Annotated in this window: 49 protein-coding genes, 1 tRNA gene and 6 pseudogenes (1 of these 56 running past the window's edge); 47 read left to right on the top strand and 9 right to left on the bottom strand. The window is 29.6% G+C overall.

The window, feature by feature from the left end:
- Window positions 1-963 carry the 3' portion of a DUF4143 domain-containing protein gene (locus CQA69_RS02345; RefSeq protein ID WP_137620229.1) on the top strand. 72 nt of this gene lie to the left of the window's left edge, so only the last 963 of its 1,035 coding nucleotides appear in the window; the start codon falls outside the window, past its left edge; its stop codon occupies window positions 961-963.
- Here the strand turns inward: CQA69_RS02345 and CQA69_RS02340 are convergent.
- Genes CQA69_RS02340 through coaE form a run of 3 tightly spaced genes read right to left on the bottom strand, consistent with a single transcriptional unit; the run spans window position 953 to window position 3,046 of the window.
- Entirely contained in the window at window positions 953-1,714 is a 762-nt protein-coding gene (locus tag CQA69_RS02340; protein ID WP_137620228.1) for a glucosaminidase domain-containing protein, read from the bottom strand. The genes CQA69_RS02345 and CQA69_RS02340 overlap by 11 nt on opposite strands.
- On the bottom strand, window positions 1,689-2,438 hold the full coding sequence (gene dapF / locus CQA69_RS02335) for a diaminopimelate epimerase (RefSeq protein ID WP_137620227.1): 750 nt from the start codon (window positions 2,436-2,438) through the stop codon (window positions 1,689-1,691). The genes CQA69_RS02340 and dapF overlap by 26 nt, the downstream gene beginning before the upstream one ends.
- Window positions 2,435-3,046: a dephospho-CoA kinase gene (gene coaE / locus CQA69_RS02330; RefSeq protein ID WP_137620226.1), complete on the bottom strand. Its 612-nt coding sequence runs from the start codon at window positions 3,044-3,046 to the stop codon at window positions 2,435-2,437. Before coaE ends, dapF begins: the two co-directional genes overlap by 4 nt.
- Window positions 3,047-3,106: 60 nt before the next feature.
- On the opposite strand from coaE, the gene purM reads away from it, so the two are divergent.
- The 6 genes and pseudogenes from purM to CQA69_RS02300 all read left to right on the top strand — a co-directional run bounded on the left by purM (window position 3,107) and on the right by CQA69_RS02300 (window position 10,675).
- A complete protein-coding gene (gene purM / locus CQA69_RS02325) occupies window positions 3,107-4,096 on the top strand; it encodes a phosphoribosylformylglycinamidine cyclo-ligase (RefSeq protein ID WP_137620225.1) in 990 nt (329 codons plus the stop codon).
- A gap of 24 nt (window positions 4,097-4,120) precedes the next feature.
- Complete coding sequence (gene hsdR / locus CQA69_RS02320) at window positions 4,121-6,424, top strand: EcoAI/FtnUII family type I restriction enzme subunit R (protein WP_407924064.1); 2,304 nt, start codon at window positions 4,121-4,123, stop codon at window positions 6,422-6,424.
- 35 nt (window positions 6,425-6,459) lie between these two features.
- Window positions 6,460-6,771: an ATP-binding cassette domain-containing protein gene (locus CQA69_RS02315; protein WP_137620223.1), complete on the top strand. Its 312-nt coding sequence runs from the start codon at window positions 6,460-6,462 to the stop codon at window positions 6,769-6,771.
- A 109-nt stretch (window positions 6,772-6,880) separates the two neighbouring features.
- Window positions 6,881-7,870, top strand: coding sequence for an AAA family ATPase (locus CQA69_RS02310; RefSeq protein ID WP_246023106.1), 990 nt, complete (start codon window positions 6,881-6,883; stop codon window positions 7,868-7,870).
- A complete protein-coding gene (locus CQA69_RS02305; protein ID WP_137620221.1) occupies window positions 7,867-9,096 on the top strand; it encodes a restriction endonuclease subunit S in 1,230 nt (409 codons plus the stop codon). The genes CQA69_RS02310 and CQA69_RS02305 overlap by 4 nt, the downstream gene beginning before the upstream one ends.
- A gap of 88 nt (window positions 9,097-9,184) precedes the next feature.
- Window positions 9,185-10,675 (top strand): annotated as a pseudogene (locus CQA69_RS02300) (type I restriction-modification system subunit M).
- Between the two features lie 265 nt (window positions 10,676-10,940).
- Here the strand turns inward: CQA69_RS02300 and CQA69_RS02295 are convergent.
- Genes CQA69_RS02295 through CQA69_RS02275 form a run of 5 tightly spaced genes read right to left on the bottom strand, consistent with a single transcriptional unit; the run spans window position 10,941 to window position 14,730 of the window.
- Window positions 10,941-12,131, bottom strand: coding sequence for a molybdopterin molybdotransferase MoeA (locus tag CQA69_RS02295; protein WP_137620220.1), 1,191 nt, complete (start codon window positions 12,129-12,131; stop codon window positions 10,941-10,943).
- Window positions 12,125-12,541 carry a GyrI-like domain-containing protein gene (locus CQA69_RS02290; protein WP_137620219.1) on the bottom strand — a complete coding sequence of 139 codons (417 nt, stop codon included), beginning with the start codon at window positions 12,539-12,541 and terminating at the stop codon, window positions 12,125-12,127. Before CQA69_RS02290 ends, CQA69_RS02295 begins: the two co-directional genes overlap by 7 nt.
- Window positions 12,538-12,981, bottom strand: a complete 444-nt coding sequence (locus CQA69_RS02285; RefSeq protein WP_137620218.1) for a molybdopterin synthase catalytic subunit — start codon at window positions 12,979-12,981, stop codon at window positions 12,538-12,540. Before CQA69_RS02285 ends, CQA69_RS02290 begins: the two co-directional genes overlap by 4 nt.
- Window positions 12,981-13,202 carry a MoaD/ThiS family protein gene (locus tag CQA69_RS02280; RefSeq protein WP_137620217.1) on the bottom strand — a complete coding sequence of 74 codons (222 nt, stop codon included), beginning with the start codon at window positions 13,200-13,202 and terminating at the stop codon, window positions 12,981-12,983. Before CQA69_RS02280 ends, CQA69_RS02285 begins: the two co-directional genes overlap by 1 nt.
- On the bottom strand, window positions 13,189-14,730 hold the full coding sequence (locus tag CQA69_RS02275) for a multicopper oxidase family protein (RefSeq protein WP_137620216.1): 1,542 nt from the start codon (window positions 14,728-14,730) through the stop codon (window positions 13,189-13,191). Before CQA69_RS02275 ends, CQA69_RS02280 begins: the two co-directional genes overlap by 14 nt.
- A gap of 121 nt (window positions 14,731-14,851) precedes the next feature.
- Here CQA69_RS02275 and nspC point away from each other — a divergent pair, with 121 nt between their 5' ends.
- From nspC to CQA69_RS02235, 6 genes and pseudogenes are all read left to right on the top strand, one after another.
- A complete protein-coding gene (nspC, locus tag CQA69_RS02270; protein WP_137620215.1) occupies window positions 14,852-15,997 on the top strand; it encodes a carboxynorspermidine decarboxylase in 1,146 nt (381 codons plus the stop codon).
- 274 nt (window positions 15,998-16,271) lie between these two features.
- Window positions 16,272-16,955: a TorD/DmsD family molecular chaperone gene (locus CQA69_RS02265; RefSeq protein WP_137620214.1), complete on the top strand. Its 684-nt coding sequence runs from the start codon at window positions 16,272-16,274 to the stop codon at window positions 16,953-16,955.
- Window positions 16,942-17,131: pseudogene (locus CQA69_RS02260) on the top strand (Tat pathway signal protein). The gene CQA69_RS02265 and the pseudogene CQA69_RS02260 overlap by 14 nt, the downstream one beginning before the upstream one ends.
- Window positions 17,131-19,927: pseudogene (locus CQA69_RS02245) on the top strand (formate dehydrogenase subunit alpha). The pseudogenes CQA69_RS02260 and CQA69_RS02245 overlap by 1 nt, the downstream one beginning before the upstream one ends.
- Window positions 19,924-20,566 (top strand): annotated as a pseudogene (fdh3B, locus tag CQA69_RS02240) (formate dehydrogenase FDH3 subunit beta). The pseudogenes CQA69_RS02245 and fdh3B overlap by 4 nt, the downstream one beginning before the upstream one ends.
- On the top strand, window positions 20,563-21,459 hold the full coding sequence (locus CQA69_RS02235; RefSeq protein ID WP_137620211.1) for a formate dehydrogenase subunit gamma: 897 nt from the start codon (window positions 20,563-20,565) through the stop codon (window positions 21,457-21,459). Before fdh3B ends, CQA69_RS02235 begins: the two are co-directional and overlap by 4 nt.
- 494 nt (window positions 21,460-21,953) lie before the next feature.
- Here CQA69_RS02235 and CQA69_RS02230 read toward each other — a convergent pair whose 3' ends face one another.
- Window positions 21,954-24,188 carry an autotransporter outer membrane beta-barrel domain-containing protein gene (locus CQA69_RS02230; protein WP_137620210.1) on the bottom strand — a complete coding sequence of 745 codons (2,235 nt, stop codon included), beginning with the start codon at window positions 24,186-24,188 and terminating at the stop codon, window positions 21,954-21,956.
- A 129-nt stretch (window positions 24,189-24,317) separates the two neighbouring features.
- Between CQA69_RS02230 and fdhD the strand changes: the two are divergent.
- From fdhD to CQA69_RS02060, 34 genes and pseudogenes are all read left to right on the top strand, one after another.
- Window positions 24,318-25,096, top strand: a pseudogene (gene fdhD / locus CQA69_RS02225) (formate dehydrogenase accessory sulfurtransferase FdhD).
- A 77-nt stretch (window positions 25,097-25,173) separates the two neighbouring features.
- Window positions 25,174-25,350 (top strand): annotated as a pseudogene (locus CQA69_RS09125) (winged helix-turn-helix domain-containing protein); the annotation flags it as partial.
- 86 nt (window positions 25,351-25,436) lie between these two features.
- Window positions 25,437-27,542, top strand: coding sequence for an aspartate chemotaxis receptor CcaA (ccaA, locus tag CQA69_RS09455; protein WP_137620209.1), 2,106 nt, complete (start codon window positions 25,437-25,439; stop codon window positions 27,540-27,542).
- 52 nt (window positions 27,543-27,594) lie between these two features.
- Entirely contained in the window at window positions 27,595-28,167 is a 573-nt protein-coding gene (gene yedF / locus CQA69_RS02210; protein WP_137620208.1) for a sulfurtransferase-like selenium metabolism protein YedF, read from the top strand.
- An 8-nt stretch (window positions 28,168-28,175) separates the two neighbouring features.
- Complete coding sequence (gene selD / locus CQA69_RS02205) at window positions 28,176-29,198, top strand: selenide, water dikinase SelD (protein WP_137620207.1); 1,023 nt, start codon at window positions 28,176-28,178, stop codon at window positions 29,196-29,198.
- Window positions 29,199-29,226: 28 nt separating this feature from the next.
- Window positions 29,227-30,696, top strand: a complete 1,470-nt coding sequence (putP, locus tag CQA69_RS02200) for a sodium/proline symporter PutP (protein ID WP_137620206.1) — start codon at window positions 29,227-29,229, stop codon at window positions 30,694-30,696.
- A gap of 46 nt (window positions 30,697-30,742) precedes the next feature.
- Window positions 30,743-30,840 (top strand) — tRNA-Sec (locus CQA69_RS02195).
- Between the two features lie 26 nt (window positions 30,841-30,866).
- Window positions 30,867-32,117, top strand: coding sequence for an adenylosuccinate synthase (locus tag CQA69_RS02190; RefSeq protein ID WP_137620205.1), 1,251 nt, complete (start codon window positions 30,867-30,869; stop codon window positions 32,115-32,117).
- On the top strand, window positions 32,114-32,542 hold the full coding sequence (locus CQA69_RS02185; RefSeq protein WP_137620204.1) for a flagellar export protein FliJ: 429 nt from the start codon (window positions 32,114-32,116) through the stop codon (window positions 32,540-32,542). The genes CQA69_RS02190 and CQA69_RS02185 overlap by 4 nt, the downstream gene beginning before the upstream one ends.
- Window positions 32,535-33,053 (top strand): MotE family protein, encoded by a 519-nt coding sequence (locus tag CQA69_RS02180; protein ID WP_137620203.1) that lies wholly within the window; start codon window positions 32,535-32,537, stop codon window positions 33,051-33,053. The genes CQA69_RS02185 and CQA69_RS02180 overlap by 8 nt, the downstream gene beginning before the upstream one ends.
- Window positions 33,054-33,111: 58 nt before the next feature.
- The gene (locus CQA69_RS02175; protein WP_137620202.1) at window positions 33,112-33,663 is read left to right on the top strand and encodes a DUF507 family protein; all 552 of its coding nucleotides are present in this window, start codon (window positions 33,112-33,114) and stop codon (window positions 33,661-33,663) included.
- Window positions 33,664-33,666: 3 nt separating this feature from the next.
- The gene (gene carA, locus CQA69_RS02170; protein WP_137620201.1) at window positions 33,667-34,785 is read left to right on the top strand and encodes a glutamine-hydrolyzing carbamoyl-phosphate synthase small subunit; all 1,119 of its coding nucleotides are present in this window, start codon (window positions 33,667-33,669) and stop codon (window positions 34,783-34,785) included.
- Window positions 34,782-35,456 carry a sulfite exporter TauE/SafE family protein gene (locus CQA69_RS02165; protein WP_246023105.1) on the top strand — a complete coding sequence of 225 codons (675 nt, stop codon included), beginning with the start codon at window positions 34,782-34,784 and terminating at the stop codon, window positions 35,454-35,456. Before carA ends, CQA69_RS02165 begins: the two co-directional genes overlap by 4 nt.
- A gap of 157 nt (window positions 35,457-35,613) precedes the next feature.
- Window positions 35,614-37,080 (top strand): cytochrome-c oxidase, cbb3-type subunit I, encoded by a 1,467-nt coding sequence (gene ccoN / locus CQA69_RS02160; RefSeq protein WP_137620333.1) that lies wholly within the window; start codon window positions 35,614-35,616, stop codon window positions 37,078-37,080.
- Window positions 37,081-37,092: 12 nt separating this feature from the next.
- Entirely contained in the window at window positions 37,093-37,758 is a 666-nt protein-coding gene (ccoO, locus tag CQA69_RS02155; RefSeq protein ID WP_137620200.1) for a cytochrome-c oxidase, cbb3-type subunit II, read from the top strand.
- A 4-nt stretch (window positions 37,759-37,762) separates the two neighbouring features.
- Entirely contained in the window at window positions 37,763-38,026 is a 264-nt protein-coding gene (locus CQA69_RS02150) for a cytochrome c oxidase, cbb3-type, CcoQ subunit (protein ID WP_137620199.1), read from the top strand.
- A complete protein-coding gene (locus CQA69_RS02145) occupies window positions 38,026-38,892 on the top strand; it encodes a c-type cytochrome (RefSeq protein WP_137620198.1) in 867 nt (288 codons plus the stop codon). The genes CQA69_RS02150 and CQA69_RS02145 overlap by 1 nt, the downstream gene beginning before the upstream one ends.
- Entirely contained in the window at window positions 38,889-39,101 is a 213-nt protein-coding gene (locus CQA69_RS02140) for a DUF4006 family protein (RefSeq protein ID WP_137620197.1), read from the top strand. The genes CQA69_RS02145 and CQA69_RS02140 overlap by 4 nt, the downstream gene beginning before the upstream one ends.
- Window positions 39,102-39,112: 11 nt before the next feature.
- Window positions 39,113-39,214 carry a hypothetical protein gene (locus CQA69_RS02135; RefSeq protein WP_137620196.1) on the top strand — a complete coding sequence of 34 codons (102 nt, stop codon included), beginning with the start codon at window positions 39,113-39,115 and terminating at the stop codon, window positions 39,212-39,214.
- On the top strand, window positions 39,211-39,807 hold the full coding sequence (locus CQA69_RS02130) for a hypothetical protein (protein WP_137620195.1): 597 nt from the start codon (window positions 39,211-39,213) through the stop codon (window positions 39,805-39,807). Before CQA69_RS02135 ends, CQA69_RS02130 begins: the two co-directional genes overlap by 4 nt.
- Complete coding sequence (locus CQA69_RS02125) at window positions 39,800-40,324, top strand: FixH family protein (protein WP_137620194.1); 525 nt, start codon at window positions 39,800-39,802, stop codon at window positions 40,322-40,324. The genes CQA69_RS02130 and CQA69_RS02125 overlap by 8 nt, the downstream gene beginning before the upstream one ends.
- The gene (locus CQA69_RS02120; RefSeq protein WP_137620193.1) at window positions 40,321-42,702 is read left to right on the top strand and encodes a PD-(D/E)XK nuclease family protein; all 2,382 of its coding nucleotides are present in this window, start codon (window positions 40,321-40,323) and stop codon (window positions 42,700-42,702) included. Before CQA69_RS02125 ends, CQA69_RS02120 begins: the two co-directional genes overlap by 4 nt.
- Window positions 42,699-45,440 (top strand): RecB-like helicase, encoded by a 2,742-nt coding sequence (locus CQA69_RS02115; RefSeq protein WP_137620192.1) that lies wholly within the window; start codon window positions 42,699-42,701, stop codon window positions 45,438-45,440. Before CQA69_RS02120 ends, CQA69_RS02115 begins: the two co-directional genes overlap by 4 nt.
- A 181-nt stretch (window positions 45,441-45,621) precedes the next feature.
- Window positions 45,622-46,047, top strand: a complete 426-nt coding sequence (rplM, locus tag CQA69_RS02110; protein ID WP_137620191.1) for a 50S ribosomal protein L13 — start codon at window positions 45,622-45,624, stop codon at window positions 46,045-46,047.
- Window position 46,048: 1 nt separating this feature from the next.
- Window positions 46,049-46,438, top strand: coding sequence for a 30S ribosomal protein S9 (gene rpsI, locus CQA69_RS02105; protein WP_137620190.1), 390 nt, complete (start codon window positions 46,049-46,051; stop codon window positions 46,436-46,438).
- Between the two features lie 117 nt (window positions 46,439-46,555).
- Window positions 46,556-47,521: an OmpA family protein gene (locus CQA69_RS02100; protein WP_137620189.1), complete on the top strand. Its 966-nt coding sequence runs from the start codon at window positions 46,556-46,558 to the stop codon at window positions 47,519-47,521.
- Window positions 47,518-48,156 carry an HAD family hydrolase gene (locus CQA69_RS02095; protein ID WP_137620188.1) on the top strand — a complete coding sequence of 213 codons (639 nt, stop codon included), beginning with the start codon at window positions 47,518-47,520 and terminating at the stop codon, window positions 48,154-48,156. The genes CQA69_RS02100 and CQA69_RS02095 overlap by 4 nt, the downstream gene beginning before the upstream one ends.
- An 86-nt stretch (window positions 48,157-48,242) precedes the next feature.
- Window positions 48,243-51,803, top strand: a complete 3,561-nt coding sequence (nifJ, locus tag CQA69_RS02090) for a pyruvate:ferredoxin (flavodoxin) oxidoreductase (protein ID WP_137620187.1) — start codon at window positions 48,243-48,245, stop codon at window positions 51,801-51,803.
- 8 nt (window positions 51,804-51,811) lie between these two features.
- Window positions 51,812-52,150 (top strand): transformation system protein, encoded by a 339-nt coding sequence (locus CQA69_RS02085; protein WP_407924063.1) that lies wholly within the window; start codon window positions 51,812-51,814, stop codon window positions 52,148-52,150.
- Window positions 52,128-53,546 (top strand): pilus (MSHA type) biogenesis protein MshL, encoded by a 1,419-nt coding sequence (gene mshL, locus CQA69_RS02080; RefSeq protein WP_137620186.1) that lies wholly within the window; start codon window positions 52,128-52,130, stop codon window positions 53,544-53,546. Before CQA69_RS02085 ends, mshL begins: the two co-directional genes overlap by 23 nt.
- Window positions 53,539-54,135, top strand: a complete 597-nt coding sequence (locus CQA69_RS02075) for a P-loop NTPase family protein (RefSeq protein ID WP_137620185.1) — start codon at window positions 53,539-53,541, stop codon at window positions 54,133-54,135. The genes mshL and CQA69_RS02075 overlap by 8 nt, the downstream gene beginning before the upstream one ends.
- Before the next feature lie 2 nt (window positions 54,136-54,137).
- On the top strand, window positions 54,138-54,713 hold the full coding sequence (locus CQA69_RS02070; protein ID WP_137620331.1) for a CDC27 family protein: 576 nt from the start codon (window positions 54,138-54,140) through the stop codon (window positions 54,711-54,713).
- Window positions 54,706-56,262: a GspE/PulE family protein gene (locus CQA69_RS02065; protein ID WP_137620184.1), complete on the top strand. Its 1,557-nt coding sequence runs from the start codon at window positions 54,706-54,708 to the stop codon at window positions 56,260-56,262. The genes CQA69_RS02070 and CQA69_RS02065 overlap by 8 nt, the downstream gene beginning before the upstream one ends.
- Window positions 56,249-57,427, top strand: a complete 1,179-nt coding sequence (locus CQA69_RS02060) for a type II secretion system F family protein (protein ID WP_137620183.1) — start codon at window positions 56,249-56,251, stop codon at window positions 57,425-57,427. The genes CQA69_RS02065 and CQA69_RS02060 overlap by 14 nt, the downstream gene beginning before the upstream one ends.
- Window positions 57,428-57,671: the final 244 nt, after the last annotated feature.

Genomic DNA, 57,671 nt, shown 5'->3' with positions numbered 1-57,671 from the left:
TCACATGCTAATATCATTCTTAAGGGCCCGAAAAAATCAGGCAAAAAAACCTTGATTTTTAATTATTTATCTCAATTTAAACAAGAAGAGATTTTATTTTTAAATTTTAATGATATACGTTTTGAAAAAGAGAGTCTAAAGCAACTTGGATTTTTTTTACAAAATAATATTCAAATTAAAATTCTTTGTCTTTATGGAGTAGATTTTTCTTTGGATTTAAAAGATATAAAAATTCCTATTATTATAAGCACAAACAGAAAAGATTTGTATATTGATGGTTTTAAAGAATTACAATTGGATTATTTTGATTTTGAAGAATTTATAAGTATTAATAAAAATTTGCCTATCAATCATTTAGTAGGTCTTTTTTTGCAAATAGGTCGTAGTGAATTGAGTCAAAAAAATGAGCTTTTAAAACATAATTTTAATTCTTTAGAAATTGAAATTTTAAAATATTTAGCCAAAAACTTAGGACAACAAATAAGCATTTCTAAGCTTTTTTTGGAACTTAAAACAAGAATAAAAACCTCAAAAGATAGTGTTTATCACGCCATAAAAGAGCTTGAAAATACATATACAATTTATCCCATAACTCACGATGAGAAAAAACTTCAAAAAATCTATTTTAGAGATTTTGGTTTAAGAAATAATCTTTGTATTTATAAAGATTTTTCTCATTTGTTTGAGAATGTGATTTTAAATGAACTTTTTAAATTTCAAGAGGATTTTTTTTACAATAAATATTTTCATTTTTATAGTAAAAAATTAAAAATTGCCTATATATCTAGCCCAACTTTAGATATTGATTTGATTAAAATTCGTGCTAAAAAAATCCTTCCTAAGGTTATAGATATTGGGATATTTCATATTATTTTTATCACTCTTTCAAGCGAAGATAGCTTTTTTGAGCAAGGAGTCAAATTTGAAGTTTTGCCTTTTGATAAATTTGCACTCAGTTTTTAGTTTTAAAAAGTTCTAAGCTCGGTTTGGAATTCAAATTATCATATTTTTCTAGATTGTATTTATTTATAACTTTTATAACAAGCTCTATATAATGCCCCTTAAGTTCTGAATAGGCATGCAATGTTTTTATAGCTTCTAAGCCTTGAATTTTTTTACCTTCTTTCATATCTTTATATCTTGCTTCTCTAAAATCAGCATAAGCAAAATGTCTGTTTAAATTTAAAACATAAGAATTTACACTATCTTGCAAAGAATCAAAAATTTTAATTTTATGTTTTTTCTTTGGATGTCTTGAATCAGGAATTAAACCTTTATCCCCCCAAGTCCATTCTCCAAAAAGATTATTTGCTTCTCTTGCAAAACGACTAGTACCGGTTGCACTTTCAACTAAAGCTTGTGCTATACCCATAGATTTTGGAATAGGAGCAATTCTTTTTTTATATTCATAATAATCAAAAAGATTTTGCACGCGATATTTTTCTTTAAGTTCTAAAAGTTTTTCCAAGTTTTCTTGATCGGCTGTTCTAAAACCATCTTTATTTGCTTGTTTGAAAAATGCGTTTATAAAATCTTGCTCTTTAGCAATTTCTTTAAAGCTTTCATCAAACATCGCATTCATTTTAACAAAAAAAATTTTTCTTTTTTCTTCTGTGTCTAAGTTGTAATAATCTTCTCCAAAGCCATCTTTTAAATTTTGTGTAGCAAAAATTTGACTCAAAAAAAGACTAAGAAAAATTATAATTTGCTTCAAAGCAGTATCTTACCTTTCCTTTAAAAAACAATTCTTCATGTTCTAATCTAAAATCAACTTTTTCTCCGCTTTTTGGAAATACGCTAGCTTTATCTTGAATTTTTTGTTCTAAAAATGCAAGATAAAAACAAGCTCCCATTCCTGTCCCACAAGCTAAAGTTTCATTTTCGACACCGCGTTCAAAGGTTCGCACCTTTAAAGAATTTTGATCTATAATTTTTGCGAAATTGACATTTGCATTATACTTTTTTCTCATTTTTTGACAAAGTATGATATCAAATTCATCTAAATTTTTGCAAAAATGTACCAAATGCGGCACTCCAGTATCGCAAATTTGCCAAATTTTTCCTAATTCTTCAAATTTACTTTCTATATTTTTAACTTTTCCAAATGAAATTTCTACCAAATCATTTTCAACTTCGGCCTTGATCACACCTGCTCCAGTTAAAAAAGTCATTTTTGATGGTGTTTTATTGATATGGTGTGCAAAATGTGCTGCAGCTCTTGAGCCATTGCCACACATACTTGCATAAGATCCGTCATTGTTATAAAATTCCCATTCAAAATCGTATTTTTCATGAGGCAAGATCACGATAAAACCATCAGCACCTATGCCTTTATAGCGATCGCAAATTTCTTTAGCTAATTCACTTCTATTTTCTTTTTTATCAGCATTTGTGATGACAAAATCATTGCCATTAGCATAGTATTTGTAAAATTTCAAATTGCTCCTTTAGAAATTTTTTGCAACATTTGGATACATTTTTTTTCAAAATCGGCATAAGAGCCAGTATTTTTTATAACCAAATCCGCTTTTTTAACTTTTTCTTCGATATCTATTTGCGAATAAAGCCTTTTTTTAGCAGCTTCTAAGCTTAAGTTATCCCTTTTTATAAGTCTTTGTAAGCTTAGCTCTTTAGGGGAGTAGATCAATATTACTTTGCCTAAATTCTCATAAGCTTTGCTTTCAAAAAAAAGTGGAATTTCAACGAAATAAGGTTTATTTTCTTTTTCTAAAATTTGCATTTGCTCTAAAATTTGCATTCTAATTTTTGGGTGCGTGAAATCTTCTAATATTTTTTTTGCCTCTTGATCATTAAAAATGATACTACCAAGAATTTTTCTATCGATTTTTTTATCTTCTTTTAATAATTTTTGATTTTTTGTATTGAATTTTGAAAATATTTGTGCAAGTTCTAAAGAGTATTGATCTAAAATTTCATGAGCGATTTCATCCGCGCTAATGCTTTTAAATCCCATAGAATTTGCAATTTGTATAAAAGTGCTTTTACCACAAGCGATTGAAGCAGTTACAAAAAAAGCATTCTTCATCTTATGCCTTATTAAAACTTTTTTCGTTAAAATAACTTTTTATTTCTTAAAGGAAAATTAATGAAAATTTCATACGAAGATGCTGGAGTAAGTATAGATAATGGTAATGCTTTTGTTGAAGCTATAAAGCCACTTGTAAAAGAAACTTTTAATGAAAATGTTATAGGCGGCATAGGATCTTTTTCAGGTGCTTTTAGAATGCCAAGCGGCTTTAAAAAACCTGTGATGTTAAGTGCTACAGATGGAGTTGGGACTAAACTTCGCTTAGCTATAGACGCAAAAAAATACGACACCATAGGGCAAGATTTGGTTGCGATGTGTGTGAATGATCTTATTTGTAATTTTGCTATGCCTTTATTCTTTTTGGATTATTATGCTACGGCTAAATTAGAAGTGGATGTTGCAAAAGTCGTTGTTGAAGGGATCGCTAAGGGTTGTAAGCTGGCAAATTGTGCTTTAATCGGCGGTGAAACTGCTGAAATGCCTGGAATGTATGCAAAAGATGATTTTGATCTTGCGGGTTTTGCTGTGGGTATGGCTGAAGAAGATGAAATCGATAGAAGTAAATTTGTAAAAAATGGTGATATTTTATTGGCACTTCCAAGTTCTGGACTTCATTCTAATGGTTATTCTTTAGCTAGAAAAGTGCTTTTTGAAAGTCTAAAGATGAAGTTTGATGATAAGGTGGAAGGAAAAAATTTAATCGATGTTTTATTGGAGCCTACAAGAATTTATGTGCGTGAATTTCTTACTTTAAAACCTTTTATCAATGCTTTAGCACATATTACTGGTGGGGGCTTGGTTGAAAATTTACCGCGTGTTTTACCGCGTGGAATGGGAGCGATTATCCGAAAACATCATCTTAAAACCCCTGAAATTTTCTATACCATAGGCGAAGCGGTTGAAGAAAGTGAAATGTATAGAAGTTTTAATATGGGTGTTGGTTTAGTGATAGTGGTTGATCCATCAAATGTAAGCAAAGTTTTAGAGGCAAGTGATGCTTTTATCATCGGTGAAATTGTGATCAATGAAGGTATAGTTTTAGAATGATTTTTTAGCTTTTTGGGGATTGTGATGAAAATTCTTTCAGAAGATGATACTAGAGTAAAATTTATAGATACCAAGCTTTATAGTAGTTCTTGGAGTGAAGCCGATATTCGCAGAAATTATTATTTTACAGCCGGTAGAAAGCTTTTAGGTGGTAAAAGCGGCGAAAGAAAATTCGCAGATTATCTGCTTAGATATGAAGGAAACAATCTTGCTATAATCGAAGCTAAAAAACTTAGCAAAGATGCTTTAGATGGCTTGTCTCAAGGCATAGAGTATGCAAAAATTTTAAATGTGCCTTTTGTATATAGTACCAATGGAGAAAAAATTTATGAATACGATATGAGAAGTTCTAGGGGAGGATATATAGATAAATTCCCAACTCCAAAAGAGCTTTTTGATCGAATTTATGGCAATGTTAAAGAGTGGCAATACAAACTTTTAACACAAAAACCGATGTATATACCAGAAAAAGAGTTGAGGTATTATCAAAAAATAGCGGTTGATAAAGCCATAGAAGCGATTATAAATGATAAAGATAGAATTTTACTCACCCTTGCTACTGGCACAGGAAAAACAACTATAGCTTTTGCTTTATGTTATCGTTTGCTAGAAGCAAAATGGAACAAAGAAAACAAAGATCAAAAACCTAAGATATTGTTTTTATGCGATAGGATCACCTTAAGGGATCAAGCTTTGGGGGAATTTAATCCTATAGAGGGTGATTGCAAGGCAATTAGCGCTGAAGAGATAAAGAAAAATGGTGGAAAAATCATAACAAATGCTAATGTCTTTTTTGGAATTTATCAAAGTTTAGCTTCAAATTCAAAAGAACAAGAAAATACTGAAGAACAGCAAGAGAGTAAATTTTATCTTCAATATCCAAAAGATTTTTTTGATCTTATCATTATAGATGAATGTCATAGAGGTGGAGCCAATGAAGAGGGAAGTTGGAGAGCGGTGCTTGAGTATTTTTCTTACGCGACTCAAATCGGTTTAACCGCCACTCCAAAAAAAGAAGAAAATATAGACACTTATGAATATTTTGGAGAAAGTGTTTATGATTATAGTCTTAAAAGTGGTATTGAAGACGGCTTTTTAACACCTTATAAAGTCAAACTTATCAAAACAAGTTTGAGTGATGGTTATACTTATAATCCTAATGATTTGATACAAGGGGATCTTGAAAAAGGTTTTTACAAGCAAAGTGAATTTGAAAGAAATATATTTTTACCAAGATATAATGATTTTATCGCTAAGAAAATTTTAGAGCTTATAAATCCTATGGATAAAACTATCGTTTTTTGTGTCAATCAAGCCCATGCGAGTGAAGTAAAAAGAGCTATAGATAAATACAAAAGCGTTAAAAAAGATGATTATTGTGTAAGGGTAACGAGCGATGAAGGTAAAATAGGGATTGATTATCTAAAGCAGTTTCAAGACAATGATAAAAGCTTTCCTGTCATACTTACGAGTTCTAAAATGCTTACAACGGGCGTGGATGCTAAAAATGTCCGCAATATCGTTTTGCTAGCAAATATAGGTTCTATGGTGGAATTTAAGCAAATCATCGGGCGTGGCACTAGAGTTTATGAAGGTAAGGATTTTTTTACTATACTTGATTTTGTCGGTGCTACTAAGCTTTTTTATGATCCAAAATGGGACGGTGAAAAAATAGAAGAAATCAAAGAAAAAGAACAAGAAAGAAAAATCACTAAAGAGACAAAGAAAACAAAAGAAGAAAGCAAAGAGAAAAAAAGAGTAACTGTGCATCTTGTAGGCACAAAACTTAAAGTTTTAGATATCGAGACAAGTTATATGGGATTAGAGGGTAAGCCACTTCGAACTAAGGAATTTTTGGAATTTTTGATAGGCAAGCTGGGTGAGTATTATGATGATGAGAAAAAATTACGTGAAATTTGGAGCATCCAAAGCAATAGAGAGAATTTTTTAAAAGCTCTTGAAAAAGATAGAGTGGATGAGGATGCTTTAAAAGATTTGAGTGAAATTTTTGAAAAGAAAGATTGTGATATATATGATGTTTTGGCGCATTTAAGTTTTAATAGCGAGATCAAAACAAGGCAAGAACGTGTTTTGCAAGTAGAAAATAGCGAATTCTTAAAACGTTTTCAAAAAGAAAAGGCTATAAAATTTATAGAATTTTTACTGAATCGATATCAAGAATACGGCATAAAAGATTTTGATGAGGGTTTAAAACCGCTTATAGAGCTTAGCTCTTTAGGCAATGCAAGAGAATTGGCCGATGAATTTGGAAGTTTAGAAAATTTAAAGCAAAGTTTTGATGACTTGCAAAGGGAAATTTATTTATGATAAAATTGAAAGTAAATTTGTAAAAAGGATAGTTCATGGAAAATCAAGAAATTAAAATTATTATAGAGAATATAAAAAAAATAAAAAAAATGGAATTTATTTTAAAACTAGAAAAAGGAATTATTGTTATTTCCGGAGATAACGCTAGTGGTAAATCGACATTATTAACTTGTATTGCCAAGTTGGTTCAACGTTCATCATTAAACAATGAATTTAGGGGAATATATGAAAATGGGAGAGTAACATACGTTTCTTTAGACAAAAAATTCATATGGGAAAAAAATCGAAATTGGCATGAAACTAGTTCAAAACATGAAGATATGTTTTTTATAGGTGGTTTTTTTTGAATCTTCCATATTAAATGGTTTGAGATTTAATCAATTAGAAAATAAAAATTATTTAAAAAATTATAGAAATGCACATGACGCATCAGATTTTATAAAAAGTGAGTTAGAAATGATCATAAATGGTGAAAATACCGGATATTTTAATAGTTTGAGGTATATAAAATCACCTAAAAAGATTTATTTTTTAGAACAAAATGGTCACAATATAAGTGAATATGATTTTAGCACAGGGGAATACTTTGTTTTATCAATCTTAAAAATTATAGATACATTAAAAAATAAAATAGATAAACTTAGATTGTTTATTATCGATGAAATTGATTTAGCTCTGCATCCATCGGCACAACACAGATTGTTTAAAAAATTAGAAAAATGGTATAAAGACTATAATTTATTATTTATAATTGCTACACATTCTTTGGTGATATTAGAAGAATCAAAACCTAATAATACATATTATATAGAAAATCAAAATATATATAATCCTATATATCCTGCATTTATTACTTCAAAATTATATAAACTTTATTTTTATGATAGGATTATTTTGGTTGAAGATGAATTAGCAAAAAAATTTGTCAAAAAAATAATTGAAACCAAAATGAAAGATATACAATTAAAATATCTTATACTCTCTATAGGAGGATACGAAAATGTTATGAAACATTATACTGAAAATGATAAAACGAAATTTTATAGCAATGCGAAAGTTGTTGCAATATTGGACGGTGATATTAAAGATGATAAGAAGATAAGACCATATAAATCACATAAACATTTTTTTCTTCCATTTATGAATATAGAGAGGGAAGTTTTTGATTTGCTTGATGATAATAAATTTCTAAATATCTTTGAAAAATATTCTTCGGAAAAGATATGCAACTTTAAATCTATTAAAATGAAAAAAGAAATTTTAAATAAAATAGCTACTTCTAATGAAGTAAAAAATATTTATAAAAAATTCAAAGAAGATATTTCAGAATGTAGTGATTTAAATGTCGAGGAAATAGAAGATAAAATTATAGAATATTTATGCAGCAATGATCAAAAAAATGAGAAATTTATTACAAATCTAAAAGATTTTATAGTATTTGGATGACAAATTTACCGCAGGGTTGGGAAGTTAAAAAGCTTGGTGATATTGTCAAATTAAAAAATGGTTTTGCATTTAAAAGTAATTTATTTTGCGATAAAGGAATCCCTATTGTAAGAATAAAAAATATACAAAATGAAAATATTATTTTAGATGATTTGGTTTTTTGTAATCCAAGTGATTATAAAAATGATTTAAATAATTATTTAATATTTAAAAATGATATATTAATAGCTATGAGCGGTGCTACTACTGGTAAAATAGGAATATATAATTTAAATGATAAAGCTTATTTAAATCAAAGAATTGGTTTGCTAAGAATTGATAATAGTATTTTAAGAAAATATGTTTTTTGGTTTTTATATTGTAATAGTGAGCAAAATCTTGCAAATGCTTTTGGCGCTGCTCAGCCAAATTTAAATACAGAACAAATACATAATATTCAAATTCCTATGCCACCACTAAAAGAGCAAGAAAGGATAGTGGGGATTTTAGATGAGAGTTTTGCAAAGATCGATGAGAGTATAAAAATTTTAGAGCAAGATTTGCTCAATTTAGATGAATTGATGCAAAGTGCTTTACAAAAGGCTTTCAATCCTTTAAAAGATAAATCTAAAGAAAATTATCAACTCCCGCAAGGTTGGGAATGGAAAAGTCTAGGTGAGATTTGCTATATTACAGATGGTACTCATAAAACTCCACAATATAAAGAAAACGGAATTCCTTTTTTATCTGTGAAAAATATTTCTAAAGGCTTTTTTGATTTAAGCGATGTGAAATATATATCATTAGAAGAGCATAATAAACTTATAAAAAGAGCCAAACCGAAGTTTGGGGATATTTTAATTTGTCGTATAGGAACTTTGGGTAAAGCTATAAAGGTTTGTTTGGAATTTGAATTTAGTATATTTGTTAGCTTGGGGCTTTTAAAACCTAAAATATCAATAATTAGTGATTATTTGGTTTATTTTTTGAATTCCCATTTTATTGAAATATGGATTAATAATAATAAAGTTGGCCAAGGAACACACACCGCAAAACTAAATTTAAGTGTTTTAGAAAAATGTCCTATAGCTATACCACCACTAAAAGAGCAAGAGCAAATCGCTTCGTATTTAGATGAGCTTTCCTTAAATATTAAGGCTTTGAAAGAAAATTACAAAACTCAAATCAAAGACTATGAAGAACTTAAAAAATCACTACTGAAAAAAGCCTTTGAAGGAAGATTGTAAATGTTAAAATTTTTGAAAAATTTTAACACATTAGCTAGATATGTTAAAAATTTTTGATTTTTTTTAACATATTTTTTAAAGGATAAAAATGCAAAATAAGATCGATCGAATCACCGACATTTTAAGACGCGATGATGGTATAAGTGGTGCTATGCATTATACCGAGCAGATTAGCTGGATACTTTTTTTGAAATTTTTAGATGATTATGAAGAAGAATTAAAAATCGAGGCGATGTTAAATGACAAATCTTATCAAAGCATCTTAGATGAGAAATTCAGATGGCAGGTTTGGGCAGCGCCAAAAAAAGATGGCAAACTTGATGTAAAAAATGCTTTGAGCGGATCAGATTTGCTTGATTTTGTCAATAAAGAACTTTTTGTTTATCTTAAAAATTTTAAAAACAATGAAAATTTTAAAAGCATAGAATACAAAATAGGCGGTATATTTGAATTTATAGATAATCGCATCGCCAATGGGCACACCTTAAGAGAAGTTATAAATATCATCGATGAGTTGAGCTTTAACAAAGAAAGTGATGTTTTTGCTTTAGGAGAAATTTATGAAAAGCTTTTAAAAGATATGGGAAGTGATGGGGGAAATAGTGGAGAATTTTACACTCCACGCTCTCTAATAAAAGCTATGGTTGAGGTGATAAATCCTAAGGCTAAGGAAAGAATTTACGATCCATCTTGTGGAAGTTGTGGTTTTTTGGTGGAGAGCTTTTTTCATATTTTATACAAAGATAGAGCTAAGAGAGAAAAGGCGAATTTGAGCGTAGAAGAGCTTGAATTTTTAAAAAATGATGCACTTTTTGGCAAGGAAAAAACTCCGCTTAGTTATGCAATGGGTGTTATGAATATGATACTTCATGAAATTTCAAGTCCAAATATCATCAAAACAAACACGCTTAGCAAAAAAATCACAGATATAAGCGAAGATGAAAAATATGAAGTGATCTTAGCAAATCCGCCTTTTGGAGGCAAAGAAAAAGAACAAATTCAAGAAAATTTTCCTATAAAGTCAAACGCTACTGAACTTTTATTTTTACAGCACATTTTAAAATCTTGAAAAAACAATGGACGATGTGCTATTGTCGTGCCTGAAGGCGTGCTTTTTCAGAATTCAAATGCTTTTGTGAGTGTTAAGAGGGATTTGCTTGATGATTTTAATTTAGAATGTGTTTTGAGTTTGCCAAGCGGAGTATTTTTGCCTTATAGTGCGGTTAAGACTAATGTATTGTTTTTTTCCAAAGGTTTAAGAAGTATCATAGATGAAAAAACTAAAGATGTGTATTATTATGAATTGATCCCACCTTATAAACTAACAAAAAATAAACCTTTAGAATACGTGCATTTTGATGAATTTTTAAAATGTTATAAAGATAGAAAAATCACGGCTAATTCTTATCTTGTTAGCCTTGAAGAACTCAAAAATAGAAATTATGATCTAAGCGCTAAAAATCCAAATGTTAAAGAAGAAAAATCTTTGCGTGAAGTGGAAGAAATTTTAGAGGAATTAAAACAAAATCAAGAAAAAGCTAAAGAGTTATTTGCTGACATCTTAAAAACCATAAAATAAACTAGCTTTAAAATGATTTATACTGGATTTTTCTTTGTAGTTTTTAGTTTTTTATTTATTTGTGGTTTTTATGTTTGGTTTCAATCAATAGCAGATATTTTAATAAATCGTTTTTTAAGATTTTCTGATTCGGGATATTTACTAAATTTTTTTAGTTTAAACGATCTTGTAAGATCTTATCCTGTAGTTTTAATTAATTTGACAAATTGTATCTATATTATCCTTTCTATCATTGCTTGGAGTCGGTTGAAGATAAAAATTATGCCTAAGGCATAAAAACTATATCAACCAAACTCTCATTTTCTAAAATTTCACATTCTTTAGGAACGATCATTAATGCAGCTTTGTGATTAAGGTTGTTAATGATCGCACTAGAGCCTTCTTTTTTCCCTTCTAAATTGACTAAAATACGCCCTTCTTTGAATTTTACATTACAAGCAACGAATTCCAAATAAGGCGTTTTTTTCTTATAACTTCCTTGTAAGAAAGCTTTAGTGATATAATCTTTTTCTTGACACAACCAAGCGTTTAAAATCTCTCTAGCATAAAGATTAAACATCACCATAGCAGAGTATGGAAAACCAGGTAAGGCGATGATGAATTTATGATTTGCTTTAGCGATTTTGATGTGGCGTCCGGGTTTGATATCTACTTTATCAATGATGATTTCATATTCTTTAACAGCGTTTTTTAAAAAATCAAAATCTCCCATAGAAACTCCGCCTGTCGTGATTAAAATATCACAAGACTCTAAAGCACTTTCTAAGGTTGCTAATGTCGCTTTTTCATCATCTTTTAAAAGTGGAAAAACCCTTGCATCGCAAGCTAAATTTTTAGCTAAATTGGCAATAGCGATGTGATTAGAGGAGCGAATTTGAGCAGGATTGTCCAAGGTTTCTCCTAGATCTTTGATTTCACTACCGCTACTTAAAACTCCAATGATAGGTTTTACAAAAACGCTGATGTGAAAAAAGCCTAATTCTGCTAAAAGTGCAATTTCACTGTAATTTAATTTTGTGCCTTTTTTGAGTAAAATTTCATCTTTTTTATAATTTTCTCCAATTTTTCTAACCGCAAAACCTTTTTTAACGCTTTTTTCTATAAAAATTTGATCTTTTTTTATACGGACATTTTCAACCGGAACTAGAGTATCGCTTCCTAAACTCATCAAAGAGCCTGTAAAAGTTTTGACACAAGTTCCATTTGTTACTTCAAATTGTGGCATGGTGCCTGCAGGGGTTGTACCTAAAATTTTTAAAGCCTTATCTTGATCTTCAAATTTAATCGCATAGCCATCCATAGCCGAAGTTTCTATTTCAGGCTGATTTTTAAGCGCTTTAATATCACAAGCTAAGATGCGTCCTAAGCATTGAGTGAGTGCTATTTTTTCTATTCTTTCATAACTTTTTATATGAGAATGTAAAATTTTTAAACTTTCTTCATAAGAAATTAGCATTGATTATCCTTAATACTGATATAAATTTGGGTTTTAGAAGAAGTGTAAAATTCAAAATCGGTTAAAAAAGCCCTTTTTATATCTGAATTTTTGAAAAATGTTTCAATTTTAGACCAAATTTTTGGTACGATTATTTCAGGTTGTCCAAAGTCTTCAAAAACCATATAAGAACCACTTTTTATAAGAATTTTTTCTGCATTTTGACAAGGGTTTTTAACTCCTACGCCAATTTTAAATTCCAAATCTTTATAATCATAATAAACACTATAAATTTCATCAGGAGCACCAAAGACACGATGAAAATCTTTCCACAAAGGAAAGATTTTTGAAGTTTGTTTATCGCTTTCTAGTTTTTTATCACTTAAAGTTGTTACTCCAAAAATGGCAAATTCTTGAATTTGTTTGATCATGATAAAATTCCAGCCCCTAAAAGTTTGCTTGATCTATCTAGAGCATAAATTCTTTCGCCATTTTTAAGATCGTATTTCCAAATGGGTGCATTAGCTTTAAAGTCTTCTACAAAGTCATTTATAAGCTTTAAACCCAATTTTCTTTGTTTGCTTAAAACACCTGCAAAATATGAACTTTCTCCAACTTTTACATCGCCGATAGAGTGTGCAAATAAAAGACAAGCAGGTTCTTTTTGTAGTCTTTCTTGCCAATTTTTAAACCAAGAAATGAGTAAAGGCTCATAAATATCAAAACTCAAACCCTCTACCTTATCATCATCTCTGACTATACCGCAAAAAGTGATCAAAGCTCCGCAATTTTGCTTGATGCTAAATTCATACCATTTTGTATAAATTTCAGGGATATTTAAAGGGCCTTCGTGAAGTGAAAAGTATTCCATCAACCGCCACCAACAGGAGGTAAAAGTGCGATTTTATCTCCACCTTTAAAAGTTGTATTTTCATCAAAAATGATTTCATCATTTAAGGCTACTGCGCAAAGATCAAGCCATTTTTTCAAGCTTTCATCTTGTTTTAAAAACTCTTTTAACTCTTTTAAATTTTTAACTTCTAATTCCAAACTAGCTTTGTTGATGGGCCCTAAAAATTCAATTTTTACCATTATTTTCCTTTACTTGCAAATTTCCCATCATACCCAAATCTTCGTGTTCTAAAATATGACAATGATACATTCTAAGTCCGACAAAATCTTGTTTCATTCTTAGTCTTAATTCTTCTTTTGGACGCACGTTGATTGTATCTCTTAAAGCTCTAAATTCAGCTTTTTTTATAGTGCCATTTAGTTTTGATGAAATAAGCTCAAATTGAGTTCCATGTATATGAAAAGGATGATCCATGTGTGAGTCATTGATAACGATCCAATCTTCAATAACTCCAACTTTTGAAACCAAGTCTATGCGGTTTAGATCGTAGGTTTTTTTATTGATCAAAAACATAGAAGCCAAAGCAGCTTTTTGTTCTTCTTTACTTTTTTTCATCATGCCGTGCATTTTGTGATGATCTTCACTCATTATGATTTCTTTGAAATCTTGTGGATCTTTTAAGCTTTCAAATTTTCTCAAAGTAGAAGGCAGATTTTTAGGATTTTTTTCTATATTAAGATGGGCTAAAAATAAGCTTTCTTTCTTTTCTTTAACCATCATTTTATCTCTATCATAATAAGTGCTTTCTAGCTTTAACTCTCCTATTTTATCCGCTTGTATGAAAACTTCCACTCTTGAAGCAGGAGCTAAAAATAATTCTTCTTTGATTATAGGTTTTTCTATAAGTCCACCATCAGTACCCACTAAGATAAATTTGGCGTTTTGAATTTTTAAATTTAAATATCTTGCTGAACAAAGATTATAAAGACGAATTCTTTCACCTTGTAAGGAAATTTTAGGTTGATATTGTCCATTGATCAAGACAAATTCACCCTCTCTTCCATTGAGCCAGTCTGTTAAAGTATTTTCAGGAATTTGTGCGTTTTCATCAAGTCTTAAATCACTAAAAACTAAATCTTTTTCATCAAAATGAGATAGAGCATCTTTTTTAGCCTTAACTACGAAAATTCCAGCAAGCCCCTTATAAACTTGTTTAGAGGTAATGTAATGAGGATGAGGATGATACCAGTATGTACCTGCAGAATTTAAAGGCAATGTGAAACGATAAATTCTTTCCTTTCCTGCTAAAATAGGATCGTGCGGACTACCATCTTGATCAGGTGGAACAGGAACACCGTGCCAATGTATAGTCGTAGGTTCTTTGAGTTGATTTTTGACTAAAATTTCAACCGTGTCGCCTTCGTAAACTTCTATTTTTGGACCAGGAATTAAACCATTGTAAGTATAGCATTTGGTTTTTTTGCTTTTGATGAGTTCTATTTCATTTTCTTTAATCTCTATAGTAGCGCGGAAAAAATTTTTTTCTTTACTTTCATTTTTAAGCAAAGTTAATTTTTTTAGTTTTTTTCCACTTGGAAATTGATCCTTGCTAAGAAGTTTAAGATTGTTAGGTGCAAAATTGATAAAAGAAGTGTTGATGGCATTAGGGGTATTATTGTGATGCATTTGATGCATAGGGGAACCATAAGCTATACCAATACTTGCTAAACTTAAAGCATTGAATTTTAAAAATTGTCTTCTATCCATAATTTTAATTCCTTTAATATCGATTAAATCGTATTATAGTTATTATTTTTAAAAACTCAGTAAATTATTTAAAATTTGACTTGTTTTTTGGTATTATTTCGCAAATTATAAGGAAGTATTTATGTATGAAAAAATTCAAACTCCAGCTTATATTTTAGAGGAAGATAAATTACGTAAAAATTGTGAACTTTTAGCGTATGTAGGTGAAAAAAGTGGAGCAAAAATTTTACTAGCCCTTAAAGGCTTTGCTTTTTCAGGAGCGATGAAGATTGTCGGAGAATATTTGCAAGGTTGCACTTGCAGCGGGCTTTGGGAGGCACAATTTGCCAAAGAATATATGGATAAAGAAATTCATACCTATTCTCCAGCTTTTAAAGATGATGAGATTGAAACAATTTCTTCTTTATCACATCACATCGTTTTTAATTCTTTATATCAGTTTGAAAAATATAAAAATATATGTGCTAAAAATTCTCTTGGACTTCGTTGTAATCTTGAATTTTCTTTAGCTCCAAAAGAGCTTTACAATCCTTGTGGGAGATATTCTAGGCTTGGAATTCGTGCTAAGGATTTAATACATGCGAATTTAGAAGGTATTGAAGGTTTGCATTTTCATGCTCTTTGTGAAGAAAGTGCGCAGGCTTTGGAGCAAGTTTTAAAGGTGTTTGAAAATAATTTTTCTTCATGGATTAAAAAGATGAAATGGGTGAATTTTGGCGGAGGTCACCATATCACAAAAAAAGGTTATGATGTTCAAAAGCTTATTGATCTTTGTAAGAAATTTAGTGATAAATACGGCGTTCAAGTGTATTTAGAACCAGGGGAAGCTGTGGGTTGGCAAACGGGTGTGCTTGTATCCAGTGTGGTTGATCTTATAGAAAATGAAAAGAAAATCGCTATTTTAGATACCTCAAGTGAAGCACATATGCCAGATACTATTATTATGCCTTATACAAGCGAAGCTCAAGACGCTAGAATTTTAAGCACAAGAGAAGGAGAAAGCATCTCCTCTTTGGAAAAAGATGAGATGGCGTATTTATTAACAGGCAATACTTGCTTAGCCGGTGATGTGATGGGAGAGTATGCTTTTAAAAAAGAGTTAAAGAGGGGTGATAAGGTTGTGTTTTTGGATCAAATTCATTATTCTATCGTTAAAAATACAACTTTTAACGGCATAAGATTGCCTAATTTGATGTTTTTAGATAAAAATAAGAATTTAAAAACTATAAGGGAATTTAATTATGAAGATTATGCAAAAAGGAACTAATTTATTATTTCTATTTTGCATAAAATATTTTTCATCTTAAAAATATACTGATATTTTTTACATTATTAATTTTTAAATTCTATATTTTATAAATGATGAATTTTATTTATTTTTAATGATTGATTGTGTTTAAAATGAGTAAAATTCAGTTTTTTAACTCAAATCATAATAAGATAAAACCTATTAAAATTTAGGATTTAAGGACTATATTAAGTCATATTTGCATAATAGAGTCTGTTTGATTTTTACAAATCTAAATTTTTAGGAATTGATTATGAATTTAGAGCAATTGAGGTTAGCAAGAAGTCTTTATTATCAATTTTTTGGCGATCTTTTTGTATTTTCTTTTTCTGATCAAAAACTTATTTCTTTACACTCTTGTTTAGAAGCTATGAAAGAAAATTTATTAGATGAGAGTTTAGAAGATAGTTTTAAAATATTGTTGCAAAATTCGCAAAAAGATTTACAGTTATTTTTTAAAGAATACGAAGAGCTTTTTTTATCTTTAAAAGGTGCCATTCCTGTGACATTTTCATATCTTGAAGAAGGTTTTGAAAATTCAAAAGCCTTACTTTGTGTGAGAGAAATTCTTTCAAAAAGTATTTTAAGACGCAATGAAACGAAATTTAAAGAAAGTGAAGATAATATAGGGTTTTGTTTTTTGTTAATGAGTGAGTTTTTAAAACAAAAAGAAGATAACTTAGCTAAAGAATTATTTCAAAAACTTATCCATCAAAATATTGATGAATTTATCACGCTTATTTTAGAGCATAAAAAAGCGTATTTATATAAAGAAATAGCCAAGATACTTGTAACTTTTATAGAATTTGAAAGATCTTGTTTTGATCTTGGTAAAGTTTTAAAAACCACTTCTAAAAAAGTTCAAAACGATCTTTCAAGATCTGAAATTTTAAGAAGAGAAACTAATAAAAAAAGGAGGATGAGTGCAAAATCGTAGAGAATTTCTTAAAAAATCCGCTTTTAGCTTTAGAAAGTGCTAGTTTATTGCCTAGTGCCGGTTTAGCTTTTGTCAAAGAAGAAAATAAAGATGTAGTAAAAGGTAGAAGTAAGAAAAAGGAAGTGCTTTTTCAAAGAAGTGCAAATTGGGAAAATTATTATACAAAGGCTGAATAATGTCAAGTGTTGATATAAAACTTAATCGTCGTAATTTTCTAAAAATGGCAGCCTTTTCAAGTTTGGTTACCCCTTTGCTTGCAAGAAGTGAAAATCTTAGAGAAGCAAGCAAGGCTGAATTAAAAGAAGCGTTTAAGGGAAGCAAAAAATTAAGACAATCTGTACAGCTTGCTCTGTGGGTTGTGGTATCATTGCTGAAGTACAAAATGGAGTTTGGGTACGTCAAGAAATCGCTCAAGATCATCCAATAAGTTTAGGTGGGCACTGCTGTAAAGGATCTGATATGATTGATATGGTGCGTTCCCATGTGCGTTTAAAATATCCTATGAAAAAAGAAAATGGAGAGTGGAAACGCATTTCTTATGAACAAGCTTTAAGCGAGATCGGAGAAAAACTTGCCGCTTATCGTAAAGAAAATCCAGAAAGCGTGATGTTTTTAGGATCTGCCAAACTCAATAACGAACAAGCTTATTATATTAGAAAATTTGCAGCATTTTTGGAACTAATAATGTAGTTCATCAAGCTCGAATTTGACACAGCGCAACAGTCGCCGGTGTGGCGAATACATTTGGTTATGGCGCTATGAAAAACCATCTTGGAGATATACAAAAAAGTAAATGTATTATTGTTATCGGTGCAAATCCTGCGGTTAATCATCCGGTAGGTTTTAGGCATTTCTTAAAAGCTAAAGAAAATGGCGCTAAGCTTATTGTTGTAGATCCTAGATTTACAAAAAGTGCGGCAAAGGCGGATATTTACGCAAGAATTCGTCCAGGAACTGATATAGCTTTTATGTATGGAATGTTAAAGATTATTTTTGATGAGGGCTTAGAGGATACAAAATATATCGATGAAAGGGTTTTTGGAATCGATAAAATTCGTGAAGAAGCTGCAAAATGGACAGCAGAAGAAGTTGAAAATGTCACAGGAATTTCTAAAGAGCTTTTAGTAAAGATCACTCATGAAGTGGCTAAAAATAAACCGACTACTCTAGTATGGGCTATGGGTTTAACTCAACATTCTGTAGGCACTTCAAATACGCGTTTAGCTCCTATTTTACAAATGGTACTTGGAAATATAGGTAAATTTGGCGGCGGGGTTAATATCTTACGTGGTCATGATAACGTTCAAGGTGCATCGGATATGGCTTGTTTGAGTGAAAATTTACCAGGTTATTATCCTTTAAATGAAGCGACTTGGAGGTATTACGCTAAAATTTGGGGTGTGGATTATGAATGGCTTTTAGGAAATTTTGTCAGCAAAGATTGGATGCATAAAACCGGACTTTCTCTTGCTAGATGGTGGGTAGCAGCTTTAAATGGCAAGGATGGAAATGATAAGGTTGATAATGCAGGAACGCCTTTAAAAGCGTTAGTTGTTTTAGGAAATGGTATCACTTCAACCGCACAGCAAGTTAAAGTTAAGGAGGGTTTAGAGGCTTTAGAACTTCTAGTTTTAGCAGATCCTTTTGTAAATGAAGCAGGTATTATCGCAGAAAGAAAAGATGGAATTTATCTTTTACCAGCTGCAACTCAATTTGAAACTAGTGGAAGTGTAACCGCGACTAATCGTAGTGCACAATGGAGATTTAAGGTTGTTGATCCACTTTATGAGAGCATGGAAGATCAAGAAATTTTATTTGAACTTGCTAAAAAGCTTGGCTTTTATGAAGATTTCACTAAAACTTTGCGAGATGAAAAAGGTGAGATTATTTGGCCTGAAAACGCTACAAAAGAAATTGCTAGAGCAGTTAGAAGTATAGGTTTAAATGGTTGGAGTCCTGAAAGACTTAAAAAACATACTTTGAATTGGGATAAATTTAATGAAGTCACTTTAGAGGGAAAAGATGAAGTTGCGGGAGAGTATTACGGACTTCCTTGGCCTTGCTGGAGTGATAAACACCCAGGAACTCCTGTGCTTTATAATGTAGATATTGAAGTAGCAAAAGGTGGTATGGGCTTTAGAAATAATTTTGGACTTGAATATGAAGGTGAAAGTTTATTGGCTAAAAATGCACCTTTAAATTCTCCAATTGATACAGGTTATCCACAAATCACTAAAGAAAATATTGAAAAAATTTTAGGAATTACCTTAAATGCCGAAGAAAAAGAAAAAATGGGTGCAACTTGGTTTTATGATGATAGCAATATTATCGCAAATAAATGCATGGAAAAAGGCATAGTTCCTTATGGTAATGCTAAAGCTAGGGCTATTGTTTGGACTTTTAAGGATAAAATTCCACTTCACCGTGAACCTATCCATTCTCCAAGAAATGATTTGGTGCAAAAATATCCTAGTTTTGAAGATCAAAAAGCACTTTATCGCGTGGATACAAAATTTATTTCTGTGCAAAAGGCTAAGGATTATTCTGAGGAATTTCCACTCAATCTTATTACAGCAAGGCTTGTTAATCTAAATGGTGCAGGTATGGAAAATAGAGCTTCTATGTATCTTTCACGTTTAACGCCTGAAATGTTTTGTGAGATTAATCCAGATCTTGCAAAAGAAAAAAATATCCAAAAAGGGGATATGATTTGGATCCATTCTCCAGAGGGAACAAAAATTCGTGTTAGAGTGAAATTCAATCCAGGTATTGCAAAAGAAATGATTTTCTTACCTTTTCATTTTACTGGAGTGATGCAAGGGGTGGATTTAACCCATAATTTCCCTGAAGGAACTAAGCCTTATGTGAGTGGAGAGAGTGCTAATACAATTACAAATTATGGTTATGATGTTATGTGTCAAATTCCAGAAACTAAAGGCGGACTTTGTCGCATTTCCAAGGATGGAAAATGAGTAAAGAAAATTTTATAAATTTAGAAAAAGATCGTTTAAAATTCTTTTGCGATAATGAACGTTGTATTGATTGTAATGGTTGTGCGGTCGCTTGTGATGAAGCCCATGAACTTCCTATTAATATCCGCCGCCGCCGCGTGATTACTCTTAATGAAGGCGTACAAGGAAAAGAAGTTTCAACTTCTATATTCTTGTATGCATTGTGATGATGCACCTTGCTCTATTGTTTGCCCTGTGGATTGTTTTTACATACGTGCCGATGGTATTGTTTTGCACGATAAAGAAATTTGTATAGGCTGTGGTTATTGTTTGTATGCTTGTCCTTTTGGTGCTCCACAGTTTCCAAAAGATAGTGCTTTTGGCAATAAAGGCATTATGGATAAATGTACTATGTGTGCAGGTGGTCCTGAAGAAACAAATTCACAAAAAGAAAGAGAGCTTTATGGACAAAATCGTATCGCAGAAGGTAAAGTGCCAGTGTGTGCTGCTATGTGTTCAACTAAGGCTTTATTGGTGGGCGAAAGTTCAAAAATCGAAGAAATCTATCAAAATAGACTCATAAATAGAAACTATGGCATTGCTTCACCTAAAGAAAGTATAGAATGGAAAATCGCCTATATAGGAAAGGAACGTTTATGAAAAAAATGTTTATCTTGCTTTTTTCTTGTTTTGTAAATTTATTAGCTTATGGTGAAGAAAGAATGGGACAAGATACGCAAATATGGGATCATCATCGAATCAGTAATATTCCAAATTATCATACTTTTGGTAAGTTTTGGACAAGTTTGCAAGGAGAATATATCGCAACGATTGCTCTAATTGCTATTATCGCTGCCTTGAGTGCTTTTGCTTTGCATTATATGGTGATTGGGCCAAAGCAATTTTCTCATAATGGAAAGAAAATTTACACTTTTAGCTTATTTGAAAGAATTTTTCATTTTATTGCAGCTCTTTCTTGGATTATTTTAATCCCTACGGGTTCGATTATGATATTTGGATCTACTTTTGGGAGTGGAAATTTTGTTAGAATTTGTAAAAATCTACATGCTTTAGCGATGATTTTATTTATCATTTCCATTATTCCGATGTTTTTATGTTGGATTAAAAGAATGCTTCCTGCAAGCTATGATATTAAATGGCTTATGATTATTGGAGGCTATTTAAGCAAAGTTAAAAAGCCAATTCCTGCAGGCAAGTTTAATTTTGGTCAAAAAACTTGGTATTATATTGCTGTATTTGGCGGCTTTTTGATGATTGTCACGGGTTTGTTTATGTATTTTGTAGATTTTGATTCTGTTGTAATTCAAAATTTTTTAGGTTTAACTCAAATAGAACTTTTAAGAATTTCTGCCATAGTGCATAATATTTTAGGGATTATTTGTGTGGTATTTTTTGGAGTGCATATTTACATGGCTGTTTTTGCAATTAAAGGAAGTATCCATTCTATGATCACTGGTTATAAGGAAGAGGAAGAGGTTTATATTTTACATCATTATTGGTATAAAGAACTTGAGGATAAAAAGAAAGTTTAGTGTTTTATCAATAAAGTGTTTTCAGTTTTTTTGAAAAAATATTTTCAAGATTGTATTTTTTAAGTCAAGAAGATTACAAAATTTTTTTGACTTTTAACTTCAGATTATTATTTGCAATTTTTATAAAAAAATCAATTGAGCATTAAAAATGTCAAGTAGCTTTAACAAAAAATTTGCACTATACTTTCGCGATAAATTTTAAACTCTAAAAATTTAGTTTTTTGACGAATTTTATTTTTATAAAGATTTTTAGCTTTGCTAAATAATTTAAAATTTGACAATGGAAGATTATTTTAAAACGATAAATTTACCTTTTATTTGGCTTTTAAAAGCTGCTATCGATTTATTTTGCAAAAATTTAGTAAAATGTTTTTGATATGGTATTTTTAATTTAGTGAAAAATAAAACGTTTGTTTAATTTATTTTCAAAATAATTTTGTAGGGCTTATCAAGCCCTAATTTATAGAAAAAGTTTTTGCATTCATTTTTAAAAATTAAAACTTATATTTTAGTCCTATTTGACCACTTAAATAAGTTTCGTTTTTATTATCAACTTTACCAGCTAAAATTTGCTTAGCACCTAAGCCAACATTCATGCTTAATTGTTCGGTGAAGTCTATATTGCCACCTACGATGATTTGTCCATAAGTTTTTTTCTTGTTATTTGCTTCAACACTAGTGAAAAAAGCATTGTTTATAGATAAATTGGCTATGTAGTCATCTCCACTATTGATAATAAATTGTTCAATTTTTGGAGTAGCAAAAATATAAGACTTTTCATCGATATATTTTCTAAATTCTGCTCCTATTTCAAGACTTGCAGAATTATTTCCCATAGAATCAATATCCTTAGCAATAGTACCATTTTCTGTATGAGATGGAGTATAGCTTAAGTAATAATTTACTCCAGCAAATGGCTTAACAAAAAAAGTATTATTGCTAAAATCAAACACGCGACCAGCATTAGCACTAAGACCTAAAAATTTGCTCATATAACTTGAATTATAAGCACCATCTACTTGCATATGATCTTGATCTGTTGGAGAAATTTGAGCGTAAGCTTTTAGACCAATTTCCCATTGTGGAGCTATGTTGATATTTGAATAAAGTCCTAATTGGAAATTGTCGCTTTTTTGTTCTAAAGTATTGTCTTTAATCTTAGCATTTGTATAGGTAAAATACATACCTAATAAAACCTGATCATTTGCTTGCTTGTCTAAGCCTATGGTTGCACCATACATTGCACCGCTATCTCCATCGATGATATTTGCACCACCAAAAGCATTAGCCCAAACACTTTGAGTATAATCATTTACATAACTTGGTCTCATATCGCTTTCTAAGGCAGCAAATTTAAGCCCACTCATTTTAGATGCATAGTTTCCAAAAGGATTATTTAATATAGCTACTCTTTGACCTATTGAAACGTCATTAGCTACATTCATTGTTGTATTTACAGAGCTTGAACTTGAGTTTAAGTTAGAGATGGATTTACCTGTATTATCAGTATCTTTTTTGATATTAAGAGCAAGTTTTACACCTTCTCTACTTGCTAAGTCAGCACCTATACTTCCTAATTGATCTGTGATAGAGCGAAGGGCTAAAATAGAAGCTTTGTCATTAGAATTTAAATTAGGTGCTACAAGATCAAGATATTTACTATCGTCTATTTTGCCGCCATTACTTTTTGCTTCATTGATGAGTTTTTCAATTTCTTGTTTTTGCTTGTTTAGTTCAGCTTTAGCTTTCTCCCATTCTTCTTTTTGCGTTTCATCACCTTCTAATGTTTCTTTTAGTAATGTATCAATCATAGCTACATCTACTTTTAATTGAGTGAGTTTATCTTTAGCAGCATCGGTTACACCACCATTGATAACTAAACATTGATTTCCATCACAATCTTTAATGCTTAATTTATAATCCACTAAAGGATCAAAATCTTTACTGTCTGAAACATCTATAACATATCCGGACTCTAAAGCATCTTTTGTTATAAAATTTGCATTTGGAACATAATCATTTATAAATTTTAAAAGCCATGCACTTGCAAAATTCTTTTTCTCTAAAATATCTTTATTGAAATTTTTAGCTTGGATCACTATAGCATCGTGTGCTTCCAAATCAGTATAAGAGCGTTTTACAAGCTTAAAATCTGAATTTGAAATATTGGCATTGCCATTTACTTTGATAAAATTACCATAAGTTGCAAACACTGTTGAGTCAGCTGTAAGATTTCCATTGATATTTAAGCCACCTTTGAAAGCCGTATTATCATCATTAAAAAGTAAGACCATTGAACCGCCTTCTTCCCCTGTTACCTCTCCTTCTCCTTTCATCTCTAAATTTCCATTGATAGTTGAAGGTTTGAAAGCTTGTAGAATGATATTTTGTGTTTTGATATCTTTAGCACTTAAATTGAAATTAGTCACATAAGTGGGTTTGTTGGAATCACTTTGTGTGAAAGATAGAGTATGTTCTCCTAGATCAATATTAAGATTAGGCGTTTCATCTTGTCCCGACCAATCATCTGGCAAACCAAGATCATTGTTAAATTTAAAAGTTAAATCCTGTTTTTTGTAGGAATCTTTTAAATAAACATTATTGTTATCTATTGTGAAATACTTTGAAAAATCTTTTGGATTATTTAAAGTTATTTCCTGCGAGAAGCCACTAGAATAAAGCAAAGTAGCCACACCTATACTGAGTAGAATTTTACTCTTTTTTGCCATAAACAACTCCTTTTTTAATAATAAAAAATGAAAAATGCATTATACCCCCCCCCATAAATTTAAGCTTAAATTATCAAAAACATCTATTTATTAGATATAATATTTATAATTTATTTACAAGAGACGATAATGAAACCTTTATTTATAACTCAAATTTTAAAATATAAAGGCGATAAAGCTTTTACTTGTGATGATACTTTAGTGCGTGAAATTAAGCTTGGAATTTTTATTAATGGTGAAAAAAATGGTGCTTTGATGGCAACGCCTGTTGATGAACAAGCCTTAGCGGTTGGGTATTTGATGAGTGAAAATATCATTGCTAAAGTAGAAGATATCCAAAGGATTGAAAGCAAAGATGATGGAATGAGTGTGCATATAGATGCAAAGATTGATAAAAAAATCTTGCTAAACTCAATGCCGAAAGTGTTGTGATTAGTGGTTGTGGGAGAGCGCACATGGCTAATATTGATATAGAAAATATTGAAGCAATGAAAATATCTTCTAAGTCTCAATTTAGCAAAGATTATATTTTAAAGCAAATGAGCCAATTTTATACTCAATGTGATTTATATGAAAAAACAGGATGTGTACATACAGCCAACTTTTTTGACGAAAAAACGTTTTTTATCGGAGAAGATATTGCCCAGCACAATACCATAGATAAGGCTTTAGGTAAAGCGAGACTGACTGGAGTTAAACTTGATCAGTGTTTTTTAATGGTAAGCGATCGTTTAAGTTCTGAAATGGTTGCCAAAACGATTATGCATAGAGTGCCGATTTTAGTTTCAAGAACGGCTCCTACTTGCTTAGGTGTAATGATAGCAAGAAAATTTGACTTAAGCCTTTGTGGTTTTGCAAGAGAAGATAAGATCAATATTTATAGTGGAGATTTTCGAATTCATGGATGATAAAAAAATACTCTCTTATATGAAAGAAATGCTAAATAGCAATGAAAAATTAGATTGTGGAACAGCTTTTAAAATAGCAAAAAAATTCTCAAGAAATTTTGGTAAGTACAAGACAAGGACGCTCGAAAGAATCAGGGACAAAATTAACACCTAGAGCTATAGAACTTATGGAAAATTTTGCTATTTTGCAAAAAGATATAGAAGAATATGCTAATAAGCGTTTTAAAGAATTATTTTTAAAGAATAAAAAGTAATTATAGATTTCAATATATTTATTTTTTTGCAAGTAAAATAATGTTAAAATAAAGTTTTTTAAAGAAAATAAATTTAAGGATATTCGATGTTTAAGTCTTTAAATATTGCTTCAAAATTAATTTTATCAGTAGCAACGATTGTAATATTAGGATTAATAGTTTTGATATTTTTGATTACAGAGCAAGTAAGCCAAAATATTTCTAAAAACACTGAAAGTATTATTTCGACGACATCTAAAGAATATGCAACTCGTGCTCAAGGTATATTTAATGAAATGATAGCTTTAAATAAAAGTGAAGCTTACACTCTTACGGAAATGCTAAAATCAACAGATAAAGAAGATTGGGATATAGATGGTATTACTAATATTCTTACAAATCTTTTTGATAATAGTGCATATTCAAATTTTACTTATCTTTATTTGTTTGATCCTCCTGCTTATTTTAAGGAAGAAAGTAAATTTTTTAACACCAAAAAAGGTCATTTTGTTATTCTTTATACTGACAAAGAGGTTGATAAACGAGGTGGAATAGAAATCATTCAATCCCAAGATGATATTACAAATTTAGCTATAGTGCAAGATATTATAAAAAATGCCCAATATGGAGAAGATAAAACTTATGTAGGTAGAGCTATAAAAATGAATCTTGATGGGAAAGATTTCAATGGTTTAAATTTAGCTATGCCGGTTTTTGGTAAACATAATAAGCTTATCGGTGTTGTAGGTTTAATTTTAGATTTTGAAATTATTTCTAAGTATTTATTAGATCCACAATATCTTCTTTTTGATGGTCAGCTTAATGTTTTGCTCAATTCGCAAGGCTATATAGCAGTGCATCCAAATAAAAATTTAATGCTTAAAAATCTTATGCAAGAAAATAATAGGAATAATCAAACTGAAAATGTTTATAAGGCTATATCAGAAGGAAAAAATGGGATATTTGATTATGTAGCTTCTACAGGTGCTGATTCTTATGCGAGTTTAAGTAGTTTTAAAGTTGGTAACTCGACTTGGAGTATTATGGTAACAGCGCCTAAGGAATCAATATTTAAACCTTTAAGAAAACTACAAATGCTAATTATCGGGGCTTCACTAATTTTTATATTTGTAGTTTTAGCTGTTGTTTATTATTGTGTTAGAAGAATAGTTGGAATTAGACTTCCAATTATATTGAAATCTTTAGAATCGTTTTTTAAATTTTTAAATTATGAAAAAATAGAGCTTAAACCTATAGAAATTTATTCTAATGACGAACTTGGTTCTATGGGAAGAATGATAAATGAAAATATCGAAAAAACTCGTGTTTCATTAAAGCAAGATCAAGAAGCGGTTGATGAGTCAGTACAAACAGTTAAAGAAATTGAAGGTGGAAATTTCAGAACAAGAATTTCTAAAGTTCCTATTAACCCTCAATTAGTAGAACTTAAAAATGTTTTAAATAGAATGCTTGATGTATTGCAAAATAAAATTGGTTCTGATATGAATAAAATCAATCAAGTATTTGATAGTTATAAAGCACTTGATTTTAGTCAAACAATAGAAAATGCTCAAGGAGGAGTTGAGCTTACAGCCAATATTTTAGGTGGAGAAATTAGAAAAATGCTTATTACTTCTTCTAAATTTTCTAAAAATTTGGCTTTACAATCTGAAGAGTTAAAAACTTCAATGCAAAAATTAACAGAAAGTTCAGATATACAGGCACAATCACTTGAGCAAAGTGCGGCTACCATAGAACAGATTAACCATTCTATGCAAAGTATCAATGGAAGAACTTTAGAAGTTGCAAATCAAGCAGATGATATTAGAAATATAGCAAGTGTTATTAAAGATATTGCTGAACAAACCAATCTCTTAGCATTAAATGCTGCTATAGAAGCTGCACGTGCTGGAGAACATGGACGAGGTTTTGCTGTTGTTGCGGATGAAGTTAGACAGCTTGCTGAAAGAACAGGAAAATCTTTGAGTGAAATTGAAGCTAATATTAATATATTAGTTCAAAATATTAATGAAGTAGCAGAATCTGTTAAGGAACAGACAGCTGGAATTGCACAGATTAGCGATACAATAATGCAACTTGAAGCTGTTACAAAAGAAAATGCCGAAATTGCTAATAATACAAACCATATTACAAATGAAGTAAATCACGTGGCTAGTGCAATTTTAGAGGATGTAAATAAAAAGAAATTTTAAGATTATAATAAAATTATATTCATCAAAAATATAATTTTATTAAGGAAAAACAATGAAAATTGATTGTAGAAATCTTGATTGTCCCAAGCCTGTGGTTGAAACAAAAAAAGCTCTTGAAAATTTAAATAATGGAGAGAGTTTGGAAATTGTTTTAAATTCTACTATCTCTAAAAATAATGTTCTAAAATTTTTAAACTCTTTAAATTTAAATCCAGCTTTTAAAGAATACGAAAATGAAATCATTGTTTATGTTGAAAAAAAAGAAGTGGATTTAAATAAAGTTAATGCTAATGAATACAGCGTCTTATTTTTAAAAGCAGATAAAGTTGGTTTTGGAGAATTAGGGCAAAATTTATTTGCTGGTTTTTTAGATACTTTAAAAAGTATTGAAAATATTCCAAGTAAAATTATTTGTGTTAATGAAAGTGTTTTAGTAAATACTGATGAAAATCACAAAGCACATATAGCTATGAAAGAATTGGAAAGCTTAGGAGTAGAGATTATAAGTTGTGGAGCTTGTTTGGAATTTTTTGGAAAAACTAAAGAATTAAAAATTGGTTCAATTGGAAATGCTTATGAGATTGTTAATGAACTTTTTGGAAAAGCAAAAATCATTACTTTATAGGATAGAATTTGGAGTATAAAAAACAAAATTTAACCCATTTTGTAAAAGCGGCAGGTTGAGCAGCAAAACTAAGCCCGGGTGGTCTTAAAACAATTTTAAATTTTATGCAAAAATCTCCAGCTTTACTTAGCGATATTGGCAATAATGAAGATGCGAGTGTTTATAAACTCAGTAGTGATTTAGCTCTTGTTCAAACTCTTGATTTTATCACTCCTGTGATCGATAGTGCTTATCATTTTGGTGCTATTGCTGCAGCTAATGCTCTTAGTGATGTATTTGCTATGGGGGCTGAAGTGATAAATGCCTTAAATATAGTTGGATTTGATACTAAAAATCATTCTTTAGAGATACTAAAGGAAATGTTAGAGGGTGCCAATGATAAGGTAAATGAATGCAAGGGTTTGATTGTTGGTGGACATACAATTGAAAGTTCGGAATTATTTTTTGGACTCAGTGTTACTGGTAAGGTTCATCCTGCTCGTTTTATAGCTAATAATCGTGCAAAATTAGGTGATAAAATCATTTTAACCAAGCCCTTAGGAGTTGGAATTTTAAGCACGGCCTTAAAGGCAGATTTTTTAAAAGAAAAACATTTAAATTCTATGGTTGAAAGTATGATGTCTTTAAATTTTAAGGCTAGTCAAATTGCTTTAAAATTTAAAATCCATGCTATGACCGATATTACGGGATTTGGCTTTTTAGGACATTTAAGAGAAATGCTAAATGATCAAATTAGTTTTGAAATTTTTAAGGAAAAAATTTCTTACTTGGATGGAACCTTGGAATATTATAACATGGGGTTAATTCCAGCTGGAGCGTATAAAAATTTAGAATTTATTCAAGAGATGGATCCTGATTTAAATGAGGAAAATTTATTGCTTTGCGATCCTCAAACTTCAGGAGGACTTTTGATCGCTATAGATGAAAATCAAGCTTTGCAATGTCTTGATGAGTTAAGAAATGAAGGTATTGAGGCAAATATTGTTGCCCAATGTGTTTTAGTTTCAGAAAAGAAATTTATTTTTGTTTAATTAAGTTTTAATATTTTTAAGGGAAAAGATGGAAGTTGTTCATATAAACATGGCTATTATAACAATGTTTTCAGTTTATACCTTTTTAATGCTTTATATAGGTTTTTATTTTTATAAACAAAATAAAAGTTCTGAGGATTATTTCTTAGGAGGAAGATCTTTAGGACCTGCTCTTTCTGCTTTAAGTGCAGGTGCTTCCGATATGAGTGGTTGGCTTTTAATGGGTTTGCCAGGAGCCTTATATATCGGCGGTTTGATTAATTTTTATATTGTGATTGGCTTGATTATCGGTGCGACTTTAAATTGGATTTTTATAGCAAAAAGATTAAGAATTTATACAGGCATTATTGCAAATTCCTTGACTATTCCTGATTATTTAGAAACCCGTTTTGATGATAATAAACATATTTTACGTGTGATTTGTGCTATTGTTATTTTAGTTTTTTTTACCTTTTATATTTCTTCAGGCCTTGTGAGTGGAGCGAAACTCTTTGAAGGTGTTTTTCAAATTCGTTACGATTATGCTTTAATTACTGGAACATTAATCATTGTTATTTATACTTTTTTAGGGGGCTATAAAGCAGTTTGTTGGACGGATATGATTCAAGGACTTTTAATGCTAGGAGCCCTAATTGTTGTGCCATCAGTTATGCTTTATCATTTAGGAGGTGTTTCTAAAGCATTTTCTATTATAAAAGAAATCAAACCTGAGGCTTTATCTATAAATCATGTCAGTTTTGTAAGTATTATTTCTGCTCTTGCTTGGGGACTTGGATATTTTGGACAACCTCATATTTTAGTGCGTTTTATGTCAATTAGATCGGTGAAGGATATCCCTATTGCTACCTTTATAGGAATTTTTTGGATGAGTTTGTGTTTATTTAGTGCTTGTTTGATTGGAATTTTAGGTATTGCTTATATCTATAAATTTCAGCTTAATTTAGAAGATCCTGAGAAAATTTTTATACTCATGTCTCAACTTTTATTTAATCCTTGGGTTGCCGGAATTTTACTTTCCGCGATTTTAGCTGCTATAATGAGTACAGCAAGTTCGCAACTTTTAGTATCAAGTTCGACTATAGCTGAAGATTTTTATAAAAAAATTTTCAAGAAAGATGCATCTAATAAAGTAGTTTTAAATTTAGGTAAAATAGGTGTTTTGATTGTAGCCTTGGTTGCTTTTTTAATTTCTATGGATAAAAATTCAAGCGTTTTAAATATAGTTTCTTATGCTTGGGCTGGTTTTGGTAGTAGTTTTGGTGCGGTTATTATTTTTTCACTTTTTTGGAAAAGAATGACAAAATTTGGTGCTATTGCTGGTATGATTTCAGGTGCTTTAGTGGTGATATTGTGGAAAAATTGTGCTGATTCTAGTTTATATGAAATGATACCTGGTTTTTTAGCGGCCTCTTTGGTTATTATTTTTGGGAGTTTATTGACTAAAGTAAATTCTGGTTCAAAAATGGCTTATGAAAAAATGCTTAATGAAATTCCTTAATCTTAAATTTATTTTATTTTTTATTAAAAACCGCTATAATAACTTTGGAAGATTAGCGTATCTGGTGATCGCCACTGACTTCAAATCAGATGAAAGGGTAGCTGGCTATTCTTTGGGGAGTTCGATTCTCTCATCTTCTCGCCATTTAATCAATGCAAAGGATTATGATAATGAGCAAAGCAGATATTGTCGTTGGTATTCAATGGGGAGATGAAGGAAAGGGCAAAATAGTTGATAAATTGTGCCAAAATTATGATTTTGTTTGTAGAAGTGCAGGAGGGCATAATGCTGGACACACCATTTGGGTAAATGGAGTAAGATATGCTCTTCATTTAATGCCAAGTGGTGTATTAAATTCAAAATGTGTCAATATTATAGGAAATGGAGTTGTAGTTTCTCCTGAAGTTTTAATTGCTGAAATGGCACAATTTGAAAATTTAAAAGGTAGATTATATATAAGTGATAGGGCGCATTTAAATTTAAGCCATCATTCTTTAATAGATATTGCAAAAGAAAAACTTAAAGGTAAAGATGCTATAGGAACAACTGGAAAAGGTATAGGTCCTTCTTATGCAGATAAAATCAATCGAACAGGGCGTAGAGTAGGTGAACTCTTAGATCCTCAAAGACTTCACAATGCCTTAATGAAAGATTTTGAGCTTGATAGAAGTTATTTGGAGTTTTTAGGAGTTGAAATTCCTGATAGTGATGATTTATTAAACGATCTTAAAAGATTTAGCGAAATTTTAACTCCTTATATTACAGATACAACAAGAATGCTTTGGAAAGCTTTGGATGAAGATAAAAAAGTCCTTTTAGAGGGCGCTCAGGGTTCTATGCTTGATATTGATCATGGAACTTATCCTTATGTAACAAGTTCAAGTACAATTTCAGCAGGAGCTTTAATTGGTCTTGGTTTAAATCCCAAAGAAGCAGGAAATATTATAGGTATAGTAAAGGCTTATACAACTAGAGTGGGCAATGGAGCTTTTCCTACTGAAGATAAAGGTGAGGATGGAGAAAAAATTGCTCGAATTGGAAAAGAAATCGGAGTAAGCACTGGACGTAAAAGACGTTGTGGATGGTTTGATGCTGTTGCGGTAAAATATACAGCAAGATTGAATGGTTTAGATGTTTTATCTTTAATGAAGCTTGATGTTTTAGATGGTTTTGAAAAGATCAAAATTTGCCGAGCTTATGAATATAATGGAATGGAAATTGATTATGTTCCAAGTGATTTAGAAAATGTTCAACCTATTTATGAAGAAATGGATGGTTGGGATAAGGTTTTTGGAATCAGGGATTATGATTTATTGCCAGAAAATGCTAAAAAATATATCACAAAGCTAGAAGAACTTTGTGGAGTTAAAGTGAAATTTATCTCTACAAGTCCAGAAAGAGAAGATACTATTATTTTATGAAAAGCAAATATAATTCTGTTGTAAAAGTAAAAAAGCAACAACTTGATAAAGCGGAATCAAATTTAAACCAAGCTAAGCAAAGACAGCTTGATAGCGAAAAAATGCTTGAGCTTTCTAGAAAAGAATGTGAGAGTTTGAGTATCTTACCGCAATCAGGTTCCGTTTCGGAATTAAGATCAAATTTAGCTATGAGACAAATAGGAAGAGAGACTTTAGCTAGAGCTAAAGAAAAAGTAGAACTTTCAAAAAAAGAGATGGTTCATTATCAATTTTTGTACAAAAAAGCCCATTTAGATTATGAAAAAATGAAAGTTTTAGAGACTGAAGAAATCAAACAAAAGCAAAAAGAACTTGCTAAGATTGAAGAAAAGTTTCTCGATGAAATAGCTATTAGCCGTTTTTTTAAAAAGGATAAAAATGAGTAAAAAATTTATTTCTTTGATTTTTTGTTTAAATATAGTTTTTGGTGCTGATCAAAATTGTGAAGAGTATTTTGAAGCTAGAAAAGCACAGCTTGAGTTGCAAACAAAAGAATTTGATGAAGCTAGACAAGCTTTAGAAGCTTACAAGGCGTCTTTTGAGGCTTTGCAAAAAGAAAAATTAGATACTTTAGCTAAGAAAGAAGCCGAGGTTAATGCAACTTTAGCACAGATTCAATCTTTAAAAGATCAAAATGCCAAATTATTAGAAGAGCAACAGAAAATTTTAAGTTCTATTAATAAAAAGACAGAAGGCAGAGTAAAAGAAATTTATTCTCAAATGAAAGATGCAGCTATAGCTGATGTATTAAGTCAAATGGATGCTGAGGATGCGAGCAAGATTATGTTTTCATTAGAGTCTCGAAAAATTTCAGGGGTTCTTTCTAAAATGGATCCTAAAAAAGCAAGTGAATTAACTTTATTATTAAAAAATATAGACAATAATAAAACTCATTAAATTTGTTTTTTAACATAAATATATTATTATTTTAAGATCATTATTTAAAGGTTTGAAAATGCGTATAAAATTGCCACATATACCTTATATTACAAATAAAATAGTATTGGATTTGGTAAATTCTTCTTTTGTTGAAATTAAGAGTAATATAGAAGAGTTAAATCCTTGTATTAAGAAAATTTTAGAAATCGATGTCTTTAATGAAAGAAAATTAGATGAAAGAATCAAAGAACTTTTAGAAGAACAAGAAGATGAAATGGAACTCATGCAAGTTGATAGAAAAAATATGTTTTGGCTTGTCAAAAAAAAACTTGCATCTGAATTTGATGTTATTTTAAATTTAGAAGATCGTCATAATCGTTTAGCGCATAAGATTTTGGAAGAACTTATAGAAAATGATTATATTAATTTTACAGTTAGTGAAAATAGAGTAAAAAACTTAATTTTTTCTAGTATAGAAAATTACCTTAAAATTTATGAAAATTTAGAAGATGAGGTATATGAAAAAATAAGCAATTATAAAACTAAACCGGTTCCAGGTAGTGAAGAATATGAGTTAATCTTTGAAAAACTTTATCAAGAAGAGCTTAGAAAAAAGGGAATGTTTTAAGCCATGAAAGCTTATGTTTATTTAGAAAATGATGTTTTTTTAACAGCTAAAGCTTTTGGTAAAAATGGAACTTTCTTTGGTGAACTTGTATTTAATACTTCTTTAACTGGATATCAAGAAATCATGTCAGATCCTTCTTATGCGGGACAATTTATCGTTTTTTCTATGCCAGAGATTGGTATAGTGGGCACAAATGATTGTGATAATGAAAGTAAAGAAGTTTTTGCTAGCGGTATTTTAATACGTGAATTAAGTTCTACTTTTTCTAATTTTCGTGCTAAGCAAAGTTTGGATGGATATCTAAAAAAACACGAGAAAATAGGAATATATGATCTTGATACGAGATATTTAGTTAAAATGATTCGAGATTTTGGAAATTTAAGAGTTATTGTATCGACTGAAATTTCAAATAAAGAAGAGTTAAAGTCTGCTTTAGAAAAATCGGCAAAAATTGAAGAAGTTAATTTTGTTAAAGAAGTCAGTACAAAACAATCTTATGTTCATAAACAAGGCGTTTGGAACCATACAACTCAAAGTTATAATGAAGCTAAAAGAAGTGCAAAAAAAGTTGCTGTTATTGACTATGGAGTAAAGATTAATATTTTAAATGAGCTAGTTGAGGCAGGTTTGGAAGTGGAAGTTTTTCCTTATAATGTCAAAGCAGATGATCTTATAAAGCTTTACAAACAAGGGGAAATTCAAGGTGTATTTCTTTCGAATGGTCCAGGTGAGCCAAAAATTTTAAAACAAGAAATTGCAGAGATTAAAAAACTTACCAAAGTGAAAATTCCTATACTTGGAATCTGTCTAGGTCATCAGCTTTTAAGCAATGCTTTTGGCTATGAGACTTATAAAATGAAATTTGGCCAACATGGAGCGAATCATCCTGTCATTAATTTAAATAATAAAAGTATTGAAATTACTGCACAAAATCATAACTATAATGTTCCAGAAGAACTTTGTGAAGTTGCTTTTATTACACATCGTAATCTTTTTGGAGATAATGTTGAAGGTGTTAAATATAAAGATTATCCGATTATATCCGTCCAACATCATCCAGAAAGCTCTTCTGGGCCTCATGAGAGTAAATATATTTTTAAAGAATTTATCGATTTGATGTGATTTTGCTAAATATTGATTTTTTTGTTATTTTTAGCGTAGCTTTTTTGTCAAGCTTTGGACATTGCTATTCTATGTGTGGTGGCTTTAATTTAGTTTTTATGAAGCTAAATTCAACTCATAAAAATTTATTTTTATTAACTTTTTTATATCAGTTATCTAGAATTTTTGCTTATGTTGTCTTGGGGATATGTTGTGGAATTTTTGGAAATATATTAGCTATTAATGCCAAAATTCAAAGTTTTTCATTTTTTCTTTTTGGTATATTTATGATTATTTTAGGTTGTGCTTTGATTTTTAGAGGAAATCTTCTTGCTTTTATTGAAAATCATATTTTTTTAGATTCTTTATTGCAAAAATTGATTAAAAAATCTATGAATTTTAGAGGTATAAAATCAGCATTTATCTTAGGATTTATTAACGGTTTTGTGCCCTGTGGTTTGGTTTATTTTTATTTGATAGATTCGATGAAAAGGGAAAATATTTTAGAAAGCATATGTATAATGTTAATTTTTGGATTTTCAACTCTTCCCGCTATGTTATTTTTTACAAAAATATCACAATTTTTGAGTGAGGTTTTTAAAAAAATATTTAATTATATAGCTTATATTATCATCATAGCTTACGGTTTAAAACTTGCTTATACCGGTTTTATATCCTTTGTAAATTATTAAATTTGATTCTTTTTAAGATTAAAATAATATTATTAATTATGGACATAAATTATAATTGATAACAAATGATTAATAAAATTATATTTTTTAAGAAAAAATGTATAATTAGTATTATATAATGCAATTTGATTATTTAAAAATTTTAAGGAGAAAATCCATGCATCCAGGTAATGCACTAAGTTACGACTATACAGTTGCAAAATATTTCATGTTTGCTACTATATTGTTTGGTATTATTGGTATGGCCATAGGAACTTTAATAGCTTTTCAAATGGCATATCCTAATTTAAATTATTTGGCAGGAGAGTATGCGACTTTTTCAAGACTAAGACCTCTTCATACTTCAGGAGTGATTTTTGGTTTTATGCTCTCTGGAATTTGGGCCACTTGGTACTATATAGGACAACGTGTTCTTAAGGTAAGTATGGCTGAATCAAAATTTTTAATGGCTGTAGGTAAGCTTCATTTTTGGCTTTATATGCTTACTATGGTTTTGGCTGTTATTTCTTTATTTCTAGGTATAACTACTTCTAAAGAATACGCAGAACTTGAATGGCCTTTAGATATTTTGGTTGTTATTGTTTGGGTATTGTGGGGTATGAGTATTTTTGGCCTTATTGGAATTAGACGCGAAAAGACTCTTTATATTTCTCTTTGGTATTATATAGCAACTTTTTTAGGCATTGCTATGCTTTATCTTTTCAACAATATGGAAGTTCCAACCTATTTTGTTGCAGGTATGGGAAAATGGTGGCATAGTGTATCAATGTATGCAGGAACTAATGATGCATTAGTTCAATGGTGGTATGGACATAATGCGGTTGCTTTTGTATTTACTGTTGGAATTATTGCGCAAATTTATTATTTCTTGCCAAAAGAAAGTGGTCAGCCAATTTTTTCTTATAAACTTTCTTTATTTGCATTTTGGGGATTAATGTTTGTTTATCTTTGGGCAGGTGGACACCACTTAATTTATTCAACCGTTCCTGATTGGATGCAAACTATGGGTTCTGTATTTTCAATAGTGCTTATTTTACCTTCTTGGGGATCAGCAATCAATATCATGCTTACGATGAAAGGCGAGTGGAGTCAACTTCGCGAAAGTCCATTGATTAAATTTATGATTTTAGCATCAACTTTTTATATGTTTTCAACATTAGAAGGACCTATTCTTTCTATAAAATCTGTTAATGCTTTAGCACATTTTACTGATTGGATTCCAGGACATGTTCATGATGGAACATTAGGTTGGGTAGGCTTTATGATTATGGCAGCACTTTATCATATGACTCCTAGAGTGTTTAAAAGAGAACTTTATAGTAAATCTTTAATGGAAGTTCAATTTTGGATTCAAACTACAGGTATAGTACTTTATTTTAGCTCAATGTGGATTGCAGGTATAACCCAGGGTATGATGTGGCGTGCAACTGATGAATATGGAAATCTTAGTTATTCATTCATCGATACAGTTGTGGCTATAGTGCCTTATTATTGGATTAGAGCTATCGGTGGTTTATTATATCTTATTGGTTTCTTTATGTTTACTTATAATATTTATAAATCAATTGCTTGCGGAAGAGTGCTTGATAAAGAGCCAAAAAGCGCTTCACCTATGGCAATATAAGAAGGAGAAAATATGTTTAGTTGGTTAGAAAAAAATCCATTCTTTTTTGCTGTAGCTGTTTTTTTTGTGATTGCTTATGCTGGAATTGTTGAGGTTTTACCTAATTTTACAGAAAATGCAAGACCTATTGAAGGAAAAAAACCTTATACCGTTTTACAGCTTGCAGGACGTCAAATTTATATAAAAGAGAGTTGCAATGCTTGCCATTCTCAGTTAATTCGTCCATTTAAATCTGAAACAGATCGTTATGGTATGTATTCTCTTAGTGGTGAATATGCTTATGATAGACCATTTTTATGGGGATCAAAGCGAACAGGACCTGATTTAATGCGTGTAGGAGGTTATAGAACAACCGATTGGCATGAAAATCATATGTGGGAACCTACTTCAGTAGTACCAAATTCAATTATGCCTGCTTATAAACATATATTTAAAGATAATGCTGATATAGAAACAGCTTATGCTGAAGCCTTAACTGTAAAAAAAGTTTTTAATGTACCTTATGATGTAGAAAATGGTACAAAACTTGGATCTTGGAAGGATGCTCAAGAAGAAGTAAAAGCTGAGGCTCAGACTATAGTTGATCAAATGAAAAATGAAGAAGTAAAAAAGGCTTTTTCTAAAGGTGAGATTAAAGAAATTGTCGCTTTAATTGCCTATTTAAATAGTTTAAAGTAAAGCTATGGAACATTTATCAATTATTTTTAATGTGATTAAGAATTTAGTCACTTTTAATTTGGTAGCAGTTCAAAAACATGAGTGGGAAATTTTTCAAGGATATGGATTTTTTTTCCTTGTAATGTTTTTATCGATAGTTTTATATACTTATTGGTATCATCTTTATAGAGTAGAAAAAACTGGCGAGAGAAATTATGAAAAATATGCAAATCTTGCCTTAAGTGATGATATTAATGATAGCGTTTTAGAAAATAAAAGGAGTGCTTAATGCAATGGTTAAATTTAGGAGATAATATTAATTTATTGTCTTTAATCGGAGCTGTTCTTATTATTCTAATCACACTTGTAATCGTGAGTAGAATGTTTAAAAAAATGAAAGAAGAAAAAAAAGATGAAGCGGAACTTAGTGAACATCAATGGGATGAAATAGGTGAATATAAAAATCCTATTCCAACCGGTTGGGCTGTTGTCTTTTTTCTTGCTATTGTTTGGGCAATTTGGTATTTTTTATGGGGATATCCTCTAAAAGCTTTTTCAAGTATAGGTCAATATAACGAAGAAGTTAAAGCTTATAATACTAAATTCGAAGAAAAATTTAAAAATTTATCTTCCAAAGATAAAATAGCTATGGGACAAAATATCTTTTTAGTTCAATGTTCTCCTTGCCATGGAATTACCGCTGATGGAATTAATGGAAAAGCTCAAAATTTAAATATTTGGGGTAGTGAAGAAGGTATTATAGATGTTATTAAGCATGGTTCTAAAGGTATGAATTTTCCAGGAGGAGAAATGCCAGCAGCAGCTGATTTAGGAATAGCACAAGAAGATATTCCAGCTATTGCTGCGTATGTGGCAAAAGATATTTCAGCTATTAAGCAAACTAAAAATGAAGAATTAGTTGAAAAAGGTAAACAGGCTTATGCAACTTGTGCAAGTTGTCATGGTGAAGATGGAAAGGGTCAAGATGGAATCTTCCCTAATCTTACAAAATATGGTTCAGCAGCGTTTGTGGTAGACGTTTTACATAGTGGTAAAAAAGGTTTTATAGGAACTATGCCAGCATTTCCTACGCTAAATGACATTCAAAAAGAAGCTGTTGGTGAATATGTAATTTCTCTTTCAAGGGGTGAATAATGGAAAACACAAATAGATGCGTATTTTCTTTATCTGGAATAACTGGTATGCTAATAGCTACAGTGTTATTGCTTTCAATTTTAGTTGTTTTTACAATTTTGGGTCTTAAAGCACAGCAAGAAGTAATGCAAAAACCTTATAGTCTTAAAGATGTTCAAAGTGTTAAAATGTTTGGTTCAAAAGAGCAAGATCATAGAATTATAAAGTAAAGGAAAATACAATGAATAAGGCACTGGAATATTTAATTGTTATTGGTTTGATTGTTGCTGCAGGTATTACTGCTTGGTCAGTACTTACTGTAAATCATCTTCATATAGGATGAGAAAAATATTACGAGATGGTTTTTCAAGAACCATCTTTTTATTTCTTTTTTTACCTTTAAAAATTTTTGCTTTTGATTCTGTAGTTTTAAATGAAAATATTTTAAATCAGAAAGTTGTTAACGAAATAAATTTAATTGGTAAAGAGCTTCAAGAAAAAAGTGGAATTTTTGTTGGAGTTATTGCAAGCGATGAAGCAGATTTTGAAACTTTATTGAATATGCAAGAGAGAATACCAAAATCTTATATTTTACTAATTTTATCTAAAAAATCTCATAAAGTTGATATAGTCGGATCAAAAGGAGCTTTAATTTTGATCGACAAAGAAACTGTGCTTAGTCCTTATTCTGGAACAGGTTCAATTTTGCCTATTTTGGCGACTAAAAAAGGCGATATCTATAATGCTGCCATTTTAAATGGTTATGCCGATATCACAGATCGTATAGCACAAGCTAGAGGAATAAAACTAGAAAATTCTATAGGCAATGCCAATCGAGATACAATTAATATTTTGAGAATTTTAATTTATGGTTTTGTTTGTTTTGCATTACTTTATTATACGCAAAGAAGAATGAAAAGGAAGAAAAATGTATAAAAATAAAAAAACTTTTTGGCCTTATGGTTTGTTAATTGCTTTTTTATTGATTATAGGAGCCTCTATTGCAACAGTTGTGATAGCAAGCGATAATCCTGTATATGAAGATGATTTTTATTTCGATTCTTATCAAAATGTAGAAAATAACTATAATGAAATTCAAAAACAACAAGAAAATTTTAATAAACTTTTTAAAGTTGAATTTGAAAATGCCAATTTCAAGTTAGTAGGAGCAAGAAAAGTTCCCATCTATACAATTAATTCAAATTCTTATGTAGCTAATTTTAAAATAGAATCTTTAGGAAAAGCAGATGTTCAAAATTTAAAGTATGAAATTTTACTTACTAGGCCTCATATAAAAAAAGATGATCAAAAATTACAAGGACAAATAAAACAAGGAATTTTAAGCATCGCTTTTCCTTCTAAAATCGAAGAAGGTAGATGGCAATTAAAATTTAAGCTGATTGAAAATCCTCAAACAATAGGCTTTTTTAACTATGAATTATATGCTAAATGAAACTTAGAATATTTGGCTCCACTAGAAAGATTAAAGAATATTACGATCAAAGCAAAACTTTAAATGTTTTGCTTGATAATGCTATAAGCATACAAGATTTTTTAGAGAGAGTATGTTTAGTTAATTCTCACAAGGCAAGTTCTTATGAGAGTTTGCTTTTGATGCAAGAAGCGTGTTTAAAAAGTAAAAATTTAGAGAAAGAATTGGGAATTAGTGCTGATTTTTTTACTTTTTTAAAAAACAATGAATATTTATTCTCTTTCTTTAAAGAACTAAGCTTAGAGAAAAAAAGTATTAATGATCTTAAAAATAATGATTATTATGCAAGTTATAATGAACATTTAGAAATTTTAAAAGAAGTATTTGATCATTATCTTGCCTTGCTTAAAAAGAATCATCTTCATGATGATTTATCTTTGGTGAAAGATTACTTGATTAATTTTGATTTTATAGATGAATATGATGTTATTATTTATAATTTAGAGGGTTTTTTAAGTAAATTTGAAGAAGATTTGTTTTTGCAAATTGCCGACTATAAAGAAGTGATTTTATGTTTTAGGGTAAGTCGATTTAATTATGAGTATTTTTCCAAATTTGATTTTCTAAAAGATATGGAACTTGAAACAGAATTTTACTATGAAGTGAGTTTAAATGAAGGAAAAATTCTTAAAAAAGAAAAAATTTATACTCAAAACTCGCAAATTAAAGTCAAATCATTTGAAATTAGAAGTTTGCAATGTGCCTTTGCAATGGATGAAGTTTCTCATTTTTTAAGAGAAGGATTAAAGCCTGAAAATATAGTTATTATAACGCCAGATGAAAGTTTTTGTGATCTTTTAAGATTGTTTGATAAAAACAATATGTTTAATTTTGCTAGTGGTATTAATATCAAAGAGAGTTTATTTTATCAAAAACTAAAAATACTTTATGATTCTGCAAATTCTGAATCATTTTATTATCAAAAGCAAGAAGATTATTTTTTAAATGAAGATACAATTTTTGATTATCATAATACTTTTTTGCATTATTTAAATCTTGATTTTGAAAATTTTAAGAGTCAATTTGATCAACAATTTAATTTTGAGCAGTTTGAAAATTTAATAATTCAATTTTTAGAAAATGAAAAACAAGAACTTATCAGTATCATCCAAAAAGAATTGTATTTTATCAAGGAGTTGTTAAAAAATCAGTCTTTGAAAGTTAAAGAATTACTCCAGCTTTTTTTTATACACATTTCAAATTTAAATTTAAGTTATGTTGGCGGCGGAAAAGTTACTGTTATGGGGCTTTTAGAAAGTAGAGGACTTCATTTTGACGGAGTTGTAATCGTTGATTTTAATGAAGATGTGATTCCTAAAAGAAGTATTAATGAACTTTTTTTAAATAATGAAATTCGTAAAAAAGCAGGGTTAATCAGCTACGAACGAAGAGAGAATTTGCAAAGATTTTATTATGAAAACTTAATCAAAAATGCTAAAAAAGTAAGTATTTCTTATGTTGAAAATGAAGAGCAAAGAAAATCACGTTTTTTAGATGATCTTGATATAAAATATTTTTATGAAAAACCAAATTCTAAGACTTATTTAGATGCATTAAAGCTTGATTATCAGAGCACAAGATTAAATTTAGAGCCTATTAAAGCTCCTGTTTTAAAACACGATCCATTTGAAAAACCCTTATCTTTTACTCGTTTTAGCTTGCTTCTAAATCAAAAAAGAACTTATTATTATCGTTATATTTTAAATTTAAAAGAAGCTAGAGCTTTAAGCTATGAAAGCAATTTTAAAAACGAGGGTAATTTTATCCATAAGATTTTAGAAATTTATTATAAAGAAAATTCAAAAAATTATTTTGATTGCAGTATTTTTAATAAATTATTACAAAGAGAAAGTTCAAAATATGGCATTAGTGATTTGGAATTAGAAATTTTAAAAATACGATTTGAAAATTTTTACAAAAATGAACAAAAGCATTTTGATGAAGGATATAAGGTTGATAAATTAGAGTGGCCTCCTGCTGATCTTAAACTTCCTCCTAAAGTTTTACGTTTTGGAAAAGAGTCAATAAGATTAATAGGAGTTATCGATAGAATCGATTATCGTGAGGGCGAAAATTTTATTATCGATTATAAAAGTGGAAAAATTCCTATAGATTCTTATCAGTTAGCTTTTTATCAAGCTCTTTATGATGAGAATGCTCAAGCTTTTTTTTATGATTTAAAACGTATGAAATTTACAAAAGAAAAAGCTAAAAGTTTGATTGATTTGAAGGAAAGTTTAAAAAATTTACTAGATGAAAGTAAAGAAGAAATGGAGTTTGAAAACAAAAAAGATAATTATTGCCCTTATAAGTTGATTTATAAAAAGGAAGTGAAATGACTTTTGAGCCTTTTTTAGCCCTAGAGGCAAGTGCTGGTAGCGGTAAAACCTTTGCTTTGAGTGTTCGTTTTATAGCTCTTATTTTAAAAAACGCAAAAATAAATGAAATTTTAGCTTTAACCTTTACTAAAAAAGCTGCTAATGAAATGCAAAAAAGAATCATTGATACTTTTTTAAATTTAGAAAGCGAAGAAAAAGAGAGTGAATCTCAAGAATTATGCAAACTTTTAGGTATAGAAAAAAAGAAACTCATAGCTTTAAGAGATGCTAAAAAGCAAGAATTTTTAAGACAAGAGTTAAAAATCAGCACCTTTGATGCTTTTTTTAGCAAGATTGTTAGAGCTTTTGCTTTAAATTTGGGACTTAGTAGTGATTTTAATATTAGCGAAGAAAAACTCGATATCAAGGCTGTTTTTTTAAAGCTTTTAAATAGGGAAGAATTAAAAGATTTAGCCTATTATTTGGTCAATATAGAAGAAAGTCAAGATTTTTATAATGAATTAGAAAGATTTTATGAAAATGCTTACTATAAAGAATGTGTAAAAATTCCAAATCCATCAAAAGCAAAAATCAATAAAGCTTATAATGAACTAAGAACGTATTGTTTAAGTTTAAAAAATAAATATTTAGAGCGAAATTTTGAAAATGAAACTTTGGATTTAAATGAATTTATCAAAACAAGTTTTATGTCAAAATTTGAAGAAACAAAGTATTTGCAAAAATTAAACGATGAGGATGCGAATTTTAACTTAAAAAGAGAAGAATTTATCAATGCTTTAAATGATTATGCTATTGAGCTTGAGCAATATAAAATTGCTAATTTAATGAATCTTTTAAATTATTATAGTAGAGCAAAAAATTCTATACAAAAAGAAAAAAATGTTTTAAGTTTTAGTGATATTAGTCGAAGAGTTTTTGATTTAATTACGAGCGATTTTAAGGATATGATTTATTTTCGCTTGGATGGATATATTTCTCATTTACTCATCGATGAATTTCAAGATACAAGCGTTATTCAATATAAGATTTTATATCCTTTAATTGCTGAGCTTGTTTCGGGTGAAGGCGTGAAAAAAAATAGAACTTTTTTTTATGTTGGAGATAAAAAACAAAGTATTTATCGTTTTAGAAAAGGTAAAAAAGAACTTTTTGATTTATTGCAGCTTGATTTTAAGCAAATCAAAAAAGATCAACTCAAAGTCAATTATCGTTCTAAAGAAAATTTAGTTCATTTTATTAATGAAGTGTTTAAAAATAAAATAAAAGATTATACGTCACAACTTTCTTTAGAAGATAAAAAAGGAGGCTTTATACGTGTTATTGAAACAAAAGAAACAAAAGCTGAAGAGATAAAAGAAAAAGCACTTGAAGCATTGCTAGAACAAATTTATTTTTTAAAAGATAGAAATATTTCTTTAGATGATATTTGTATTTTATGTTGGAAAAATGATGATGCAGATATGATTTTAGAATTTTTACAAGAGCATAAAATTCAAGCATTCACGCAAAGCAATATTTTACTTGAAAATAAAGCCAGCGTGAAGGTTGTTTTAGAATATGCAAAATATTGTATTTTTGGAGATGAGTTTTATTTACATTTTTTAAAAGAATTTTTAGGATTTGAACCTTTGAGATTAAATCTTGACTTAGCAAGAAGTGCTATAGAAAATTTACTTTATTTGATTAAAAATTTAAAACTTGATCTTAGTGATATTGCTTTAATCCAATTTATAGAGTATGCTAGAGAAAAAGAGGATTTTTTAAAACTTTTATTTGAATCTTGTCCTTTAAAAATTATCAACGAACAAAATATGGGGATAAGCATTATGACTGTGCATAAATCTAAAGGCTTGGAATTTAAGCACGTGATTTTGATAGACAGTCTTTCAAAAAATAATACAAATAATGATAATATCATGCTAGAATATGATATTAATCAAGGTTGGCAACTCCATTTAAGAGACAATATACGCAAATTAACCAAAGAACATAACTATCAAGCTTTTATAGACAATATAACCAAGGCCGATTATGAAGATGATATGAATAAGCTTTATGTGGCTTTTACTCGAGCTAGAGACTCTTTGATTATCATTAAAAGAAATAAAGATTTTAAGCACGGGAGTTATCCTAGTTATTTAAATTCAATGCTTGAAATTAATGAGCAAGAAATTGGAACATTAGAATTTCAAGATTTTTACGAGCAAAAAGAGGAAATTTTACCTCCTGCTTTGAAAGAATTCGAAAAGGTTGGTTTGCAAGAAATTGATTCCAATGAAAAATTAGATTCTAAAGAAATTTATTTTGGAAACGCTTTTCATTTTTTTATGCAAAATTTAAAACTACCAAGCGGTGAAAATATCGACTTAGCTTATCAAAATACCAAGAGTAAATTTAGATGCTTTTTAGATGATGAAGAATTTAAAGCATTGTTTATAAGAATTAAAAATTTACTTGAGAATAAAGAATTTCAAACCCTTCTTCAAAATAAACAACTTTTCAAAGAACAAACATTGAGTTTTCAAGGAGAAATCAAACGACTAGATTTACTCGCTTTAGACGATGAAGAAGCGATAATTATAGATTATAAAACAAGCCTTGCAATGCAAGAGAAGCATAAGGAACAAGTTTGTGAATATAAACTTGCCGTGGATGAAATTTTGAAAAAAAGTTCAAGAGCTTTTGTTGTTTATTGTTTAGAGAATAAAATCCTAATTAAAGAGTTTGCCAAAAAATAAAATACCAATGTTTTAAAATTAAAATTTATTGAAAAATTAATAGCTCTTTAAATTGATTTTATATTTTTAACTTAAGCAAAATATTTAAGCTTATTATTTCTTTATTTAAACTTAAATTAAGTAAATATTAAGATTATTTTTTATACAATCACATTTTAAATTTTTGGCAAAGGTAAAAAATATGACACAGATAACAAAGCCAAACGAAGTAAAGCGAGAATGGATTGTTTTAGACGCAGAAGGAAAAAGATTTGGTCGTCTTTTAACCGAAGTAGCGACAATTTTAAGAGGTAAAAATAAACCTTGTTTTACACCTAATGTTGATTGTGGAGATTATGTAGTCATTATCAATGCATCAAAAGCTGTATTTACAGGTGCTAATAAGGCTGAAGATAAGCTTTATCATAGGCATTCTGGATATTTTGGAAGTGTAAAAAGTGAAAAATTTGGAGATTTACTTCAAAAAAATCCTGCTAAATTATATAAATTAGCAGTTAGAGGTATGCTTCCTAAAACAAATTTGGGTAGAGCAATGCTTAAAAAACTAAAAATATATGCTGGCAGTGAGCATCCACATACAGCACAAATTGCTAAAGAAGGAAAATAATATGGCAACAACATATGCAACAGGTAAAAGAAAAACCGCTATTGCAAAAGTTTGGGTAAAACCAGGTAGTGGTAAAATCAGCGTTAATGGTGTTGATTTAAATACTTGGCTTGGCGGACATGAAGCTATTAAGCTTAAAGTGGTTCAACCTTTACTTGCTACTAAGCAAGAAACTTCTATGGATATTAAAGCGACTACTTTAGGTGGTGGTTATAGTGCTCAAGCTGAAGCTTTAAGGCATGGTATTGCAAGAGCTTTAGCGGCTATGGATGCAGATTTTAGAGCCTTATTAAAACCAAAAGGACTTCTAACAAGAGACAGTAGAACTGTAGAGCGTAAAAAATACGGTCGTCGCAAAGCAAGAAGAAGCCCTCAATTTTCTAAACGTTAATCTTTTACAGCGAGAATTTTCTCGCTACTTATTTTTATACTTTGAATTATTTCTCTTTTTTTCTATTTTTATGTTATAATTTTTTGTTTAAAATTTATTGTCAATAAGGATTTTCTTATGAAAAAGTTATTATTGGGTTTAGGTTTAGCGAGTATTTTATTTGGTGCTGATCAAAATATTAAATTTGAAGTCACTCCGAATTTTAATTATAATTATTTTGAGGGTAATTTAGACATGAAAAATCGTTACACTCCTGGTATTAGACTTGGTTATCATTTTGATGATTTTTGGCTAGATCAAGTGGAATTAGGTTTTGAATATTATTCAAACGTAAAATATGCTAATACTCATGAAACTACAGATATATCTAGGACTTATTTAAACGCAATTAAAGGATTTGATTTAAATAAAAGATTTTATTTTTATGGTCTAGCTGGAGGTGGTTATGAGAATTTTTCCAATGCCGCTTATGATAATAAAAGTGGCGGATTTGGACAATATGGAGCAGGAATTAAATTTAATTTAAGTGATTCTTTGGCTTTAAGACTTGAAACAAGAGATCAAATTGATTTTAATAACGCAAATCATAATTGGATTGCAACTTTAGGCATTAGTTTTGGTTTTGGTGGAGAAAAAAAGCAAAATTTAAAAAATAAATCTCAACAACCTTTAGCTAAACAAACTGGAAAAAATACACAAGTAAAAACATTTATTCTTGATGAGAATGGAAAAGAAAAAGTGATTTCTTTGGAAGGACATTTTGGCTTTGATAAAACTAATATCAATCCAATTTTTAGTCAAAAAATCAAAGAAATTGCTAAAATTTTAGATGAAAATAAAAATTACAATACCATTCTTGAAGGACATACTGATAATGTAGGTTCAAAAGCTTACAATAAAAAACTTTCAGAGAAACGTGCTCAAAGTGTCGCTAAAGAGCTTGAAAAATATGGAGTTGAAAAAATTCGCATAAAAACAGTAGGATATGGTGATAAATATCCTAGATCAAGTAATGCTACCAAAGAAGGAAGAGCTGATAATAGAAGAGTAGAGGCTAAATTTATACTCAAGCAAAGACAATGAAATATACTATTTTATTTGATTTAGATGGCACTTTGATAGATTCTACAAATGCCATCTTAAATTCATTCAAAGATGCCTTAAGATTTCTTAATTTGGATGTAAAAGAAGATAAAAAAATTAAAGAGCTTATAGGCCATCCTTTGAAAAATATGTTCTCAATGCTTTATTCTAGTAATTCTAATTTGATTGATGAATTTACGAAAATTTATCGTGAGTGTTATTCTAAAATTTATTTAGAACAGACAACTTTATTTCCAAAAGTCGATCAAGCTTTATCTCTTGCTTATACTTTTGCTGATTTAGGTATAGTAACAACTAAGGGCGGAACATTAACTCCTATTTTGCTTGAGCATTTAGGGATTAAACATTTTTTTAAAACTTTAATTACGCTTGATGATGTTAAAAACCCAAAGCCAGATCCCGAACCTATACTTTTAGCGTTAAAAAAATTAAATAAAACTCAAGAAAATGCTTATATGATAGGTGATACTATTTTAGATATACAAGCTTCTTTAGCCGCGAATATTACTCCTATAGCTTTAAGTTGTGGTTTTGGTGATGAGAGTGAATTAAAAAAATATTGCCAAATTTTTCCAAATGCACATGAAGCAATTTGTTATATACTAAAATATTAAACAAATTTCAAGTTTTTGTTAAACACCTTTTAAGAGAATTCGTAGTATAGTCTTATTGATAAAAATATTGATTAAGGAAGGTCTTAATGAGTAAAGTAATGAAAACTATGGATGGAAATGAAGCTGCAGCATATGCAGCATATGCTTTTACAGAGGTAGCTGGTATTTATCCTATTACTCCAAGTTCTCCTATGGCAGATTATACTGATATATGGGCTGCCGCGGGAAAGAAAAATTTATTTGGAGTGCCTGTAAAAATTGTTGAAATGCAAAGTGAAGCAGGTGCAGCGGGTAGTGTTCACGGATCTTTGCAAGCGGGTGCTTTAACAACAACTTATACCGCATCTCAAGGTTTATTATTAAAAATTCCAAATATGTATAAAATTGCAGGACAACTTTTACCTTGTGTTATACACGTTGCAGCACGTTCTTTAGCATCTCAAGCTTTGTCTATTTTTGGGGATCATCAAGATATTTATGCGGCAAGACAAATTGGTTTTGCAATGCTTTGTTCTCATTCTGTTCAAGAAACTATGGATTTAGCTGGAGTGGCACATTTAGCTGCTATTAAAGGTAGAGTTCCATTTTTACATTTCTTTGATGGTTTTAGAACAAGTCATGAAATTCAAAAAGTCGAAGTGATGGATTATGAGCATTTTGATAGATTATTGGATAGAAAAGCTCTATTAGAATTTAGAAATGGTGCTTTAAATCCAGAGCATCCAAAAACACGTGGAACAGCCCAAAATGACGATATATACTTCCAAACTAGAGAGTTAGCAAATCGCTTTTATGATGCTCTACCAGATGTTGTTAATGAATATATGCAAGAAATTTCAAAAATTACTGGTAGAGAATATAAACCATTTACTTATTATGGACATAAAGAGCCTGATCGCATTATTATTGCTATGGGTTCTGTGACTCAAGCTCTTGAAGAAGTTGTGGATTATTTAAATGCAAAAGGTGAAAAAGTTGGTGTTTTCAAAGTTTATCTTTATAGACCATTCAGTTTAAAATATTTCTTTGATGTAATGCCAAAATCAGTTAAAAAAATTGCAGTACTTGATAGAACTAAAGAGCCAGGTAGCTTAGGAGAACCACTTTATCTTGATGTAAAATCAGCTTTCTATGGAAGAGAAAATACCCCAATTATTGTAGGTGGAAGATATGGACTTTCTTCTAAAGATGTTGATCCTGCACAAATGATTGCTGTATTTGAAAATTTAAAACTTGATAATCCAAAAAATGGCTTTACAGTAGGTATAGTTGATGATGTAACCAACACATCTTTACCAACCGGAGAAAAAATTTCTCTTGGAGATGAAAGTACAATAGAATGTTTATTCTATGGTTTGGGTGCTGATGGAACAGTAGGTGCTAATAAAAACTCTATTAAAATTATCGGGGATAAAACTGATTTTTATGCACAAGCTTATTTTGCATATGATTCTAAAAAATCAGGGGGTTATACAAGAAGTCATTTGCGTTTCTCTAAAAAACCAATTCGTTCAACTTATCTTGTATCAACACCTCACTTCATAGCCTGTTCAGTAGCAGCTTATCTAGAGCTTTATGATGTATTAGCAGGAATTAGAAAGGGTGGAACCTTCCTTTTAAATAGTATTTGGAGTGCTGAAGAAACTATCAGACAAATCCCTGATTCTGTTAAGAAAACTTTGGCAGAGAAAGAAATTAATTTCTATATTATCAATGCGACAAAACTAGCACGTGAAATAGGACTTGGTAATCGTACAAATACTATTATGCAATCAGCATTCTTTAAACTTGCAAAAATCATTCCTTATGAAGATGCACAAAAATATATGAAAGAATTTGCTTACAAATCTTATAGCAAAAAAGGCGATGCTATTGTAGAAATGAACTATAAAGCTATTGATGTGGGTGCGGATGGACTTGTAAAAGTAGAAGTAGATCCTAGCTGGAAAAATCTAGAAATTAAAGAAAAAGAACAAACTAATGCTTACAAAGGTACTGAATTTGTTGAAAAAATCGTTAAACCTATGAATGCCGCTAAAGGCGATGATTTACCTGTTTCAGCATTTTTAGGCCACGAAGATGGAAGTTTTGAACACGGTACTACTGAGTATGAAAAACGTGGTGTAGGCGTTATGGTTCCAAGATGGATTGAGGCAAATTGTATCCAATGTAACCAATGTGCGTCTGTGTGCCCACATGCAGTTATTAGACCATTCTTAATCAATGATGAAGAAATGTCAAAAGCTCCACGTGGAGTTAAAGAACACGCTTTAGAAGCTAAAGGAACTAAAGGTGAAAAATTAAGCTTTAAAATTCAAGTTTCTCCTCTTGATTGTACAGGTTGTGAGCTTTGTGTTCATGAGTGTCCAACTAAAGAAAAATCATTAGTTATGGTTCCACTTCAAGAAGAAATGGATTTTGGAGAGCAAGAAAATGCTGATTATTTATTTAAAGAAATCACTTACAAAGATGAAATTTTAAATAAAGAAAGCACAAAAGGTGCACAATTTGCACAACCATTGTTTGAATTCCATGGTGCATGCCCAGGTTGTGGTGAAACTCCTTATATTACTTTGATTACAAGATTATTTGGAGAAAGAATGATCATTGCTAATGCAACAGGTTGTAGTTCAATTTATGGTGCTTCAGCTCCTTCTACTCCTTATAGAAAAAGTGTTAAAAATGGACATGGTCCTGCTTGGGGTAATTCTTTATTTGAAGACAATGCGGAATTTGGTTTAGGGATGAAAGTTGCTACTGAAACTACAAGACATCGTATTGAAGCTATTATGAATGAAAATATGCAGCAAGTTCCAAATGCTTTAGCAGCACTTTTCAAAGAATGGATTGCAAATAAAAATGATAGCACTGCTTCAGTTGAAATTAGAAATAAATTAGTTCCAATTTTAGAACAAAATAAAGATATTAAAGCAGTTCAGGAAATTTTAGATTTAAAACAATATTTAAGCAAAAAATCTCACTGGATCTTCGGTGGTGATGGCTGGGCTTATGATATTGGATATGGTGGTCTTGATCATGTTTTAGCAAGTGGTGAGAATGTAAATGTTTTGGTTCTTGATACTGAAGTTTATTCTAATACTGGAGGTCAAAGCTCTAAATCATCTCGCACCGGTGCCGTAGCACAATTTGCTGCTGCGGGTAAGCCTGTCCAGAAAAAAGATTTAGGTCAAATTGCAATGACTTACGGTTATATTTATGTAGCTCAAGTAAATTCTGCTGCAAACTATAGTCATTTGGTTAAGGCATTGGTTGCAGCTGAAGCTTATGATGGTCCTTCTTTAGTTATTTGTTATTCTCCTTGTATAGCACATGGTATTAAAGGTGGTCTTGGTTATTCTGGAGAACAAAGTGAGCTTGCTACAAAATGCGGTTATTGGCCACTTTATACTTTCGATCCTCGTTTGCAAGAGCAAGGAAAAAATCCATTAACCTTAGCTGGAAAAGAGCCTGAATGGGATCTTTATGAAAGCTTTTTAATGAATGAAGTTCGTTACAATGCTTTGAAAAAATCAAATCCAGATCACGCAAAAGAATTGTTCGAAAGAAACAAAAAAGATGCGCAACGTCGTTATAGACAATTAAAACGTATTGCTATGGCTGATTTTAGTAACGAATTAGAAAACTAAAATTTGCAATGCAAAGATTTTTTTGTGCCATTTGTTTGTGTTTCACTTTCTCAATGGCACAAGACGATTTTGAAGAGTATTTTAGATCTTTAAATACTAAGAGTGATGTGGATCTTGAAAATCTTCAAAATCCTTTTTTAAACCCCACTCTTGAAAAAATCAAAAAACTTAATATAGCAGCTATCATGCTAGATCAAGTAAAAATCAATAATCATTGGTATAAAAAAGGTGATAGAATTGACGGTGCTTTAATTGTTGAAGTCAATAAAAAAGATATAGTATTACAATACGATACTTTAAATTTTAAAATCAATTTTAAAACCAATGATAAGATTAATATTTATTAAGATTTTATTTTTTACTCAAATCCTTTATGCTTTAGATTGTCAAAAACGTTTATTTGATATCAATATCCATGAAAATACAAGTTTAGAGGAAAGTCTTAGAGAACTTGCAAATTATTGCTCATTTAGTATTATCGTAAAAGATAAGATCGCTAAAGAAAAATTAAAAACCATTCAAAATGATATCAATATACATCAGATGAGTTTAGATGAGATTTTTAATCTTTTTATCAAAGAGCATGATTTATTTTATGAATTTAATGGCAAGGTTTTGAAAATTTCAGCCTTAAAAACAAAGATTTTTAAAATAAGTTATATCACTTCAGTTAGAGAAGGTCAAAGTATCACTAAAGCTTCAGTAGATGCAAAACCAAGGCAAAGTGAATTTAAAACTTCGTTTGAAGATAATGAAGATAATATGATTAAAAGTATGGAAAAATTTGATTTTTGGCAAAATATAGAAAAAGAAATCACTATGTTGCTTAATTCTTCTCATGAAAGCTACGAAATAAAAGCACCTATAGTTAATTCAAATGCTGGAATTATAATAGTTACAGGCACTCATTCTCAATTAGAACGCGTTAGAGAATATTTGCAAAAACTTGAAAATCGTTTAAAAAAGCAAGTGATTATTGATGTTAGTATTATCGCTGTAAATCTAAATAAAAGCCATTCTAGCGGCATCAATTGGCAAAATTTTAATTTGGATTTTAATTCCAAAACAAAAAGTGGCGAAAATTCTTTTATCCATTTTCAAAATGGACAAGGTTTTGTGAAAAATTTAGGTTTTAGGGCAAATTTAAATTTTGATTCTATTATCAACTTTCTTTCTCAAAATGGAAAAACTTATGTACTTTCCAATCCTAAGCTCATGGCTTTAAATAACCAACAAGCGATTATTTCAGTTGGCGATACGATTAACTATCAAGTGAAAGAAAGCTCCAAAGGAACTGAAAATGGGACAACAGTGAGTGAAAGTTATAGCAATTATTCTATTTTTATAGGAATTTTGCTTAATATTTTGCCAGAAATTTCTGATGATGGTAAAATAATGCTTAGAATCAACCCAAGTTTGAGTGACTTTAAATATCCAGAAGATAAGAAAAGACAAAAAGAGCCACGCACCATCGCTCCAGATACGATCCAAAAAAAGCTATCAAGCGTTGTTCAGGTTGAAAACAATCAAACTCTTATTTTAGGTGGGCTTATTTCAAGAAATAATGGTGAAAATAAGCATTCTGTTAATTTTTTGTCCAATATTCCCTTAATAGGAGCTTTATTTAAATCTGATGAGGAGATATCGGATGTGACAGAAATTGTTTTTATCATAACACCTACTATAGTTGATAATGCTAATTTTCCAAGTCTTAGGGATTTAGGATTTAAATATTATGAATAAAATTGTGAATTTAAGGGAAGAAATTTTTTCAAGGATAAATGAGAGTTTAAAACATAAAACCTTGATCTTAATTTGTGGCTTAAGTGGGAGTGGTAAGAGCGTTTTATTGCAAAGATTAGCAAAATATCATGATATTGATTATATCGATGAAATTTTTTCAGATGAGAAAGAATTTAAAGACATCGTTAAAAAAAGAAAAAAGGATGTTTTGATACTCGATGAAGTGGGTATGTATGAGATAAAAATACTAGAACTGATTAGAATTTATAGTGATCAAATGAGTTTTGTTTTGAGTTCTCATAAAAAAATAGATCTTTTTGAAAAAGATTATTTTAAAAGTCGTTTTGAGACGATTTTTTGGCTTGAAAAACTTAATACTAGAGAACTTCATCAGTATATCCAATTAAAATTTAATATTAATTTTTCCAATAAAGCAATGAAAATAATAATGAAATTTTATAAAGGAAATTTAAGACACGTTGATAAAATGCTTAAAAGTTTTTGCGAACTCAATGTTTATTTTAAAAATACAAAAAGTCAAGATTATGTATTAAAACTTTGTGCTTTGGAGAATGGATTTTTAAAATGAATATGCAAGAAAGAGTGCGCGAACTTGAGAATGCTTATAAAAAATATTTATTTAAAAAATTTTTAAAAAATTTGTTTTATCTAGTTTTTATTGGTTTATTGATTTATTTTATTTTTTTAATCGTGCAAAATCATTATAAACAAAAATCAATATCTTTAGAAGCTTTAAATTATAAAAAAGAGTTAGAACAAAACATTATAAAAGCTAAGATCTTACAGGAAAAAAATAAAATAACAAGAGCAAAACTCATACAAGAAAATAATCACACCATCTCTAAGATGCAAATTGATTCTAAAGTGTTTAGCATCGCTAAATTAAAAAATAATTTTTATAAAAATCCTAGTTATGAAAGAGCTTTAATTTTAGCTCGTGAATATTATAGGATTAAAGATTATAAAAAATCTATTTTTTGGGCTTTAAAGGCTAATGATATCGATAAAAAAACTGAGGATTCTTGGCTAATATTTGCTAAGGCTCAAATAGCTTTGGGTAATAAAAATCAAGCTGAAAAAGCTTTAAATGTATATTTAGATTCTTATGGATTTATTGAATTGGATAAAGAGTTGGAAAATGATTGATAAAAGCTTATTTGAGAATTATTTAAATCAAAAAATAAATCTTGAGCAAATTTATCAAAATTTTGGCATTAAAAGTGAAGATTTCTTAAAGAATTTAGCCTCTTTTTTAAATATGAAATATATTGAGTTAAATGATTTGGATGAAAAATTTTGCGAAAGTTTTCCTTTTAACATTCTTTTTAAATTTCAAATTTTACCTATAAAAAATGCAAATATTTTGTATGTGGTCAGCGCTAAACCTTGTTCTTTAGAACTTTTAGAGCAAATAAAAATTTTTACAGATATTGAAAAAATTGAAGTTGTGCTTACTGATGAATTTAAGATTTTAAAAATTTTAAATAATCTTCGCATAAAAGATGAGTTAAAAAAATTAAGTGTTAAACTTAGACTTGAATGGCAAGAAGGCGTAAAAGAAAGCCAAACTTGTATCAGTCAAATTTTTTATTTTATACTTGAAGAAGCACTTAAAATAAATACCAGTGATATTCACATAGAATCTAAGGTTAATGATGCTTTGATAAGATTTAGAGTTGATGGCGTTTTGCTAAAATTTGTTGATCTTGAAAAAGATATTTATGAAGCATTGGTTTTTTATATCAAATTTTTAGCCCATTTAAATGTTGCAGAATCAAGAAAAGCACAAGATGGTAGTTTTGAGTTTACATTTAAAGATAAAAAATATGATTTTAGAATTTCATCTTTACCTTTATTAAATGGTGAAAGTGTAGTTATAAGGATTTTAAAACACGATAAAGAAATTTTAGAGCTTGAAAAACTAAATTTGGGAAAAATAAATATCGAAATTTTAAAAAAGAATTTATATGCCCCAAACGGAATGATTTTATTAACAGGACCAACAGGAAGTGGTAAAAGTACTACTTTATACGCTTGTTTGAATGCATTAAAGAGTATAGAAAAGAAAATTATTACAGCGGAAGATCCTATAGAATATAAAATGCCTTTGATTCAGCAAATTTTGCTTAATTCTAAAGTAGGATTTGAATTTAATAATGTTTTAAGAGCAATTTTAAGGCAAGATCCAGATATTATTATGATAGGAGAAATTCGTGATGAGGAAAGTCTAGATATTGCTTTAAAAGCTTCTTTAACCGGACATTTGCTTTTAAGTACTTTGCATACAAATGATGCACTTTCTACAATAGATAGGCTTTTGGATATGAAAGCAAAGCCTTATTTGATTGCTTCTTCGCTTAGCTTGATTATCGCACAGCGTTTAGTAAGAAAGCTTTGTCCAAGATGCAAACAAAAAAGCAATAAATATGAGCAATTTCAAGGAGAATTTTTTGAGGCTAAGGGGTGTGAATATTGTCATCAAAGTGGATTTATGGGTAGAGAATTGGTTGTAGAGAGCTTAAATATAGATGATGATATAGCACAAGCCATTAGAGAAAATAAAAGCAAGAATGAAATTTTAAAACTTGCAAAAGATAAAGGCTTTCAAACTATGTTTGAACAAGGTTTGCAAAAAGCAAGAGAAGGTATAACAAGTATTGATGAGCTTTTAAGGGTTCTAAATGAAACTTTATGAACTTGAAATCATTAAAGACGAAAAAAGATATAAAAGGCTTATGAGAGCTGAAAATTTAAATATTGCACAAGCTAAAGCTTTAAATAAAAATTGGAAAATTATCAATATTAAAGAGAAGAAAAAAAACTATTTTAGAAAAATAAATAGTGAGTATCTTATACTCTTTTTTAAAGAATTATCTTTGCTTTGTGAGGCAGGATTAAGCATACAAGAGGCTTTTAAGGAACTTATGAAAATTCATTCTTTTAAAAGCATAAGCAGAGTTCTTGATAATTTACTTTTAGGACAAAATTTAAGCCTTGCTTTTGAAAATGCTGATTTTGGATTAAATTACGCAGAATTAGCTTTGATTAAAACGGCGGAAAATACTGGAAAATTAAGTGAAAATTTCTTACAAATTGCCAAACTTAGAGAAAAAAACTTAGAAAATCAAAAGAGATTTAAAAAGGCTATAAGATATCCTTTATTTGTTTTTATTAGCGTTTGTGTAGCTTTTATTTTTTTAATGCTTTTTGTAATACCTAATTTCAAAGATTTATTTGAAAATTTAAATGTCAATTTGCCCTTAATAACGATAATAATACTTCAAATTTATAATTTTTTGCAAGATTATATTTTAATATTTGCTTTTCTATTGGTATTTATTTTTATCCTTGTTTTTCTTATGTATAAAAAATCTTATTCCTTTGCTTATATTTGCGATTTTATTTTTTTAAAAATACCCTTATTTTCAAATTTTATCGTTTATAGTCAAAATTATTATTTTTTTATGGTTTTTTCCTTACTTTTAAAAAATGGAATTTCGCTTTCTAAGGCTTTTAATTTATCAATTTTAGGACTTCAAAATAAACAAATCATTTCAAAATATAAAGAACTTCTATCTTTTATAGATTCTGGGCTTGAAATTGGTAGTGCCTTTAAAAAGATAGATATCTTTGATCCTTTAGTACTTTCTATGTTAAATATCGCGATGAAAAGTTCAAAACTCGAGTTTTTAAGTGAAGAAATTTCAAAATACTATGAAAATAAAATGGAAAATCTTATGGATAGGTTTTTAATCTTGCTTGAACCTTTGATGACTTTGTTTGTAGCGATGTTAGTTTTATTTTTGGCTCTTGGTATTTTTTTGCCTATATGGGAGCTTAGTTCTGAGGTGAATTTATAATTTATTAATATTTTTTTATAAATATTATATTAATTTTTATTTTTTTATTTTATTTTTTGATAAAATAAGCTCTTTAAAATTATAACAAAAACTTCAGGAAATCTCTATGAAAAATGTAGTTTTACTTGGCGAAAGTAATTTTGCGTTTAAAAATGGAATTACGCAAGGTTTAAAAAATAAGGGAATGAATGTAAAAAATTTATCATTAGGTGGAACCGCTGCTTTACAAAATCTATATGAATTA

Source organism: Campylobacter estrildidarum, from assembly GCF_005406205.1.
GTDB lineage: Bacteria > Campylobacterota > Campylobacteria > Campylobacterales > Campylobacteraceae > Campylobacter_D > Campylobacter_D estrildidarum.
The sequence above is the reverse complement of the archived record's forward strand: the minus strand, read 5'-3'. Positions and strand labels throughout refer to the sequence as shown.

Coding starts and splice junctions, on each gene's coding strand:
- rpsI (WP_137620190.1), top strand. CDS start 46,049: ATGGCAACAACATATGCAACAGGTAAAAGAAAAACCGCTATTGCAAAA.
- CQA69_RS02145 (WP_137620198.1), top strand. CDS start 38,026: ATGCAATGGTTAAATTTAGGAGATAATATTAATTTATTGTCTTTAATC.
- CQA69_RS02070 (WP_137620331.1), top strand. CDS start 54,138: ATGCAAGAAAGAGTGCGCGAACTTGAGAATGCTTATAAAAAATATTTA.
- CQA69_RS02265 (WP_137620214.1), top strand. CDS start 16,272: ATGAATTTAGAGCAATTGAGGTTAGCAAGAAGTCTTTATTATCAATTT.
- rplM (WP_137620191.1), top strand. CDS start 45,622: ATGACACAGATAACAAAGCCAAACGAAGTAAAGCGAGAATGGATTGTT.
- putP (WP_137620206.1), top strand. CDS start 29,227: ATGGAAGTTGTTCATATAAACATGGCTATTATAACAATGTTTTCAGTT.
- CQA69_RS02310 (WP_246023106.1), top strand. CDS start 6,881: ATGATCATAAATGGTGAAAATACCGGATATTTTAATAGTTTGAGGTAT.
- CQA69_RS02120 (WP_137620193.1), top strand. CDS start 40,321: ATGAAACTTAGAATATTTGGCTCCACTAGAAAGATTAAAGAATATTAC.
- yedF (WP_137620208.1), top strand. CDS start 27,595: ATGAAAATTGATTGTAGAAATCTTGATTGTCCCAAGCCTGTGGTTGAA.
- CQA69_RS02135 (WP_137620196.1), top strand. CDS start 39,113: ATGAATAAGGCACTGGAATATTTAATTGTTATTGGTTTGATTGTTGCT.
- purM (WP_137620225.1), top strand. CDS start 3,107: ATGAAAATTTCATACGAAGATGCTGGAGTAAGTATAGATAATGGTAAT.
- CQA69_RS02150 (WP_137620199.1), top strand. CDS start 37,763: ATGGAACATTTATCAATTATTTTTAATGTGATTAAGAATTTAGTCACT.
- hsdR (WP_407924064.1), top strand. CDS start 4,121: ATGAAAATTCTTTCAGAAGATGATACTAGAGTAAAATTTATAGATACC.
- CQA69_RS02065 (WP_137620184.1), top strand. CDS start 54,706: ATGATTGATAAAAGCTTATTTGAGAATTATTTAAATCAAAAAATAAAT.
- ccoN (WP_137620333.1), top strand. CDS start 35,614: ATGCATCCAGGTAATGCACTAAGTTACGACTATACAGTTGCAAAATAT.
- CQA69_RS02315 (WP_137620223.1), top strand. CDS start 6,460: ATGGAAAATCAAGAAATTAAAATTATTATAGAGAATATAAAAAAAATA.
- CQA69_RS02295 (WP_137620220.1), bottom strand. CDS start 12,131: ATGCTAATTTCTTATGAAGAAAGTTTAAAAATTTTACATTCTCATATA.
- CQA69_RS02100 (WP_137620189.1), top strand. CDS start 46,556: ATGAAAAAGTTATTATTGGGTTTAGGTTTAGCGAGTATTTTATTTGGT.
- nspC (WP_137620215.1), top strand. CDS start 14,852: ATGTATGAAAAAATTCAAACTCCAGCTTATATTTTAGAGGAAGATAAA.
- CQA69_RS02305 (WP_137620221.1), top strand. CDS start 7,867: ATGACAAATTTACCGCAGGGTTGGGAAGTTAAAAAGCTTGGTGATATT.
- CQA69_RS02180 (WP_137620203.1), top strand. CDS start 32,535: ATGAGTAAAAAATTTATTTCTTTGATTTTTTGTTTAAATATAGTTTTT.
- CQA69_RS02235 (WP_137620211.1), top strand. CDS start 20,563: ATGAAAAAAATGTTTATCTTGCTTTTTTCTTGTTTTGTAAATTTATTA.
- carA (WP_137620201.1), top strand. CDS start 33,667: ATGAAAGCTTATGTTTATTTAGAAAATGATGTTTTTTTAACAGCTAAA.
- ccaA (WP_137620209.1), top strand. CDS start 25,437: ATGTTTAAGTCTTTAAATATTGCTTCAAAATTAATTTTATCAGTAGCA.
- CQA69_RS02185 (WP_137620204.1), top strand. CDS start 32,114: ATGAAAAGCAAATATAATTCTGTTGTAAAAGTAAAAAAGCAACAACTT.
- ccoO (WP_137620200.1), top strand. CDS start 37,093: ATGTTTAGTTGGTTAGAAAAAAATCCATTCTTTTTTGCTGTAGCTGTT.
- CQA69_RS02190 (WP_137620205.1), top strand. CDS start 30,867: ATGAGCAAAGCAGATATTGTCGTTGGTATTCAATGGGGAGATGAAGGA.
- CQA69_RS02115 (WP_137620192.1), top strand. CDS start 42,699: ATGACTTTTGAGCCTTTTTTAGCCCTAGAGGCAAGTGCTGGTAGCGGT.
- CQA69_RS02175 (WP_137620202.1), top strand. CDS start 33,112: ATGCGTATAAAATTGCCACATATACCTTATATTACAAATAAAATAGTA.
- CQA69_RS02085 (WP_407924063.1), top strand. CDS start 51,812: ATGCAAAGATTTTTTTGTGCCATTTGTTTGTGTTTCACTTTCTCAATG.
- CQA69_RS02075 (WP_137620185.1), top strand. CDS start 53,539: ATGAATAAAATTGTGAATTTAAGGGAAGAAATTTTTTCAAGGATAAAT.
- CQA69_RS02275 (WP_137620216.1), bottom strand. CDS start 14,730: ATGGATAGAAGACAATTTTTAAAATTCAATGCTTTAAGTTTAGCAAGT.
- CQA69_RS02095 (WP_137620188.1), top strand. CDS start 47,518: ATGAAATATACTATTTTATTTGATTTAGATGGCACTTTGATAGATTCT.
- CQA69_RS02230 (WP_137620210.1), bottom strand. CDS start 24,188: ATGGCAAAAAAGAGTAAAATTCTACTCAGTATAGGTGTGGCTACTTTG.
- CQA69_RS02290 (WP_137620219.1), bottom strand. CDS start 12,541: ATGATCAAACAAATTCAAGAATTTGCCATTTTTGGAGTAACAACTTTA.
- coaE (WP_137620226.1), bottom strand. CDS start 3,046: ATGAAGAATGCTTTTTTTGTAACTGCTTCAATCGCTTGTGGTAAAAGC.
- CQA69_RS02060 (WP_137620183.1), top strand. CDS start 56,249: ATGAAACTTTATGAACTTGAAATCATTAAAGACGAAAAAAGATATAAA.
- CQA69_RS02130 (WP_137620195.1), top strand. CDS start 39,211: ATGAGAAAAATATTACGAGATGGTTTTTCAAGAACCATCTTTTTATTT.
- nifJ (WP_137620187.1), top strand. CDS start 48,243: ATGAGTAAAGTAATGAAAACTATGGATGGAAATGAAGCTGCAGCATAT.
- mshL (WP_137620186.1), top strand. CDS start 52,128: ATGATAAGATTAATATTTATTAAGATTTTATTTTTTACTCAAATCCTT.
- CQA69_RS02285 (WP_137620218.1), bottom strand. CDS start 12,981: ATGGAATACTTTTCACTTCACGAAGGCCCTTTAAATATCCCTGAAATT.
- CQA69_RS02280 (WP_137620217.1), bottom strand. CDS start 13,202: ATGGTAAAAATTGAATTTTTAGGGCCCATCAACAAAGCTAGTTTGGAA.
- CQA69_RS02125 (WP_137620194.1), top strand. CDS start 39,800: ATGTATAAAAATAAAAAAACTTTTTGGCCTTATGGTTTGTTAATTGCT.